52 protein-coding genes, 1 tRNA gene and 1 riboswitch (2 of these 54 only partly in view) are annotated in these 55073 nt (G+C 69.4%); of the genes, 26 read left to right on the top strand and 27 right to left on the bottom strand.

Annotated features, from left to right (window positions below; all coding sequences use genetic code 11):
• From ACIHEJ_RS28660 to ACIHEJ_RS28670, 3 genes are all read right to left on the bottom strand, one after another.
• Positions 1-1232, bottom strand: the 5' portion of a protein-coding gene (locus ACIHEJ_RS28660; protein ID WP_400139783.1) for an MFS transporter. Its footprint begins 31 nt before the window's first position; 1232 of the gene's 1263 nt are visible here — the first part of the coding sequence; the start codon lies at positions 1230-1232; its stop codon lies beyond the left edge, outside the window.
• Between the two features lie 119 nt (positions 1233-1351).
• A complete protein-coding gene (locus tag ACIHEJ_RS28665; RefSeq protein ID WP_400139785.1) occupies positions 1352-2434 on the bottom strand; it encodes an inositol-3-phosphate synthase in 1083 nt (360 codons plus the stop codon).
• 43 nt (positions 2435-2477) lie between these two features.
• Complete coding sequence (locus ACIHEJ_RS28670; RefSeq protein WP_400139786.1) at positions 2478-3161, bottom strand: helix-turn-helix transcriptional regulator; 684 nt, start codon at positions 3159-3161, stop codon at positions 2478-2480.
• Positions 3162-3558: 397 nt separating this feature from the next.
• On the opposite strand from ACIHEJ_RS28670, the gene ACIHEJ_RS28675 reads away from it, so the two are divergent.
• Positions 3559-6270, top strand: a complete 2712-nt coding sequence (locus ACIHEJ_RS28675; RefSeq protein WP_400139788.1) for a transglycosylase domain-containing protein — start codon at positions 3559-3561, stop codon at positions 6268-6270.
• 128 nt (positions 6271-6398) lie between these two features.
• Entirely contained in the window at positions 6399-7964 is a 1566-nt protein-coding gene (locus ACIHEJ_RS28680; RefSeq protein WP_400139790.1) for a glycosyltransferase family 87 protein, read from the top strand.
• Positions 7965-8062: 98 nt separating this feature from the next.
• On the opposite strand, the gene ACIHEJ_RS28685 is transcribed toward ACIHEJ_RS28680, so the two are convergent.
• The 3 genes from ACIHEJ_RS28685 to ACIHEJ_RS28695 all read right to left on the bottom strand — a co-directional run bounded on the left by ACIHEJ_RS28685 (position 8063) and on the right by ACIHEJ_RS28695 (position 10790).
• The gene (locus ACIHEJ_RS28685) at positions 8063-9094 is read right to left on the bottom strand and encodes an alanine racemase (protein ID WP_400139792.1); all 1032 of its coding nucleotides are present in this window, start codon (positions 9092-9094) and stop codon (positions 8063-8065) included.
• Between the two features lie 83 nt (positions 9095-9177).
• Positions 9178-10296 (bottom strand): lipid II:glycine glycyltransferase FemX, encoded by a 1119-nt coding sequence (locus ACIHEJ_RS28690; RefSeq protein WP_400139794.1) that lies wholly within the window; start codon positions 10294-10296, stop codon positions 9178-9180.
• Positions 10297-10472: 176 nt separating this feature from the next.
• Positions 10473-10790 (bottom strand): hypothetical protein, encoded by a 318-nt coding sequence (locus tag ACIHEJ_RS28695; protein ID WP_400139796.1) that lies wholly within the window; start codon positions 10788-10790, stop codon positions 10473-10475.
• A gap of 274 nt (positions 10791-11064) precedes the next feature.
• Between ACIHEJ_RS28695 and rpsF the strand changes: the two genes are divergently transcribed.
• From rpsF to rplI, 4 genes are all read left to right on the top strand, one after another.
• Complete coding sequence (gene rpsF / locus ACIHEJ_RS28700; RefSeq protein WP_014673750.1) at positions 11065-11355, top strand: 30S ribosomal protein S6; 291 nt, start codon at positions 11065-11067, stop codon at positions 11353-11355.
• Between the two features lie 77 nt (positions 11356-11432).
• Positions 11433-12011 (top strand): single-stranded DNA-binding protein, encoded by a 579-nt coding sequence (locus tag ACIHEJ_RS28705; RefSeq protein ID WP_400139798.1) that lies wholly within the window; start codon positions 11433-11435, stop codon positions 12009-12011.
• A 57-nt stretch (positions 12012-12068) separates the two neighbouring features.
• The gene (rpsR, locus tag ACIHEJ_RS28710) at positions 12069-12305 is read left to right on the top strand and encodes a 30S ribosomal protein S18 (protein WP_003949403.1); all 237 of its coding nucleotides are present in this window, start codon (positions 12069-12071) and stop codon (positions 12303-12305) included.
• Between the two features lie 18 nt (positions 12306-12323).
• Positions 12324-12770, top strand: coding sequence for a 50S ribosomal protein L9 (gene rplI / locus ACIHEJ_RS28715; RefSeq protein WP_225824217.1), 447 nt, complete (start codon positions 12324-12326; stop codon positions 12768-12770).
• Between the two features lie 135 nt (positions 12771-12905).
• On the opposite strand, the gene ACIHEJ_RS28720 is transcribed toward rplI, so the two are convergent.
• On the bottom strand, positions 12906-14243 hold the full coding sequence (locus ACIHEJ_RS28720) for an MATE family efflux transporter (protein ID WP_400139800.1): 1338 nt from the start codon (positions 14241-14243) through the stop codon (positions 12906-12908).
• Positions 14244-14724: 481 nt separating this feature from the next.
• On the opposite strand from ACIHEJ_RS28720, the gene dnaB reads away from it, so the two are divergent.
• On the top strand, positions 14725-16203 hold the full coding sequence (gene dnaB / locus ACIHEJ_RS28725; protein ID WP_400139803.1) for a replicative DNA helicase: 1479 nt from the start codon (positions 14725-14727) through the stop codon (positions 16201-16203).
• Between the two features lie 82 nt (positions 16204-16285).
• Entirely contained in the window at positions 16286-17677 is a 1392-nt protein-coding gene (locus ACIHEJ_RS28730; RefSeq protein ID WP_400139805.1) for a serine hydrolase domain-containing protein, read from the top strand.
• Positions 17678-17766: 89 nt separating this feature from the next.
• On the opposite strand, the gene ACIHEJ_RS28735 is transcribed toward ACIHEJ_RS28730, so the two are convergent.
• Together ACIHEJ_RS28735 and ACIHEJ_RS28740 are read right to left on the bottom strand one after the other, a co-directional pair.
• Positions 17767-18219, bottom strand: a complete 453-nt coding sequence (locus tag ACIHEJ_RS28735) for a GNAT family N-acetyltransferase (protein WP_400139807.1) — start codon at positions 18217-18219, stop codon at positions 17767-17769.
• Between the two features lie 9 nt (positions 18220-18228).
• A complete protein-coding gene (locus ACIHEJ_RS28740; protein ID WP_400139809.1) occupies positions 18229-18687 on the bottom strand; it encodes a MarR family winged helix-turn-helix transcriptional regulator in 459 nt (152 codons plus the stop codon).
• A gap of 143 nt (positions 18688-18830) precedes the next feature.
• Between ACIHEJ_RS28740 and ACIHEJ_RS28745 the strand changes: the two genes are divergently transcribed.
• Complete coding sequence (locus ACIHEJ_RS28745) at positions 18831-20039, top strand: MFS transporter (protein WP_400139811.1); 1209 nt, start codon at positions 18831-18833, stop codon at positions 20037-20039.
• 92 nt (positions 20040-20131) lie between these two features.
• Positions 20132-20551, top strand: a complete 420-nt coding sequence (locus tag ACIHEJ_RS28750) for a heme-binding protein (protein ID WP_400139813.1) — start codon at positions 20132-20134, stop codon at positions 20549-20551.
• A gap of 72 nt (positions 20552-20623) precedes the next feature.
• Here the strand turns inward: ACIHEJ_RS28750 and ACIHEJ_RS28755 are convergent, their stop codons facing one another.
• Positions 20624-21490: a GNAT family N-acetyltransferase gene (locus ACIHEJ_RS28755; RefSeq protein WP_400139815.1), complete on the bottom strand. Its 867-nt coding sequence runs from the start codon at positions 21488-21490 to the stop codon at positions 20624-20626.
• Positions 21491-21636: 146 nt separating this feature from the next.
• On the opposite strand from ACIHEJ_RS28755, the gene ACIHEJ_RS28760 reads away from it, so the two are divergent.
• Complete coding sequence (locus ACIHEJ_RS28760; protein ID WP_400139817.1) at positions 21637-22269, top strand: HAD family hydrolase; 633 nt, start codon at positions 21637-21639, stop codon at positions 22267-22269.
• Here ACIHEJ_RS28760 and ACIHEJ_RS28765 read toward each other — a convergent pair.
• The 5 genes from ACIHEJ_RS28765 to ACIHEJ_RS28785 form a co-directional block, all read right to left on the bottom strand.
• Positions 22266-22748 carry an NUDIX domain-containing protein gene (locus ACIHEJ_RS28765; protein ID WP_400139818.1) on the bottom strand — a complete coding sequence of 161 codons (483 nt, stop codon included), beginning with the start codon at positions 22746-22748 and terminating at the stop codon, positions 22266-22268. The genes ACIHEJ_RS28760 and ACIHEJ_RS28765 overlap by 4 nt on opposite strands.
• A gap of 88 nt (positions 22749-22836) precedes the next feature.
• Positions 22837-23742: a LysR family transcriptional regulator gene (locus tag ACIHEJ_RS28770; protein WP_400139819.1), complete on the bottom strand. Its 906-nt coding sequence runs from the start codon at positions 23740-23742 to the stop codon at positions 22837-22839.
• Positions 23743-23947: 205 nt separating this feature from the next.
• Positions 23948-25096: a cystathionine gamma-lyase gene (locus ACIHEJ_RS28775; protein WP_400139821.1), complete on the bottom strand. Its 1149-nt coding sequence runs from the start codon at positions 25094-25096 to the stop codon at positions 23948-23950.
• Positions 25093-25584, bottom strand: coding sequence for a low molecular weight protein-tyrosine-phosphatase (locus ACIHEJ_RS28780; RefSeq protein WP_400139823.1), 492 nt, complete (start codon positions 25582-25584; stop codon positions 25093-25095). The genes ACIHEJ_RS28775 and ACIHEJ_RS28780 overlap by 4 nt, the downstream gene beginning before the upstream one ends.
• 7 nt (positions 25585-25591) lie before the next feature.
• Complete coding sequence (locus ACIHEJ_RS28785) at positions 25592-25969, bottom strand: phage holin family protein (RefSeq protein WP_400139824.1); 378 nt, start codon at positions 25967-25969, stop codon at positions 25592-25594.
• A gap of 59 nt (positions 25970-26028) precedes the next feature.
• Here ACIHEJ_RS28785 and ACIHEJ_RS28790 point away from each other — a divergent pair, with 59 nt between their 5' ends.
• The 4 genes from ACIHEJ_RS28790 to ACIHEJ_RS28805 all read left to right on the top strand — a co-directional run bounded on the left by ACIHEJ_RS28790 (position 26029) and on the right by ACIHEJ_RS28805 (position 28340).
• Positions 26029-26346, top strand: coding sequence for a cupin domain-containing protein (locus ACIHEJ_RS28790; RefSeq protein ID WP_023548672.1), 318 nt, complete (start codon positions 26029-26031; stop codon positions 26344-26346).
• A 134-nt stretch (positions 26347-26480) separates the two neighbouring features.
• Positions 26481-26693: a DUF5326 family protein gene (locus ACIHEJ_RS28795; RefSeq protein WP_400139827.1), complete on the top strand. Its 213-nt coding sequence runs from the start codon at positions 26481-26483 to the stop codon at positions 26691-26693.
• A gap of 195 nt (positions 26694-26888) precedes the next feature.
• On the top strand, positions 26889-27803 hold the full coding sequence (locus ACIHEJ_RS28800) for an IclR family transcriptional regulator (protein WP_400139829.1): 915 nt from the start codon (positions 26889-26891) through the stop codon (positions 27801-27803).
• A gap of 99 nt (positions 27804-27902) precedes the next feature.
• Positions 27903-28340, top strand: a complete 438-nt coding sequence (locus tag ACIHEJ_RS28805; protein WP_400139830.1) for an SsgA family sporulation/cell division regulator — start codon at positions 27903-27905, stop codon at positions 28338-28340.
• A gap of 96 nt (positions 28341-28436) precedes the next feature.
• Here the strand turns inward: ACIHEJ_RS28805 and ACIHEJ_RS28810 are convergent, their stop codons facing one another.
• On the bottom strand, positions 28437-29849 hold the full coding sequence (locus tag ACIHEJ_RS28810) for a YibE/F family protein (RefSeq protein WP_400139964.1): 1413 nt from the start codon (positions 29847-29849) through the stop codon (positions 28437-28439).
• 81 nt (positions 29850-29930) lie between these two features.
• Positions 29931-30108: riboswitch (TPP riboswitch) on the top strand.
• Here ACIHEJ_RS28810 and thiC point away from each other — a divergent pair.
• Positions 30101-31885, top strand: a complete 1785-nt coding sequence (thiC, locus tag ACIHEJ_RS28815; RefSeq protein ID WP_400139832.1) for a phosphomethylpyrimidine synthase ThiC — start codon at positions 30101-30103, stop codon at positions 31883-31885. Its footprint overlaps the riboswitch before it by 8 nt.
• A gap of 123 nt (positions 31886-32008) precedes the next feature.
• Here thiC and ACIHEJ_RS28820 read toward each other — a convergent pair whose 3' ends face one another.
• From ACIHEJ_RS28820 to ACIHEJ_RS28830, 3 genes are all read right to left on the bottom strand, one after another.
• Entirely contained in the window at positions 32009-32872 is an 864-nt protein-coding gene (locus ACIHEJ_RS28820; protein ID WP_400139834.1) for a hypothetical protein, read from the bottom strand.
• Between the two features lie 181 nt (positions 32873-33053).
• Positions 33054-34133, bottom strand: coding sequence for a metallophosphoesterase (locus ACIHEJ_RS28825; protein ID WP_400139836.1), 1080 nt, complete (start codon positions 34131-34133; stop codon positions 33054-33056).
• Positions 34134-34426: 293 nt separating this feature from the next.
• Positions 34427-35539, bottom strand: coding sequence for a LacI family DNA-binding transcriptional regulator (locus ACIHEJ_RS28830; protein WP_400139838.1), 1113 nt, complete (start codon positions 35537-35539; stop codon positions 34427-34429).
• A 440-nt stretch (positions 35540-35979) separates the two neighbouring features.
• Between ACIHEJ_RS28830 and hisC the strand changes: the two genes are divergently transcribed.
• Positions 35980-37059: a histidinol-phosphate transaminase gene (hisC, locus tag ACIHEJ_RS28835; protein ID WP_400139840.1), complete on the top strand. Its 1080-nt coding sequence runs from the start codon at positions 35980-35982 to the stop codon at positions 37057-37059.
• 14 nt (positions 37060-37073) lie between these two features.
• Here hisC and ACIHEJ_RS28840 read toward each other — a convergent pair whose 3' ends face one another.
• Complete coding sequence (locus ACIHEJ_RS28840; RefSeq protein ID WP_400139842.1) at positions 37074-37457, bottom strand: cyclophilin-like fold protein; 384 nt, start codon at positions 37455-37457, stop codon at positions 37074-37076.
• A 209-nt stretch (positions 37458-37666) separates the two neighbouring features.
• Here ACIHEJ_RS28840 and ACIHEJ_RS28845 point away from each other — a divergent pair, with 209 nt between their 5' ends.
• From ACIHEJ_RS28845 to cydD, 3 genes are read left to right on the top strand one after another with little or no spacing between them, the layout of a single operon-like run.
• A complete protein-coding gene (locus ACIHEJ_RS28845; RefSeq protein WP_400139844.1) occupies positions 37667-39175 on the top strand; it encodes a cytochrome ubiquinol oxidase subunit I in 1509 nt (502 codons plus the stop codon).
• Between the two features lie 15 nt (positions 39176-39190).
• Complete coding sequence (gene cydB, locus ACIHEJ_RS28850) at positions 39191-40195, top strand: cytochrome d ubiquinol oxidase subunit II (protein WP_400139846.1); 1005 nt, start codon at positions 39191-39193, stop codon at positions 40193-40195.
• Between the two features lie 59 nt (positions 40196-40254).
• Entirely contained in the window at positions 40255-43818 is a 3564-nt protein-coding gene (gene cydD / locus ACIHEJ_RS28855; protein WP_400139848.1) for a thiol reductant ABC exporter subunit CydD, read from the top strand.
• A 103-nt stretch (positions 43819-43921) separates the two neighbouring features.
• On the opposite strand, the gene ACIHEJ_RS28860 is transcribed toward cydD, so the two are convergent.
• The 7 genes from ACIHEJ_RS28860 to ACIHEJ_RS28890 form a co-directional block, all read right to left on the bottom strand.
• A complete protein-coding gene (locus tag ACIHEJ_RS28860; RefSeq protein ID WP_400139850.1) occupies positions 43922-44791 on the bottom strand; it encodes a Cof-type HAD-IIB family hydrolase in 870 nt (289 codons plus the stop codon).
• 90 nt (positions 44792-44881) lie between these two features.
• Complete coding sequence (locus ACIHEJ_RS28865; RefSeq protein WP_400139852.1) at positions 44882-45784, bottom strand: LLM class flavin-dependent oxidoreductase; 903 nt, start codon at positions 45782-45784, stop codon at positions 44882-44884.
• A gap of 42 nt (positions 45785-45826) precedes the next feature.
• On the bottom strand, positions 45827-46285 hold the full coding sequence (locus tag ACIHEJ_RS28870; RefSeq protein WP_400139854.1) for a hypothetical protein: 459 nt from the start codon (positions 46283-46285) through the stop codon (positions 45827-45829).
• A 57-nt stretch (positions 46286-46342) separates the two neighbouring features.
• Complete coding sequence (locus ACIHEJ_RS28875; protein ID WP_400139856.1) at positions 46343-46891, bottom strand: RNA 2'-phosphotransferase; 549 nt, start codon at positions 46889-46891, stop codon at positions 46343-46345.
• A 121-nt stretch (positions 46892-47012) separates the two neighbouring features.
• A complete protein-coding gene (locus ACIHEJ_RS28880; protein WP_400139858.1) occupies positions 47013-47960 on the bottom strand; it encodes a MerR family transcriptional regulator in 948 nt (315 codons plus the stop codon).
• A gap of 28 nt (positions 47961-47988) precedes the next feature.
• The gene (locus tag ACIHEJ_RS28885) at positions 47989-49755 is read right to left on the bottom strand and encodes an SDR family oxidoreductase (RefSeq protein ID WP_400139966.1); all 1767 of its coding nucleotides are present in this window, start codon (positions 49753-49755) and stop codon (positions 47989-47991) included.
• Positions 49756-49775: 20 nt separating this feature from the next.
• Positions 49776-50618 (bottom strand): M24 family metallopeptidase, encoded by an 843-nt coding sequence (locus ACIHEJ_RS28890; RefSeq protein WP_400139860.1) that lies wholly within the window; start codon positions 50616-50618, stop codon positions 49776-49778.
• Between the two features lie 255 nt (positions 50619-50873).
• Between ACIHEJ_RS28890 and ACIHEJ_RS28895 the strand changes: the two genes are divergently transcribed.
• From ACIHEJ_RS28895 to ACIHEJ_RS28920, 6 genes are all read left to right on the top strand, one after another.
• A complete protein-coding gene (locus ACIHEJ_RS28895) occupies positions 50874-51839 on the top strand; it encodes an ABC transporter ATP-binding protein (protein ID WP_400139968.1) in 966 nt (321 codons plus the stop codon).
• Positions 51829-52737, top strand: a complete 909-nt coding sequence (locus ACIHEJ_RS28900; RefSeq protein ID WP_400139862.1) for an ABC transporter permease subunit — start codon at positions 51829-51831, stop codon at positions 52735-52737. The genes ACIHEJ_RS28895 and ACIHEJ_RS28900 overlap by 11 nt, the downstream gene beginning before the upstream one ends.
• A complete protein-coding gene (locus ACIHEJ_RS28905; RefSeq protein ID WP_400139864.1) occupies positions 52734-53645 on the top strand; it encodes an ABC transporter ATP-binding protein in 912 nt (303 codons plus the stop codon). The genes ACIHEJ_RS28900 and ACIHEJ_RS28905 overlap by 4 nt, the downstream gene beginning before the upstream one ends.
• A 10-nt stretch (positions 53646-53655) precedes the next feature.
• Positions 53656-54375: an ABC transporter permease subunit gene (locus ACIHEJ_RS28910; protein WP_400139866.1), complete on the top strand. Its 720-nt coding sequence runs from the start codon at positions 53656-53658 to the stop codon at positions 54373-54375.
• Positions 54376-54475: 100 nt separating this feature from the next.
• A complete protein-coding gene (locus ACIHEJ_RS28915) occupies positions 54476-54727 on the top strand; it encodes a hypothetical protein (RefSeq protein WP_400139867.1) in 252 nt (83 codons plus the stop codon).
• 241 nt (positions 54728-54968) lie between these two features.
• A tRNA-OTHER gene (locus ACIHEJ_RS28920) sits at positions 54969-55073 on the top strand (it continues 3 nt past the right edge of the window).

A 55073-nucleotide genomic window follows, 5' to 3' on the forward strand; every position in this document is an offset into this window, starting at 1 on the left:
GCGACTGTGCCGTAGATCAAGGCGACGAGAACCACGAGCACAGCAGAGCGGCCGTCCGGTGGAAGCATCAGCGCGGCCACCGCGGCGGCGCCGACGAAGGCGACATTGAAGAGGACGTCGTACAGGGAGAAGATCCGGCCGCGAAAGCCGTCGTCGACCGACGCCTGGACAACCGTGTCGGTGGAGATCTTGGCGCCCTGGGTGATCAGACCCAGCAGGAACGCGGCGGTCAGCAGCGGGACCGTGGCGAACGGCAGACCGAGTGCGGGTTCCAGCAGGGCGGCGGCACCGGCGCACACCGCGATCCAGCGGCCGGGGCCGAGCCGTCCGGCCGCCCAGGGTGTCACCACGGCCGCCGCGAAAAAGCCCGCCCCCGACACGGCCAGCGCCAGACCCAGTAGCCGCAGCCCGTCGTCCGGGCTGGTCGACAGTGCGTACCGGCACAGCATGAGCAGCATGACGAGAAGCGCCCCGTAGCAGAAGCGCATCAGCGTCATGGAGACCAGGGCCCAGGCCGCTTCCCTGCGTGAGGGAGCGGCGAGATGCCGGACGGCGGCGAGGAGATCACGGGCGGTGGTGGAGAGTGCGGTCCGCAGCTGCGGCTGGGCCGGACGCAGGTCGGGGCCGAGGAGCGCGGGAGCCAGGCTCAGGGATGTGAGGCCCGCACACAGGTACAGGAAGGCGCCGAGCAGCACCACCGCGGCATCGGAACCCGAGGCCACGAGCCGGACGGCGAAGGCCAGGCCGCCGCCGGCGGTCGCTGCGAGAGTCCCCGCCGTCGGGGAGAGCGAGTTCGCCAGCACCAGGCGCTCGGTGTCGACGACCCGGGGCAGGGCCGCGGAGAGTCCGGCGAGGATGAAGCGGTTGACGGCCGTGACGCACAGCGCGGAGACGTAGAACAGCCAGTCCGGAACGTGGCTGACCATGAGTACGGCGGTGGCGGCGGCCAACAGGGCGCGCAGCAGATTGCCGTACACGAAGACCTGCCGACGCCGCCAGCGGTCCAGCAGCACGCCCGCGAAGGGGCCCGCCAGCGAGTAGGGCAGCAGCAGGACCGCCATCGCCGAGGCGATCGCGGCGGCCGAGGTCTGCTTCTCGGGGGAGAAGACGACGTACGCGGCGAGCGCGACCTGGTAGACGCCGTCGGCGCCCTGGGACAGGAGTCGGATGTACAGCAGGCGTCGGAAGTACCGCAGACGTAGCAGGACGCGCAGGTCACGGACGACGGGCATGGGGCACAGCCTCACACATGCGGAAGGTCCCCGGGTCAGGGAACCCGGGGACCTTCACAGCCCTGGCAGGAGCGTTCTGGTGCGAGCGGTGGCCGCTCGGACCACCGGGTGAGGGCGAGTTAGCGCTCGACCTCGCCGCGGATGAACTTCTCGACGTTCTCGCGGGCCTCGTCGTCGAAGTACTGGACCGGCGGGGACTTCATGAAGTACGAGGACGCCGACAGGATCGGGCCACCGATGCCACGGTCCTTGGCGATCTTCGCGGCACGCAGGGCGTCGATGATGACACCCGCGGAGTTCGGGGAGTCCCAGACCTCGAGCTTGTACTCCAGGTTCAGCGGGACGTCACCGAAGGCACGGCCCTCGAGGCGGACGTAGGCCCACTTGCGGTCGTCCAGCCAGGCCACGTAGTCGGACGGGCCGATGTGGACGTTCTTCTCGCCGAGGTCCCGGTCGGGGATCTGGGAGGTGACGGCCTGCGTCTTGGAGATCTTCTTGGACTCCAGGCGCTCGCGCTCGAGCATGTTCTTGAAGTCCATGTTGCCGCCGACGTTCAGCTGCATCGTGCGGTCCAGGATGACACCCCGGTCCTCGAACAGCTTCGCCATCACACGGTGCGTGATGGTGGCGCCGACCTGGGACTTGATGTCGTCACCGACGATCGGCACACCGGCCTCGGTGAACTTGTCCGCCCACTCCTTGGTGCCGGCGATGAAGACCGGGAGGGCGTTGACGAAGGCGACCTTGGCGTCGATGGCGCACTGGGCGTAGAACTTCGCCGCGTCCTCGGAGCCCACGGGCAGGTAGCAGACCAGAACGTCGACCTGCTTGTCCTTCAGGACCTGGACGACGTCGACCGGCTCGGCGTCGGACTCCTCGATGGTCTGGCGGTAGTACTTGCCGAGACCGTCGAGGGTGTGGCCGCGCTGCACGGTGACACCGGTGGAGGGCACGTCGCAGATCTTGATGGTGTTGTTCTCGGAGGCGCCGATCGCGTCCGCGAGGTCGAGGCCGACCTTCTTGGCGTCCACGTCGAACGCGGCGACGAACTCGACGTCGCGCACGTGGTAGTCACCGAACTGCACGTGCATCAGGCCGGGGACCTTCGACGCCGGGTCGGCGTCCTTGTAGTACTCGACTCCCTGCACCAGCGACGCGGCGCAGTTGCCCACGCCGACGATGGCTACGCGAACCGAACCCATTCCGGTTGCTCCCTGTGTGTACGAGTGAGGCCCTGACTGGGACTCACGTGGCGGTGTCGCCGGGCGTATCCGTCCGGGGGGTTTCCCCGGGACAGGGCAGGCCGCCCGTCGCTCCATTGGTGGTGTCCTGCTGAGCGGACCCCCCGGACGCGGAACCCCTCAGGTCCCGCCCGGCCCGCTCGCTCTCGATGAGCTCGTTCAGCCAGCGCACTTCGCGCTCCACGGACTCCATCCCGTGGCGCTGGAGCTCGAGTGTGTAGTCGTCGAGGCGCTCGCGTGTGCGTGCCAGTGAGGCGCGCATCTTCTCCAGGCGCTCCTCGAGGCGGCTGCGCCGGCCTTCCAGCACGCGCATGCGCACATCGCGCGACGTCTGCCCGAAGAAGGCGAACCGTGCGGCGAAGTGCTCGTCCTCGTACGCGTCGGGGCCGGTCTGCGAGAGCAGCTCCTCGAAGTGCTCCTTACCTTCCGCCGTCAACCGATAGACGATCTTGGCGCGGCGTCCGGCGAGGGGAGCGGCGAGTGCGTCCTCATGGGTGCTTCCGGGTTCCTCGATCAACCAGCCGTTGGTGACCAGCGTCTTGAGGCAGGGATACAGCGTCCCGTAGCTGAACGCACGGAACACACCCAGAGACGTGTTGAGTCGTTTGCGCAGCTCGTACCCGTGCATCGGGGACTCACGAAGCAGGCCGAGTACGGCGAACTCGAGGATGCCGGAACGCCGGCTCATGATCGCCTCCTCTCGGCCCGCGCGGGTCGGTCCCGCGGGTCTCGCAGTGCCTCTCAGCGTCATTATCTCGCGCTGATGTATCGACTCGATACATCCAGACGATAGAACGGCCGTCCGCGAGCGACAAGGGGGACGGCGGTGAACGGGATCACATCACCGATTCATACGATGCAGGTTGCCTGTTTTGGGGTGAACTTCGGAGCTCGGGGGGTTTTGGCGGTGCGTAGTCTGTGCGGCATGCAGACCACCGGGAACCAAGTGGCGCCCGGGGAGCGTCGTTGTCCCCGGTGCAGTACGGGTGAATGCAGGACCGACCACATCCGTATTCCGGGGGGACCGGAAATCAGCCGCCGTTCCAGGCGCGCAAGGGTGCGCCTGCCCGAGGAGTAATCGTTCGATGAGCGAGCACCGTCGCAAACCGCCGCAGCCGCAGGGAGGCGGACGTGCCGCGGCCCGACGCGGCCAGCCCGGCTCGTCCTCCGGCCGCCGCGCGGCACCGCGAGGCGCCACCGGGTCTCCTGCCGACTCCTATGGGTCCAGTTCCTATGGGACGGGCTCTGCCGGCTCGGGGGGTGAAGAGCGCGCCTACGGCAGCCGAGCCGAGGCCCGTCGGGCCGCGCAGAGAGGCAGCCGCCGCAGAGCGGCCGACAACGCAGGCCCGGGTGGCCGACGCGGTGGCCCGAGCGGCCCGACCGGACCCGGACGCGGCAGGGGCCGTGCCACGGCGGCACCCGGAAAGAAGCGGATCATCGACTACCCGAGGGCCGAGAAGTACGGATGGCGGCGCTGGGTCCCCTCCTGGAAGCTCGTGTCGGGCCTGTTCATCGGCTTCATCGGAAGCCTGGTGGCGGTGGCGGGCATCGGGTACGCGATGGTGGACGTGCCCGACGTGGCGAAGACCGCGCAGGCGCAGAACAACGTCTACTACTGGTCCGACGGTTCGGTGATGGTCGCCACCGGCGGTGAGGTCAACCGCCAGATCATCAATTACGCCGACATCCCCAAGGCGATGCGCTACGCCGTCATCTCGCAGGAGAACAAGACCTTCGAGACCGACAGCGGCGTGGACCCGAAGGGCATCGCGCGCGCCGTCTTCAACATGGCCCGTGGCGGTCAGACGCAGGGTGGTTCGACGATCACCCAGCAGTACGTCAAGAACGCCATGCTGGACGACCAGTCGCAGACTGTCTCCCGCAAGTTCAAGGAGATCTTCGTCGCGATCAAGGTGGGCGCCACCGTCAAGAAGGAAAACATCATGGCCGGGTACCTCAACTCGGCCTATTTCGGTCGCGGCGCCTACGGTCTCCAGGCGGCTTCCCGCGCCTACTTCAACAAGGATGCCAAGGACCTGGACGCGGGGCAGTGCGCCTTCCTGGCGGCGATGCTGAAGGGCGCCACGTACTACGACCCGGCGGGCGCGACCTCGCTCGACCAGTCGGCCACTCCCCAGGCGAACCAGAAGCGTGCTCTGGCCCAGATGCAGGACACCCTCGACAAGATGGTCGAGTACCACCACCTCGACGCCGCGACCCGGGCCAAGTACAGGACCCTTCCCAACTGGCAGAACCCGCGGTCGAACAGCCGGCTCAGCGGCCAGATCGGTTATCTGGTCGACCTCGCCAAGTCCTACCTGGTCAACAACAGCGACAAGACCCACGTCACCGCGGACAAGCTGCAGCAGGGCGGGTACCGGATCTACACGACCTTCGACAAGAAGAAGGTCAAGGCGCTCGAGACTGCGGTCACGAACGTCCAGAAGGCGAACATCAAGCCCAAGCAGCGTCCGAAGACCGACACCCACGTCCAGTTCGGCGGCGCCTCGGTGGACCCGACGTCGGGAGCCATCAAGGCGATCTACGGCGGTGAGGACGCGACCAAGCACTTCACCGACAACGCCGACGCCACCGGTGCCCAGGTGGGCTCGACGTTCAAGCCGTTCGTCCTGGCGGCGGCCATGAAGTGGGGCGTGCGGAACCCCGACCTGGGGCCGGAGCAGGCTCAGGACGAGCGCACGCAGGTATCCCCCAGGAGCTTCTACAGCGGACAGAACAAGCTCAAGATCAGGAACTACGACAGATCGGTCTGGACGGACAAGGACGGCAAGGAGTGGCTCCAGACCAACGACGGCAACGAGTCTGTCAACCCGCCGACCTACAAGATCGACCTGCGTGAGGCCATGCAGTACTCGGTCAACTCCGCCTACGTCCAGCTCGGCATGGACGTCGGCCTGGACAAGGTCAAGGAGACCGCGCTGGACGCGGGCATCCTGAAGGGCAGCCTCGCCAGCGCCAACTACCCGTCGTTCTCGATCGGAACCTCCGACCCGAGCGCGATCCGCATGGCCGGTGCCTATGCCACCTTCGCCGCCAGCGGGAAGCAGAACGACCCGTACTCGGTGACCAAGGTCGAGAGCAAGGACGGGGAGATCTACAAGCACGAGGCGCAGCCCAAGAAGGTCTTCGAGCCGAAGGTGGCGGACAACGTCACCGACGTCCTGAGGACAGTGGTCGAGAAGGGTACGGGTACCAACGCTCAGCTGCCCGGCCGTGAGGTGGCCGGTAAGACCGGTACCACGGACGGAAACAAGTCCGCCTGGTTCGTCGGCTACACGCCCCAGCTGTCCACCGCGATCAGCATGTTTCGCCTGGACGACAACGCGAACAACAAGGCGAGGACGTTCCTGGAGATGTACGGAACGGGTGGCCAGGAGAAGATCCACGGTGCCTCGTTCCCGGCCGAGATCTGGCACGACTACATGGCCGAGGCGCTGCAGGGCGCGCCGGTGATGAGCTTCCCGACACCGGAGCCCATCGGCGAGGTGATCAACGCCGACCCGACCCCGAAGCCGACTCCCTCGGTCACCCAGAGCCAGACGCAGAGCCCGTCCCCGACCCCGTCCCCCAGCCGGACGACCCCGTCGCCCACACCGACTCCGAGCCAGACATGTAACAACTGGGGCTGGAAGTGCGACACCACCGGTGGCACGGACACGGGTGGCACCGATGGAGGCACCACGCCGACACCCACTGTCACGGATACGACCGGGACCGGAGGGACGACCCGGGGCAACGGCAACGGAGGAGGCATCTTCGGTGGTCAGACGGGTTAGGCGGCACGCCTGACCAGTTGGCGACATATCGCCCGCCAGGGGTGTTTCACGTGAAACATGGGCCGCCGCACCTGCGAGGTGCGGCGGCCCTCGGTGTTTTCCTAGACATGTACGGCAGGATGTGGCCCATGCCCAGTGCAGAGATGACGCCCGCGAGCAGGCACGAGCCCGAGCCCGTGCGGCCCGTCGCGGCAGAACCGGTGCGGCCGACCCGCGAGGACGAGGTCGCCGCGGCCGGCAGCGAGCTGATCGGTGGCCCCCTGGGGCGGCGCGCCCTGGTAGGGATGTCCTGGTGGACCCCCGTGCGCGTGGTCGCGCTCGTGGCGATCGGCATGTTCGCCCTCGGTCTGGTCCAGAAGGCGCCCTGCTACCACAGTGCCTGGTTCTTCGGCGCGAGCAGCCAGTACACGAAGGCCTGCTATTCGGACATCCCGCACCTCTACCAGGGCCGCGGGTTCGCAGACCATCTCGTGCCCTACTTCGACAAGCTGCCGAACGACCTCTCCGGTGGCATGGGCTACCTCGAATACCCGGTCCTGACCGGCGTGTTCATGGAGGTGGCATCCTGGCTGACCCCGCACAGCGGCACCATGCAGCACCAGGAGCAGTGGTACTGGTTCGTCAACGCCGCAATGCTGATGGTGTGCGCGGCCGTCATCGCCGTCTGCGTGGCCCGGACCCAGCGTCGGCGGCCCTGGGACGGCCTGCTGGTGGCCCTGGCACCTGCCTTCGCGCTCACCGCGACCATCAACTGGGATCTGTTCGCGGTAGCCCTCACCGCCGCCGCGATGCTGATGTGGTCGCGTGGCAGGGCCCTTGCCTTCGGCGTCCTGCTGGGGCTGGCCACGGCCGCCAAGCTCTATCCCGTCTTCCTGCTCGGGCCGCTGCTCCTGCTGTGCTGGCGGGCCGGCAAATGGCGGGAGTTCTTCCAGGCAGTGGCCGGCGCGGTGGGTGCGTGGCTCGTGGTGAACCTGCCGGTGATGATCATGCACGACGCGACCGGGTTCCACATCCGCGAGGGCTGGGCGAAGTTCTACACCTTCAGCCAGGAGCGCGGCGTCGACTTCGGCTCCTTCTGGCTGATCTGGGCGCAGAACTCCAGCAACCCGCCCACCACCGGCTTCGTGAACGCCGCCGCCTCGGTGCTGGTGGTACTGAGCTTCGTCGCCATCGCCGCGCTCACGTTCACCGCACCGCGCCGGCCCCGCTTCGCCCAGCTGGCCTTCCTCGTGGTCGCGGCCTTCATCCTCACCAACAAGGTCTACTCCCCGCAGTACGTCCTGTGGCTGGTGCCGCTGGCGGTGCTCGCCCGGCCCAAGTGGCGGGACTTCCTGATCTGGCAGGCGTGCGAGGTGGCGTACTTCCTGGGGATCTGGATGTACCTCGCCTACACGACCAGCGGAGACGCCCACAAGGGTCTGCCGACGCACGGTTACCAGTGGGCGGTGGTGCTGCATCTCCTGGGCACGCTCTACCTGTGCGCCGTCGTGGTACGGGACATCCTCATGCCGGAGCGGGACGTGGTGCGGCGGTCCGGTGACGACGACCCCTCGGGCGGGGTGTTGGACGGAGCGGAGGACGTGTTCGTGCTGGGTGCGGCGGCCCATCCGCCGCGGCACGCCGCCCACTTCGAAGGCGCTCAGGTGGACTGGGGCCGGCCCGAGCTGATGCCCCACGAGGAGCGTTCGCTCTGAGCGAACGCCCCGGGTCGGGGCATGAGGAAGGCCGTACACGCGCGATGCGTGCACGGCCTTTCCGCTGTTCCGAGGACCTGTCCCGGTAGGAACCCGGTCTACCGGTCCATGATCCGGTCGAACTGGGTGGTGGTGTGCCGCAGATGGGCCACCAGCTCGTCACCGACCTTCGGCTCCGGTGCGTCCGAGGGGACGAACAGGATCGACACCTGCATGTGCGGGGGCTCGGCGAACCAGCGCTGCTTGCCGCCCCAGACGAACGGAGAAAGGTTCCGGTTGACCGTGGCGAGGCCGGCCCGTGCGACGCCCTTGGCACGTGGCATGACGCCGTGCAGGGCCTTCGGGGCCTCCAGGCCCACTCCGTGCGACGTGCCGCCCGCGACGACGACCAGGTATCCGTCGGAGGCCGCCTTCTGCTGCCGGTAGCCGAACCGGTCGCCCTTGGACACCCGGGTGACGTCCAGGACGGCGCCGCGGTACTCGGTGGCGTCGTGGTCCCCCAGCCACAGCCGGGTGCCGATGCGGGCACGGAACCGGGTCTGCGGGAACTGCTGCTGGAGCCGGGCGAGTTCGTCGGCCTTGAGGTGGCTGACGAACATCGTGTGCAGGGGGAGCCGGGCCGCCCGCAGCCGGTCCATCCAGCCGATGACCTCCTCGACGGCGTCCGAGCCGTCCGTGCGGTCCAGCGGCAGATGGATGGCGAAGCCCTCCAGCCGGACGTTCTCGATGGCCTGGTGCAGTTGCGGCAGGTCCTGTTCGCTGATGCCGTGCCGCTTCATCGAGGACATCACCTCGATGACGACGCGCGCACCGACGAGTCCGTACACACCGTCCACCGAGGACACCGAGCGCACCACCCGGTCGGGCAGCGGCACGGGCTCCTCGCCGCGTCGGTAGGGCGTCAGCACCAGCAGGTCACCGCTGAAGTAGTCCTTGGTGCGCGCGGCCTCGTACGTGGTGCCGACGGCCAGCAGGTCGGCTCCGAGCCGCGTGGCCTCCTCCGCCAGCCGTTCGTGCCCGAAGCCGTAGCCGTTGCCCTTGCAGACCGGGACGAGGCCCGGGAACTGCTCCTGCACGTGCTTGTGGTGCGCCCGCCAGCGCGCGGTGTCGACGTAGAGCGTGAGCGCCATGGCCGGACCCGGAACCTTTCTCGTGGCTGCGGTGTAGCAGAGGTGTGAAAGCGTCGAAGGCTATCGAATCAAACGCCAGCGGCTCAGCGACGCGACATGTAAATGTCGAGCGCCTTGTGGAGCAGCTTGTTCAGCGGGAAGTCCCACTCGCCGAGGTACTCGGCGGCCTGTCCGCCGGTGCCGACCTTGAACTGGATCAGGCCGAACAGGTGGTCGGTCTCGTCCAGCGAGTCGGAGATGCCGCGCAGGTCGTAGACGGTGGCGCCGAGCGCGTAGGCGTCGCGCAGCATCCGCCACTGCATCGCGTTCGAGGGCCGGACCTCGCGGCCGATGTTGTCGGAGGCTCCGTAGGAGTACCAGACGTGGCCGCCGACGATCAGCATCGTCGCCGCGGACAGGTTCACGCCGTTGTGCCGGGCGAAGTACAGCCGCATGCGGTTGGGGTCCTCGGTGTTGAGGGCCGTCCACATGCGCTGGAAGTACGACAGCGGGCGGGGCCGGAAGTGGTCGCGGACAGCCGTGATCTCGTACAGCCGCTGCCACTCGGCCAGGTCCTGGTAGCCGCCCTGGACGACCTCGACGCCGGCCTTCTCGGCCTTCTTGATGTTGCGGCGCCACAGCTGGTTGAAGTTCTTGTGGACCTCTTCCAGGGAGCGGTTGGCCAGCGGCACCTGGTAGACGTAGCGCGGCTGCACGTCACCGAAGCCGGCGCCGCCGTCCTCGCCCTGCTGCCAGCCCATGCGGCGCAGCTTGTCCGCCACCTCGAAGGCGCGCGGCTCGATGTAGTCGGCCTCCAGGTCACGCAGACGCTTGACGTCCTGATCCTGGATGCCCTTCTTGATGGTCTCGGCGTTCCAGCGCCGGATGATCACCGGCGGGCCCATCTTCACGGAGAAGGCGCCCTGCTGCTTCAGGTGCGCCAGCATCGGCTGGATCCAGTCGTCCAGATTCGGCGCGTACCAGTTGATGACCGGGCCCTCGGGGAGGTAGGCGAGGTAGCGCTTGATCTTGGGCAGCTGGCGGTAGAGGACCAGGCCCGCACCGACCAGCTGGCCGCTCTTGTCGAACCAGCCGAGGTTCTCCGAGCGCCACTCCGCCTTCACATCGGCCCAGGCCGGGACCTGCATGTGGCTCGCCGCCGGCAGGCTCTGGATGTAGGCCAGATGCTGCTCGCGACTGATGGTCCTCAGGGTCAGGCTCATTCGGGGCGCTCCTCGGGCTGGTGTGTCCCCATGGGTTCAGGGGCTCCGGCTCTCGCGCCGAAGCCTACTGCGCCTTGCGAGCGCCCCGACTGGGGCGTACGGGCACCCGGCCCCCGGTCAGGGGCTGCCGGGCACCTGTATGGGGCTAACAGGGATGATCTGGTGGGCCGGGTGGGTCAGCCGATGAGCCCGCCGAACAGCCCGCCGTTGGCCATGCCGAGCATGAAGCCGACACCGGAGGCGCCGAGACCCACGATCAGACCGAACCGCTCACGCGTGGTCACCGAGATCCACTGTCCGTACGCTCCGACGACGAGTCCGACGAGCCCGGCCCAGGAGGCGAGCAGGTGCAGGCCGGAGAAGAAGCCGGTGATGAAAGCCAGCACGCCCAGGACCAGTGTCACGGCCGCCAGGGTGTCCTGGAGCGGATGGGGCTTGCCGTCCGTGGCGAAGAGGGATCCGGCGGTGTTGGGTCGCAAAGCCTGCTGTGCCATGAGGCACCTCCTGCGGATCGCGGCGCACTGTAGCGCCATACACACCCGATGTGTACAGACTGACGGCCTCCACCGCCGGATTTCAACCGGAAGCAGGTGTGCGGGTAGTCTGTACCGTCTGCATCGGTGTCTGCCCGGACCTGGCCGGGCCACACTGCGGGATCCCCGCAAGGCCCGTCGATTGTCAGTGGCGACCGATACCGTTGCGTACGCATCACGACCCTCCTGCCACGGAACGACCGTGGCCGCTGAGTCCAAAGGAGGTGGGTTCCACATGCGTCACTACGAGGTGATGGTCATCCTCGACCCCGATCTCGAGGAGCGTGCTGTCTCCCCGCTGATCGAGAACTTCCTGTCCGTCGTCCGTGACGGCGGCGGCAAGGTTGAGAAGGTCGACACCTGGGGCCGTCGTCGTCTCGCCTACGAGATCAAGAAGAAGCCCGAGGGCATCTACTCGGTCATCGACCTGCAGGCCGAGCCTGCGGTCGTCAAGGAGCTCGACCGCCAGATGAACCTGAACGAGTCGGTCCTCCGGACCAAGGTCCTCCGCCCCGAGACCCACTGAGCCTCCCAGCTCAGCTGATCTCGGGATTCGAGTAGCAAGCAAGCAGCCAGACCAGCAAACCCGCCGAGAGGTTCCCCATGGCAGGCGAGACCGTCATCACGGTCATCGGCAATCTTGTCGACGACCCCGAGCTGCGCTTCACCCCGTCCGGTGCGGCGGTCGCGAAGTTCCGTGTCGCGTCCACTCCCCGCACCTTCGACCGCCAGACGAACGAGTGGAAGGACGGCGAGAGCCTCTTCCTGACCTGCTCGGTCTGGCGTCAGGCGGCGGAGAACGTCGCCGAGTCGCTCCAGCGAGGCATGCGCGTCATCGTGCAGGGCCGGCTGAAGCAGCGGTCCTACGAGGACCGTGAGGGCGTCAAGCGCACGGTCTACGAGCTGGACGTCGAGGAAGTCGGCCCCAGCCTGCGTAACGCCACGGCCAAGGTCACCAAGACCGCCGGTGGCGCTCGCGGTGGCCAGGGTGGTTACGGCGGCGGTGGCGGCCAGCAGGGCGGCGGCTGGGGCGGAGGCCCCGGTGGCGGCCAGCAGGGCGGCGGCGCTCCGGCCGATGACCCGTGGGCTTCCGGCGCTCCCGCCGGTGGCAACCAGGGTGGCGGTGGCTGGGGCGGTGGCTCCGGCGGCGGTGGCGGCTACTCGGACGAGCCCCCCTTCTAGGTCCTCGGACCAAGGGCGGGTCGTACCCAAACTTCTTGATCACACAGGAGAAACACCATGGCGAAGCCGCCTGTGCGCAAGCCGAAGAAGAAGGTCTGCGCGTTCTGCAAGGACAAGGTCACGTACGTGGACTACAAGGACACGAACATGCTGCGGAAGTTCATTTCCGACCGCGGCAAGATCCGTGCCCGCCGCGTGACCGGCAACTGCACCCAGCACCAGCGTGACGTCGCCACGGCTGTGAAGAACAGCCGTGAGATGGCGCTGCTGCCCTACACGTCCACCGCGCGCTAAGGAAAGGGTGACCGACTCATGAAGATCATCCTGACCCACGAGGTCTCTGGCCTCGGTGCCGCGGGCGACGTCGTCGACGTCAAGGACGGTTACGCTCGCAACTACCTGATCCCGCGGAAGTTCGCTATCCGCTGGACCAAGGGTGGCGAGAAGGACGTCGAGCAGATCCGTCGTGCTCGCAAGATCCACGAGATCCAGACCATCGAGCAGGCCAACCAGGTGAAGGCCCAGCTCGAGGGCGTGAAGGTCCGTCTGGCCGTCCGCTCCGGCGACGCCGGTCGTCTCTTCGGTTCCGTCACCCCGGCCGACATCGCTTCCGCGATCAAGGCTTCCGGTGGCCCCGAGGTCGACAAGCGCCGCATCGAGCTGACCGCTCCGATCAAGACCCTGGGCGCCCACGAGACGTCCGTGCGTCTGCACCCCGAGGTTGCCGCCAAGGTCAACATCGAGGTCGTCGCGGCGTGACGCTGCGCTCGGCTTGAGCAGCTGAGAGGGGCCGTCCCGGCGGGGCGGCCCCTCTTCGCATTCGGTGTCGATGTTCGCCGCGCATCGGCGGCATGTTTCACGTGAAACCGACACGGTGTGACCCCGCCGGTGCTTTCAGCGAGTCGCGCCCGTCACGATCCACCTGCCGGAGCGTGCGCGCAGCCACAGGGTCAGCAAGCGGACGGCCATCATCAGCGTCATGGCTGCCCACAGCGCGGTGAGACCGCCACCGATGGCGGGGACCAGCAGGGCGACGGGGGCGAAGACTCCCAGGGTGAGCAGCATCGCCCGGGCGAGGTACGGCCCGTCACCGGCACCCATCAGAACACCGTCCAGGACGAAGACCACACCGCAGATCGGCTGTGACAGCGCCACCATCAGCAGCGCCGGCAACGCTGTGTCCTTGACCACGGAGTCGCTCGTGAAGAGCGGGAGGAAGAGTGGCCGGGCGGCGACCACGAGCACACCAAGCACGACTCCGGTCGCAATGCCCCACTGCACCATCCGCCGACAGGCCTCGCGGGCGCCTTCGGCATCGTCCGCCCCGAGGTAGCGGCCGATGATCGCCTGCCCGGCGATCGCGATGGCGTCGAGAGCGAAGGCCAGCAGGCTCCACAGGGACAGGATGATCTGATGGGCCGCGATGTCGGCATCACCGAGACGTGCCGCTACCGCTGTGGCGATCATGAGGATCGACCGCAGCGAGAGGGTGCGGACCAGCAGCGGGACGCCGGCCTGGGCCGAGGCGCGGATCCCGGCGGCGTCCGGTCGCAGGGATGCCCCGTGCCGCCGCGCCCCGCGGACGACCGCGGTCAGATAGACGGCGGCCATGCCGCACTGCGCGATCACCGTGCCCCACGCGGATCCGGCGATGCCGAGCCCGGCACCGTAGACGAGCGCGCCGTTGAGCCCGGCATTGGCGACGAAGCCCGCGACTGCGACGTAGAGCGGGGTTCTGGTGTCCTGCAGTCCACGCAGCACTCCGGTGGCGGCCAGGACGATGAGCATGGCCGGAATCCCCAGCGCGGAGATCCGCAGATACGTCGTGGCGTAGGGAGCCGCTGTCGTGGAGGCGCCGAAGAGGTCGACGATGCCGGGGGCGAGGGGCAGGACGACGGCGACGACGGCCATGCCGAGCAGCAGCGCCAGCCAAATGCCGTCCATGCCCTGCCGGATGGCGGCCTGGAGATCACCGGCGCCGACGCGACGGGCCACTGCGGCGGTGGTGGCGTAGGCGAGGAAGACGAAGACGCTCACGGCCGTTGTGAGGAGGGCCGAGGCGACGCCGAGGCCGGCGAGCTGAGCCGTGCCGAGGTGGCCGACGATCGCACTGTCCGCCATGACGAAGAGAGGCTCGGCGACGAGGGCGCCGAAGGCTGGAACGGCCAGGGTGACGATCTCTCGGTCGTGCCGCCGTCCGGTGGCCTTGGGTATCGCGGGAGCCTGTGTCATGCGCACCAATCTAATCGTCCACAGGTAAGCGATGCAACTAGGTACTGACCCTTACTCCCTCTCGGGAGTCCCCTCCTTTCGCGTACCGTTCGAAGCGATCTTGGCCCGACTGGGGAAGTTTTTCTTCTGCACAGCCGGTGGATCCCAAAGGTCCAGCTCAGAGGCTTGTTCGGGAAGGGAAGGAGGGCTTGTTCACAGGGCTGTCCACCGGGTCGTGCACAGGTTTCGGTGAGTTCTCCACAGCATCCGGGCCGTCGTCCACATGGCCTGTGGATAACCAGATTGGCTGACGGTGCCGAGGGGCCTACCGTTGTCCGGCGCCCGCTCCTTCCCCCGGCCCGGGAGACGTCTTTCCCGCGGTCCCGGAACCGTCATAAATCCGACGGGCCAGAACCGGAGTTGGGCCTCTTATTTGTCAGTGTCGTGCCGTACAACAGAGGGCACGGCGAGGTCCGCCGCGCGGACGGGAGGAGGTGGCTCGGTGAGCATTTCCGAGCCCTTGGACGATCCGTGGGCCGATGCCGGACCCAGCGATCGTCTGCCCGCCTCCCGTCGACGCGGGGACGGCGGCCGGGGTCGTGACGAGCAGCACGACCGGGGCCGGGAGAGCGCCACCTGGGACGGCGGCGGTTCCTCCTTCGAACGGGTGCCGCCGCAGGACCTGGACGCCGAGCAGTCGGTGCTGGGCGGCATGCTGCTGTCCAAGGACGCCATCGCCGACGTCGTGGAGATCCTCAAGGGCCACGACTTCTACAAGCCCGCGCACGAGACGATCTACCAGGCGATCCTGGACGTCTACGCCAAGGGTGAGCCGGCCGACCCGATCACCATCGCCGCTGAGCTCACCAAGCGCGGCGAGATCAACAAGGTCGGCGGCGCCGCGTATCTGCACAGCCTCGTTCAGACCGTTCCGACGGCGGCCAACGCCGAGTACTACGCGGAGATCGTCCACGAGCGGGCCGTACTGCGCCGCCTGGTCGAGGCCGGCACGCGCATCACGCAGATGGGATACGCGGCCGACGGTGATGTGGACGAGATCGTCAACAGCGCCCAGGCCGAGATCTACGCCGTCACCGAGCAGCGCACCAGCGAGGACTATCTCCCGCTCGGCGACATCATGGAGGGCGCGCTCGACGAGATCGAGGCGATCGGCTCGCGCAGTGGCGAGATGACGGGTGTGCCCACGGGCTTCACGGACTTCGACTCCCTCACCAACGGCCTGCACCCGGGTCAGATGATCGTCATCGCCGCTCGTCCCGCCATGGGTAAGTCGACACTCGCGCTGGACTTCGCCCGCGCGGCCTCGATCAAGAACAACCTGCCGAGTGTGATCTTCTCGCTCGAGATGGGCCGCAACGAGATCGCGATGCGTCTGCTGTCCGCCGAGGCCAGGGTCGCCCTGCACCACATGCGGTCGGGCACGATGACCGACGAGGACTGGACGAGGCTCGCCCGCCGTATGCCGGACGTTTCGGCCGCACCGCTGTACATCGACGACTCCCCGAACCTGTCGATGATGGAGATCCGCGCCAAGTGCCGGCGCCTGAAGCAGCGCAACGACCTCAAGCTGGTCGTCATCGACTACCTCCAGCTGATGCAGTCCGGGGGTTCCAAGCGCGCCGAGAGCCGTCAGCAGGAGGTCTCGGACATGTCCCGTAACCTCAAGCTGCTCGCCAAGGAGCTGGAGATCCCGGTCATCGCGCTCTCCCAGCTCAACCGTGGCCCCGAGCAGCGCACCGACAAGAAGCCGATGGTCTCCGACCTTCGTGAGTCCGGCTCCATCGAGCAGGACGCCGACATGGTCATCCTGCTGCACCGCGAGGACGCCTACGAGAAGGAGTCCCCGCGCGCGGGTGAGGCCGACCTGATCGTGGCCAAGCACCGAAACGGCCCGACGGCCACGATCACCGTCGCCTTCCAGGGCCACTACTCCCGTTTCGTGGACATGGCCCAGACCTGATCCGAGGCCTGCTCGGCAGGGGGGTCTCGCGCCGGTGGAGAATGAACTCGACGTGCGCCGTCACAGCAGGTGAACTGGGCCCATGACGTCATCTCAGCAAGAGCTGCTTCCCGCAACGCGCCGTGCCCTGTTGCACCGGATCGCCGTCGCGCAGGCCGAAGGCCGGGCGCCCTCGCTGGTCGCCTCCGTGGTGCGGGGCGGCCGGGCCGTGTGGCACGGGGCGCGGACGTCCGTGGACGGGCACGGACCGGACGAGACCGTGCAGTACCGGATCGGCTCCATCACCAAGACCTTCACCGCCGTCCTGGTGATGCGGCTGCGTGACGAGGGACTGCTCGACCTCGGTGACCCGTTGGAGAAGCATCTGCCGGGCACCGGCGCGGGGGAGGCGACGATCGCCGAACTGCTCGCACACACCGCCGGGTTGGCGGCCGAGTCGCCCGCGCCGTGGTGGGAGCGGACCCCGGGCACCCTCCGCCCGGAGCTGAGTGATGTGCTCGGTGAGCAGCCCCTGCTGCACCCCGTCGGCCGCCGCCACCATTACTCCAACCCCGGATACACGGTGCTCGGTGCGCTGGTGGAGGAGCTGCGTGGTGCTGCCTGGGAGGAGGTCCTGCGCAGCGAGATCCTCGAGCCGCTCGGTCTGCACCGTACGAGTGCACAGCCGCAGGATCCGCATGCCGGAGGATGGGCGGTGCACCCGTGGGCGGACGCGCTGCTGCCGGAGCCGTCGGAGGACCTGGGCAGGATGGCGCCGGCCGGTCAGCTCTGGTCGACCACGGGGGACCTGGCACGGTTCGCCGCATTCCTGGCCGCGGGTGACGACCGGGTGCTGAGTGCGGAATCGGTACGCGAGATGCGTACGCCGGCGGCGCCCACCGAGGCGGCGGACGTGCTGGACGGGGCCACCTACGGCCTCGGTCTGCAGATCCAGCGCCGTGACGGCCGTCTGCTGGTCGGGCACTCCGGTTCACTGCCGGGCTTTCTGGCGAACCTCACCATCAGCGTGGAGGACGACGTCGCGGCGGTGGTACTCGCCAACTGCACCAGTGGACCGCTGCTGGGTGCGGTGGGGGCCGACCTGGTCCGGATCGTCGCCGAGGCGGAACCCCGGATCCCCGAGCCCTGGCGGCCGCTGCGCGAGGTCGACCCGGTGGTCCTGGAAGTGGCGGGGCAGTGGTACTGGGGCACGCACGCCTTCGGCCTGCGCATGACGGCCGACGGCCTTCTCGCGCTGGGGCCGCTGACCGGAGGGGGGCGCCGTGCCCGCTTCCGGTCGAACGGCGACGGCACCTGGACGGGACTGGAGGGGTACTACGCGGGAGAGCTGCTGCGGCCCGTGCGACGCTCGGACGGGTCCGTGAGCCATCTCGATCTCGGTTCGTTCGTGTTCACACGGCAGCCGTACGACACCGAAGCTCCCGTGCCCGGAGGAGTGGACCCGGAGGGATGGCGGGGGATCGGTCAGCTCTGAGCCGCTGAGGACGACGCCCTGTTTCACGTGAAACAGGGCGTGTTGTCATGCCGGGGCCGCCGTTTTGAGCGGCGGCCGCCACGGACCGCTCAGAGCTTCAGCTTGAATCCGACGTGGGAGGCGCTGAAGCCCAGCCGCTCGTAGAAGCGGTGTGCGTCGGTTCGGGACTTGTCGGAGGTCAGCTGCACCATCTGGCAGTCCAGCTTCCGGGAGGTGTCGACGGCCCATTCGATGAGCCTGCTGCCCAGACCGCTGCCCCGTTCGTCCGCGTGGATACGCACCCCCTCGATGAGGGCACGGGTCGTCCCCCGGTGGGAGAGGCCAGGAATGATCGTGAGCTGGAGGGTGCCGATCACGCGTCCTTCGCGGACGGCGACGACGAGATGCTGGTTCGGGTCCGCGACCAGGCGCTCGAGGGCCGCCCGGTACGGGGTCAGATCATCGGGGGACTCGCGCCGGGCGCCCAGTGGATCGTCGGCAAGCATGGCGACGATCGCCGGAAGGTCCTCGGCGACCGCATCCCTTATTTCAAGATCTCCCATGGCCGCACCCTATGCGGGCACGTTCAGAGACTCCACGACACGTACCAGCGGCGCCAGTTCCGGAATCCGGGAGGCCTCGTCCAGAGCTTCCCGGAGAGCGGCGTCATTGCTCGGTCGGGCCTCCTCCAGCAGCCGTAGGCCCGCCTCGGTGACGTTGGTGTAGATGCCGCGCCGGTCGGTGGGGCAGAGGTAGCGCTCCAGCAGGCCTCGGTCCTCCAGTCGGGTCACCAGGCGCGTGGTGGCGCTCTGGCTGAGCACGACCGCGTCGGCGACCTGCTTCATCTGCAGATGTCCGCCCTCGCCGTCGTGCTGCCGACTGAGCACGTCGAGCAGGGAGTACTCGCGCACGCTGAGATCGTGCTTCGCCTGCAGGGCGCGCTCGATGTGCGCCTCGATCCTCCCGTGCAGCGCAGAGAGGGCGCACCAACCCTGCGCGAGGGCGGTGAGCGCGGGGTCTGTCGCTGTCATTGGCGTTTTCCTCCGTCCCGGAGCGGCTGCATCCAGGGTAGAGCACTTCTGAAATAGTCGGCGTTTGCACTTAGCCCGCGTCTGCAACTATTGTGGACGCACGCAAAGCGCTCCTGCAATCGTTTGGGAAGGTGTACCCCTCCATGCCTCTCGCGCTTCTGGCCCTCGCGATCGGGGCCTTCGGAATCGGAACGACCGAGTTCGTGATCATGGGGCTGCTGCCCGAGGTCGCGGGCGACTTCGGGGTCTCCATCCCCACGGCCGGCCTGCTGGTGACCGGCTACGCACTCGGCGTGGTCATCGGGGCCCCACTCATGACCGTGCTCGGCACCAAGGTCCCGCGCAAGCGCATGCTCATGCTGCTCATGGGCCTCTTCATCGCCGGGAACCTGCTCTCCGCGGTGGCGCCCGGGTTCGGGATCATGCTGATCGGCCGCGTGGTCGCCTCCCTCGCCCACGGCGCATTCTTCGGCATCGGCTCGGTCGTTGCCGCAGAACTGGTGGCGCCCCAGAAGAAGGCCGGCGCCATCGCCATGATGTTCACCGGTCTCACCGTCGCCAACGTGGTCGGTGTCCCCATGGGGACGCTCATCGGCCAGCACGTCGGCTGGCGTGTCACCTTCGGCATCGTCGCCGCACTCGGGCTGGTCGGTCTCGTCGGCATCGCCAAGCTGGTGCCCGAGCTCCCGCGACCCGAGGGAGTGCACCTGCGGCACGAGCTGGCCGCCTTCAAGAACACCCAGGTTCTGCTCGCCATGGCGATGACCGTCCTCGGGTTCGGCGGGGTCTTCGCGGCCATCACCTACATCGCGCCGATGATGACCCACATCACCGGCTTCGCCGACGGCTCGGTGACCTGGCTGCTGGTCCTGTTCGGCCTCGGCATGGTCGGCGGCAACCTCGTCGGCGGCAAGTTCGCCGACCGGGCCCTGATGCCGATGCTGTACGTCTCCCTCGGCGCCCTGGCTCTCGTCCTGGCCCTCTTCACACTCACCGCGCACAACAAGATCGCGGCGGCCGTGACCATCACCCTGATCGGCGCGCTGGGCTTCGCCACCGTGCCGCCGCTGCAGAAGCGCGTCCTCGACCAGGCGCACGGCGCCCCGACGCTCGCCTCTGCCGTGAACATCGGCGCCTTCAACCTGGGTAACGCGCTGTCCGCCTGGCTCGGCGGCCTGGTCATCGCTGCCGGCTTCGGCTACACGTCCCCCAACTGGGTCGGTGCCGTCCTCGCCGCGGCCGCACTCGTCCTCGCCGTCCTCTCGGCGGCCCTGGAGCGCCGCGACCACGCGGACCACACCGCGATCGCAGCCAGGACGCCCGCCGAGCAGCGGACGCCCGTCCACCACTGAGCAGTCCGGCTCACCACACCCGACCGACAAACCCGTTCCGAGTTCCGCCCCGGTACGGCCGGCACCCATCCAGCACCCGAGGAGAAAGATCCATGAGCAAGACCACCGTCGCCCCGCTCACCATCGAGGACGCCGAGCTGCTCGTCGCCACGGCCCGCCGGGCGGCAGAGGACGCCGGAGTCACCGTCAGCGTCACCGTCCTCGACGCGGGGGGCCATCTGCTCGCCTTCCGCCGGGACGACCGGGCCGTGCTGATCTCCGGCGAGACCAGCAACCGCAAGGCCTACACGGCGCTCCAGCTGAACGCACCCACCGCGGACCTGGTCGACGCCGTCCAGCCGGGCGGCCTCTTCCACACGCTGCCCACGGCTCTCGACCGGCCGTTGCTGTTCATCGCGGGCGGTGTGCCCGTCCATCGGGAGGGCCGACTGATCGGTGCCATCGGGGTCGGCGGCGGCGCCCCGGAGCAGGACCACGGCTTCGCCACCACGGCCGTGCAGGCACTCGTCTGATCCACGGGACGTACACGGAAACGCAGGCCCCGCCTCGCACCGAGGCGGGGCCTGCGTGTGTCGTACGGCCGCTCAGCCCGCCGCCACCGTCAGCGGCGCGAACCGTCGCGTCCAGTCCCCCGGGAGATCCGTGATGCCGTAGGTCATCACCGCGTTGAACGCCACGGATGCCAGCCCCTGGGCCTTCGCCCATGCCAGCAGCTCCTCGTGGCGCACGTCGATGTCGGTGCGCAGCGGACGGTCCGTGCGGGCCGCGAGGGAGGCGATGAGAGCCTTGGCGGTCTCCGTGTCCCGGGCGATCAGAGGGCCGACGACATGGGTGTCCATATTGGGCCACGCGGCCGTGTAGCCGATGATCCGGCCGTTCTCCTCGGCCACCCGCAGCTGATCGGCGAACGCGGGCAGCCGGGTGATCAGAGACGTGCGGTCGGTGCCGAAGACCTCCTCGTCGAGGCGCAGGATCGCGGGAAGGTCCTCCGCGGTGGCGGGGCGCGTGCTCACCTCGGGTTCCGGCCCGGCGAGAACGAAGCGGCCACGCAGCATCTCTGCCCGGCCCGTCACCTTGAACCCCAGCTCTTCGTACAGCGGACGGCCGTTGGGCGTGGCGTGCAGCGTCAGCGGGGTGGTCCCCATGGTCGACACGACGTGCCGCATCACGCGGCGCCCGACACCCTGGCGGGCATGGCGTTCGGCCACCAGGACCATGCCGATCGCACCGAGATCCGGCTGCCCCCACGCGCCGTACTCCGTGACGACGCAGGCGGCGACCAGACCGCCCTGAGGGTCGTCGATGCCGTAGCCCTGTCCGGCCGTGAGGAGGAAGCCCCACTTGTGTTCTTCGCGTGGCCACCCCCGATCCTCGGACAAGTCGGCGCAGGCAGCGAGATCGCGCTGTGTCAGACGGCGGATGGGCAGAGCGGCGAGGGAAGGAGTCGGCACGCAGGTCAGGCTGTCCGAAGCGGGCCCCCGGCGTCCACCCGTTTCGGGGTCAACGCACGTGCTTTTGGCCATGTCGTAGCCGTCCGCACAGCCTGCGGACAGTGGGTGTTTCACGTGAAACGTCGGCCTCCGATTAGCCTCGGCCCATGGCGAGACTGCATCTCTTCGACCTCGACGGCACTTTGCTGCACGGCAGCACGGCTCCGGTGGAAATCTCCCGGCAGTTGGGACTGGAGGCCGAGACCGTGGCGCTGGACCGGGCGATCGCGGAGGGAAAGATAGGTCCGCCGGAGTATGCGGCTCAGGTGCATGCTCTGTGGGCCGATCTGACCGAGGCACACGTGAGGGCCGCATTCGAGGCGGCTCCCTGGCTGGCCAGGATCCGTGAGGTCTGGGCTGAGATCAGAGGCACGGGTGACTACTGCGCGGTGGTGTCGCTCTCGCCGTCCTTCTTCGTGGAACGGCTGCTCGACTGGGGTGCGCATGCGGCCCATGGATCGCGTTTCCCGGCCGTGCCGTTCACCGAGCCCGTCGATCCGTCCGGGGTGCTCAGCGCTGCGGCCAAGGTGGTCATCGCCGACCGGCTCTGTGCGGAGTTCGGGGTGGCCCGGGCGGACTGCGTCGCGTACGGCGACTCGTCGTCGGACAAGGAGCTGTTTGCTGTCGTACCGGTTTCCGTTGCGGTCAACGCGGACGACCACCTGGCCGGACTCGCGACGCACTCCTACAGCGGACGGGACCTGTGGCATGCCTACGCACTGGTAGGCACGGGCCGCTAGCCGAGGTCCGGGGCGTGCATGGCGCGCACGCCCTCGATATTGCCGTCCAGGTAGTGCCGCAGTGACAGCGGGACGAGGTGGACGGAGGCGATGCCGACGCGGGTGAACGGGACTCGGACGATCTCGTACTCACCGGCCGGCTCGTCCACTTCCGGGCCGTGCCGCAGGGACGGGTCCATGGATTCCAGTCGGCAGACGAAGAAGTGCTGCACTTTCACGCCGGTCGCGCCGCCGTCCTCGCCGATGTGTTCCACGGTGTCGACGAAGCAGGGAACCACATCGGTGACCTTTGCGCCGAGCTCCTCGTACACCTCTCGGTGCAGGGCGTCCACGACGGTCGAGTCCCCGGGTTCGACCCCGCCACCGGGAGTGACCCAGTAGGGATCGACACCGGGCTTGGTGCGCTTGATCAGGATCAGGTCGTCACCGTCCAGGAGAACGGCACGGGCGGTGCGCTTGACCACGGGTCGGACGGTCATGGGAGAAATGTGGCCCCGCTGGTTCCACGTGAAACATCACACAGCGACATGACACGACCGCCAGGCGTACACCGCCCGGGCCGGGGCTTCAGCACCAGGCCCCGGCCGCCCGCTGCAGCCACTCGTGGGCGCGCGCTATATGGGGCATGGCCAGGCTTCCGGTGCGGACCACGAGGAAGTAGGTACGCAGCGGCGGCACCGCCGGATCGTGCAGGGTGACGATCGCGCCCCGGTCGAGGGCCGGTGCACACAGATAGCGGGGCAGCACCGCCAGTCCGGCGCCCGCGCTCGCACACGCGAGCACCGCTCGTAGATCGGGGACGATGACCGTGCCCGACGTGGCCGGGCGGGAGTCGAAGACGGAGGCCCAGTAGCGCGAGACGAAGGGCAGCGACTCGTGCACCTCGACGACGGGCAGATTCTCCAGGGCGGGCGCCCCCTTCAGACGCAACGCGTCGGCACCGATCTTTTCGGCCCAGCGGGGAGCGGCGACCAGCACATGTTCCTCGTCGCAGAGCGGGGTCGCGGTGAGCAGGGCGCCACGCGGGCGAGCCGTGCTGATGGCCAGATCGTGGTGTCCGGCGGCCAGTCCCTCCAGAGCCTCCTCAGCGGTGCCGAAGGAGGCGCGCAGCGCGAAGCCCTGACCCTCTTCGCCGGTCAGGTCCGTGAGCGCGGGCAGGGCACGTTCGGCGGTGAACTCCGGCGGACCGGCCAGATGGAGGGTTCGGGGCGACGACTCGTCGTCGAGCCCGCTCTCGGAGATCTCCACCAGGGCGTCGAGATGCGGTGCGGCTTTGTGCGCGAGTTCGTCGCCGATGGTTGTCGGGGTCACCCCGCGGGCCTGACGCAGGAAGAGCGGTCTGCCCAGCTGGCGTTCCAGCGTGCGGATCTGTGAGGTGACGGTGGGCTGGGAGAGACCCAGCAGGGCGGCGGCGCGGGTGAAGGAGCCGGCCCGGTGCACGGTGACGAAGGTGCGCAGCAAGGCCAGGTCCATGGCATCCCTCCCCTATCCCTGCCCTCCTCCGGCCCTCAGGCAGGCACCAACTATAAATAAGTCGATAGGTCTCTGTCGCTACCGTGATTGGACACTGACAGAGAGTCAACTAGCCTTGGTGGCGCGGTTCTTCGGGCGGAACCGAAGACGGTCCGAGCCACGAGGGGGGAGGCTCGGACCGTCGGCCACCGCGCTGAGAGCGTGCTCAGTCGGCGGACTCGTCCAGCGCGCGCAGGATGTCCGCCACCAGGTCCTCGGGGTCCTCGGCGCCGACGGACATGCGGATGAAGCCCTCCGGGACCGCGTCCCCGCCCCAGCGACGGCGGCGCTCGGCCGTCGAGCGGACCCCACCGAAGCTGGTCGCGTCCTCCACCAGGTGCAGCGCCTCGAGGAAACGCTCGGCACGCGCGCGCGTGGGCAGCGTGAAGGAGACGACACAGCCGTACCGGCGCATCTGCTGCGTGGCGATCTTGTGTGAAGGGTCGTCGGACAGCCCCGGGTAGCGTAGATCCGACACCTCGGGACGCTGCCGCAGGGCCTCGGCGACCGCGAGCGCGGTGGCGTTCTGCCGGTCGACGCGCAGCTGGAGCGTGGCGATGGACCGGTGCGCGAGCCAGGCCTCCATGGGTCCGGAGATCGCCCCGACGATCTTGCGCCAGCGGCGCACGGCGGCCATCGCCTCGGCGTCACGCCCGGCCACGTAGCCGAGCAGGACGTCACCGTGCCCGGTGAGCTGCTTGGTGCCGCTGGCCACGGAGAAGTCGGCGCCCAGCTCCAGCGGGCGCTGCCCGAGCGGGGTGGCGAGAGTGTTGTCGACGGCCACCAGGGCCCCCTGGGCGTGTGCCGCCTCGGCCAGCCGCCGGATGTCGCACACGTCGAGGCCGGGGTTCGACGGGGACTCGATCCACAGCAGCCGCGCGCCGTCCAGGACCTCCAGCTGGGCGTCCCCGCCGGTCGGCGCGGTGCGCACCTCGATGCCGTACGCCTCCAGCTGGGCGCGGACCAGCGGCAGCACCTGGTAGCCGTCGGACGGCAGCACGACCGCGTCTCCGGCGCGCAGCTGCGAGAACAGCACCGAGGAGATCGCGGCCATGCCGGAGGCGAACACCAGCGTCTCCACGTCGTCCCGGCCGGGCGCCTCGAGCTCGCCGATGGCCCGCTCCAGCAGCGTCCAGGTCGGGTTGTCATCACGGCCGTAGGAGTACGGGCCCGTCACCTCGCCCGGCAGGTGGAAGTGCGCGGCGAACACCGGTCCGGGGAGGGTCGGCTCGTGCTTGACCGGCTCGGGCAGTCCGGCCCGCACCGCGCGCGTGCCTTCGCCGGTGCGGTCCTCGTCCTCGGTGGCGTCGCTCATGCGGCCCGTCCCTCCAGATGTTCGCGTACAGCGGCGAGCAGACCGATGCTCGCCGCCTCCACCATCTCAAGACACTCCTCGAAGCCGTCCCGGCGTCCGTAGTACGGATCCGGTACCTCGAGGTCGTCGCCGGCGGCGGGGTCGTAGGAGCGCAGCAGACGGATCTTGCGCGCGTCCTCCTCGGTGGGCGCGAGACGGCGCAGGGCCTTGAGGTGGCCGGTGTCGAGGGCGACCACGAGGTCGAGGCGGGCGAACCATGACGGCTGGAACAGGCGCGCGACGTGTGCGGTGCCGTAGCCGTGCGCGTCCAGGACCGAGACGGTGCGCGGGTCGGCGGCCTCCCCTTCGTGCCAGTCGCCGGTGCCGGCGCTGTCGACCTCGACCAGCTCATCGAGCCCTGCCTCCGCCACGCGCGTGCGGAAGACGGACTCGGCCATCGGGGAGCGGCAGATGTTCCCTGTGCACACGAAGCAGACGCGGTACGTCATGGCCCGCTCAGTCCTCGTCGGGCAGGACGATGTGCAGCGCCCAGGAGACGACGGAGACGATCAGACCGCCCAGGACGGCCGTCCAGAAGCCCTCCACGTGGAAGCTCAGATCGAGCTTGCCGCACACCCAGGAGGTCAACAGCATCATCAGCGCGTTCACCACCAGGGTGATCAGCCCCAGCGTCAGGATGAACAGCGGGAAGGTGAGCACCTTCAAGATCGGCTTGACCAGCCAGTTCACCAGGCCGAAGATCAACGCGACGACGATGAGAGTGCCGGCCTTCTTGGCCGTGCTGTCACCGGTCAGGGTGATTTTGTCGAGCAGCCAGACGGCGACCGCCAAGGCGCCCGCGTTGGCGATCGTCTTGACTACGAAATTCTTCATGTGTCTGATCGTGGCAGACCGGAGGACGTGTGGGCAGTGAGGCGAGGGCGGCAACGACGATGAAGGCATTCCGGCTGGACGAACTGGAGGCGGAGCGCGCCGCCAACGAGGGTGCGTACCTGCAGTTCCTGCGGGAAAGGAACATGTCGGTCGGCCTGTACGCCCTCAACGCGGGCGAGCACGACCCGCAGAAGCCGCACAACCAGGACGAGGTGTACTTCGTCGTCAGCGGTCGCGCGTCGATCACGGTCGGTCTGGAGACGACCGAGGTGGCGCGGGGCAGTGTCGTGTACGTGCCGGCCGGAGTCGCGCACAAGTTCCACCACATCAGCGAGGACCTGAGGGTCCTCGTGGTCTTCTCTCCGCCCGAGGCGTGAGTCCGGCCCCCGCGATTCCCTAGGGGACGGGTCAGGGGAGGACAAGGGACGCGAGGCCCCCGCGGACCCCCTGCGCGGCTCTAGCATCGAGTGCAGAACATCAACGGTGCACAAGAACGCAAAGGACGAGGGCGATGCGAGAGATCTTCGCGGGACTTCCGTGGTGGGTGAAGTGGGTCGCGGTGCCGGTCATCGCCCTGGTCGTCTTCGGCGGGCTGATAGCGGCCGTGCTCCAGGTCGTGATCGGCCTGCTGTTCAAGGCGCTGGTCTTCGTCGCCCTGGTCGGCGGACTGATCTACATCGTGCGCAAATTCATGTCGAACTCCTCCTCCCGCAGCGACTGGTGAGGGCGCAGGGCCGGTGACACCGAGGGATCACCGGTTCCCTCGGGGGAGGGAAGTTTCCCCGTGAGGCGGTCTGCCGGCGGTGGGGGGCCGTTAGAGTCCGGAACCCCCGCGGGGCCGAGCCCCGTGGGTGGCGCAGACACCCCTCCGTGCTCTTCCTCCGCACGGGCTGCCCCCCTCGCGCTTCGGGAGTGACCCTTGGCCACGCTTGACACCGCTCCGGCAGGACCCCACGCACCCCTCACCCCACCGCACCCCTGTGCGTCCCCCGTCCAGCGACCGCCCACCGTGGCCGTCCCCGGACAGCCGCACGGCGTTGATCTCCCCGAACCACCGCACCCCCCACAAACCGCCGGTCCGCCGGTCACCGCGACGCTCATCGGCTCCGTCCAGCGCGCCATGCGCCTGCTGGAGACCGTCGCCGACCACGCGTACGGCGCCCCGGCCAAGCAGCTCGCCCGCGAGACCGGCCTCGCCCTTCCCACCACCTACCACCTGCTCCGCACCCTGGTGCACGAGGGCTATCTGCGCCGTGAGAAGGGACTGTTCTTCCTCGGCGACGCCGCCGAGCGGCTGGCCCACAGCGGAGCGCGGCAGAAACGTCGCACCATGGTGGCCGACACGCTCGCGCAATGGCGCGATTCGATCGGTGTCCCGGTGTACTACGCCCTGTACCGCGACGGTGAGATCGAGGTCATGTGCGTCTCCGATTCCCGGGAGGCACCCGCGGTGGAGGAGTGGGCCGACTTCCGCGAGACCGGCCACGCGCACGCCATCGGGCAGTGCCTGCTCTCCCAGTTGGAGGAGGAGGCCAGGCGCGACCATCTCGACCGCTATCCCGTCCAGGCCATCACTCCGTACACCGTCCGCGACAACGACGCCCTGCTGCGGCGGCTGGCCAGGACGCGGCGGATGGAACCGGTGGTGGAGCGTCAGGAGTACGCGCTCGGCACGGTCTGTGCCGCGGTGCCGATCACGGTGGGCACGACCGCGGCCACCATGGCCATCTCGCTCCCCGCCCACCAGGCCGACCGGCTGCAGTCCGCGGCCCAGCGGCTGCAGGCGGAGATCGGCCGCCACCTCGGGTCGCTGACGCTCTCTATCAGCATCTGAAAACTTACTCCTTGTGATCTGCCGTGTACTTTCAGCAAGATTTGACCAGGGTTAGAGGGTTCAAACCCGGCCAGTCGATGTCATATGACGGGGTAGGCGATGCGCGAGTCCGTACAGGCAGAAGTCATGATGAGCTTTCTCGTGTCGGAGGAGCTCTCCTTCCGCATTCCGGTGGAGTTGCGCTATGAGACCGGTGATCCCTATGCCGTGCGGCTCACCTTCCATCTGCCCGGTGATGCCCCGGTGACCTGGGCCTTCGGGCGCGAGTTGCTGATCGACGGGGTCGGCCGCCCGTGCGGGGAGGGAGATGTGCACATCGCCCCTGCCGATTCCGAGTTGCTGGGCGAGGTGCTGATCCGGCTTCAGGTCGGCGGTGACCATGCCCTGTTCCGTTCGTCGACGCCGCCGCTCGTCGCGTTCCTGGACCGCACGGACAAGCTGGTGCCCCTCGGTCAGGAGGGTGCGCTGGTCGACTTCGACGCTCATCTGGAGGAGGCCCTGGACCGCATCCTGGCCGAGGAACAGAGCGCCGGCTGAAGCGTTACGGCAGGGGTGGGTGACGCTCCGGAGTGCGGTGTGGAGCCGTGCAGGAACGCTTCTGCACCGACTCTGCGGGCGGCCGGCCCGCCGGGCTCAGCGCTTTCTGCGGCGGCCCCGGCCGCCCCGCGCCGGAATGGGCGGGGCCCCGGCGGCTGCAACGGCCTGCGGGCCGGACCGGTCGGCCGACACCACCAGTGCGGCGAGCAGCGTGGTGACCGGGACCGAGGCGACCAGGCCGATCGAACCCACCAGTGTGCGCACGATCTCCTCGGCCACCAGTTCGCTGTCGGCCACGGTTCCCACACTGCTCTGAGCGATCGAGAACAGCAGCAGCAACGGCAGCGCGGCACCGGCGTAGGCGAGGACGAGGGTGTTCACCACCGACGCGATGTGGTCGCGGCCGATGCGGATGCCCGCCCGGTACAGACCGCGCCAGCCCATCGTCGGATTGGCCTCGTGCAGCTCCCAGACGGCTGACGTCTGGGTCACGGTCACGTCGTCCAGGACGCCGAGCGAACCGATGATGACGCCGGCCAGCAGCAGACCGCTCATGTCGATCGACGGATACAGGCCGTGGATCAGCCCGGTGTTGTCGTCCGTGTTGCCGGTCAGCGCGGCCCAGCCGATGAACCGGGAGCCGAGCACGCCGATCAGAGACAGCGAGATCAGCGTGCCGAGCACCGCCACCGACGTACGGGCCGACAGGCCGTGGCACATGTACAACGCGATCAGCATGATGGCGCTCGATCCGACCACCGCCACGAGAAGCGGGTTCGAGCCCTGCAGGATCGCCGGCAGGATGAACAGGGTCAGCACCAGGAAGCTCACGGCCAGTGCCACGAGTGCCATGACACCGCGCATCCTGCCCACCACGACGACGGCGACCGCGAAGATCCCGGCGAGCAGCGCCATGGGGAACTTCCGGTTCACATCGGTCACCGCGTACTGGAGGTCCTTGGGCGCCGAGGGCTCGTAGGCGACCACGACCTTCTCACCCTGGTGCAACTGCCGGGACTGGTCGGGTTGCACGATCTCGGTGAACGTACGGCCCTGGTCCTTGCCGGTGTCGACCCGGACGGTCGCCTTCCTGCAGGTGCCGTCGGCCTGTTGCCCCGCCGAGGTGCCCTCGGCGGTGGAGGTGTCACCGGTCGAGGTGCCACCGGAGGCGTTCACCGACTTGCAGCTCACCTCCACCACCCTGGTCACCGTGGCCTGTTGTGTCTGCCGGTCGAAGCCGACGCCGGTGCGCTTGTGCGAGGGCGCTCCCCCGGGCCACAGCACCATCAGACCGGCCACCACCGCCACGGTGAACGGGACCAGGATTGCGGCGATCACCTTGCGCAGGTGCCGGGAGACGGGCGCTGCGGGCCCATGGCTGTGGCTGTGGCCGTGCGCATGCCCGTGCCCGGACGTCTGCGCGTGCCCGGACGTCTGCGCGTCGCTTTCGTCCCGCGCTGAGCCTTCCCGATGGCGCGGTTCGGGAGGCTGGTACGGGTACTGCTCCATCCTGGTCACCGCCAGATCATCGCAACAACGGCAGGGGGCCCACTGTTCACCGCGCCACACATGACGCTAGCGTGGAGGCACCTTTGCACACGCGGGAGCTCGGAGCACCGGGCTGAGAGGGCGCTGACCTCCGTAGAAGCGATGTTTCACGTGGAACCAGCGAGGGTCCACGCACAACATCGAACGACGGAAACCGCTGCGTCGACCGCCGAACCTGTTACCGGGTAATGCCGGCGTAGGGAGTAGGTCTGATGACCAACAAGGACGCACGCACGCCTGCCTCTGTTCAGGACGACACGTCCCAGGAGGCCGGGAAGTCCATCGGCTGGCACAAGGCGTATGTCGAGGGATCGCGCCCCGACCTGCGCGTGCCGGTCCGTCAGGTGCACCTCACCAACGGGCAGTCGGTCACGCTGTACGACACGTCGGGCCCGTACACCGATCCGCTCGTTGACACCGACGTCCGCAGGGGTCTGCCACCGCTGCGGGATAACTGGATCATCGCCCGTGGCGACACCGAGGAGTACGCGGGCCGTCCCGTCCGTCCCGAGGACGACGGGATCAAGCACACCTCGCCGCGCGGCGGCCTGCGGAATCTGGACGCGGTCTTCCCCGGACGGCCGCGCCAGCCGCGCCGGGGCCGTGACGGCCAGGCGGTGACGCAGCTCGCGTACGCCCGCCGAGGTGAGATCACGCCGGAGATGGAGTACGTGGCCGTCCGGGAGAACGTCTCTCCCGAGGTGGTCCGCGACGAGATCGCGGCGGGCCGGGCCGTACTGCCGGCCAACGTCAACCACCCGGAGATCGAGCCGATGATCATCGGCAAGCGGTTTCTGGTGAAGGTGAACGCCAACATCGGCAACTCCGCGGTGACCTCCTCCATCGAGGAGGAGGTCGAGAAGATGACCTGGGCGACCCGCTGGGGCGCCGACACGGTCATGGACCTCTCCACCGGCCGCAACATCCACACCACCCGTGAGTGGGTGCTGCGGAACTCCCCCGTCCCCATCGGCACGGTGCCGCTCTACCAGGCCCTGGAGAAGGTCGACGGCAAGGCCGAGGAACTGACCTGGGAGATCTACAAGGACACCGTCATCGAGCAGGCCGAGCAGGGCGTGGACTACATGACCGTCCATGCGGGCGTCCGGCTGCCGTACGTGCCGCTCACCGCCAACCGCAAGACCGGCATCGTCTCGCGCGGTGGCTCGATCATGGCCGCATGGTGCCTGGCGCACCACAAGGAATCGTTCCTGTACGAGAACTTCGAGGAGCTCTGCGAGATCCTCGCCGCCTATGACGTCACCTACTCGCTCGGTGACGGCCTCAGGCCCGGCTCGATCGCGGACGCCAACGACGAGGCTCAGTTCGCGGAGTTGAGGACGCTCGGGGAACTCAACCGCATCGCCAAGCGTTTCAACGTACAGACCATGATCGAGGGCCCGGGCCACGTCCCGATGCACAAGATCAAGGAGAACATCGACCTTCAGCAGGAGATCTGCGATGAGGCTCCGTTCTATACGCTCGGCCCGCTGACCACGGACATCGCGCCGGCGTACGACCACATCACCTCCGGCATCGGCGCGGCGATGATCGCCTGGTGGGGCACGGCGATGCTCTGCTACGTCACGCCCAAGGAGCACCTGGGCCTGCCCAACCGGGACGACGTCAAGACCGGCGTCATCACCTACAAGATCGCGGCGCACGCAGCCGACCTCGCCAAGGGACACCCGGGTGCCCAGGAGTGGGACGACGCACTGTCCGACGCCCGCTTCGAGTTCCGGTGGGAGGATCAGTTCAACCTCGCCCTCGACCCGGACACGGCACGCGAGTTCCACGACGAGACGCTCCCGGCGGAGCCCGCCAAGACGGCTCATTTCTGCTCCATGTGCGGTCCGAAGTTCTGCAGCATGAAGATCTCGCAGGACATCCGCCGCGAGCACGGTGGCAGCCGGTCCGACATCGAGGCGGGCATGGCCCAGAAGTCGAAGGAGTTCGCCGAGGCGGGGAACCGGGTCTACCTGCCGATCACGGACTGAGGTCCGGGCGTAAACGGTCCGCGTCTTCCAGTCGGCGCGACGGCACGACGGGAAGCGCGGGCCAGGTCGGCCGGTCGTGTGGCACGCCCGGCCGGGGCTCATGCCGCACCGGGGCACTAGCCGTCACTCGGGCTGGTGCTCCGGGCCGCCGAAGTCCGGGCTCGAGTAGTCCGGACTGGTGAAGCTCGGCCGGCCGGAGGCGGTGCCGTCGTCGGGGCTGCTGAAGCCGGGGCGGTCGTAGCCCAGGCGCGGCATGCGGCCGGTCGGGGCCGTCGGGGTCGTGCGGTGCAGGGCGGCGGGATCGGGCTCGGCGAGTGCCTCGCGGAGGAACGGCACGATGCCGCGCTCCAGCAGGGCGTCCCGCCAGGCGTCCCGGGCCCTTCTCAGCTCCTGGTGCGCCGCGTCCACCGACTGCGCCTGAGCCGAGCTGTTGTTGCGCAGCGCGGTGAGGAGCAGCCCGACGGCGGCGACGAGGATCGCCGCCGCGGTCACACCGCCGAACACCCAGCCGGCGGTGAGCATGGTCTGGGCGAAGGTCTGTCCGGGGGCCAGCATCTTCAGGATGTAGCCCACGAGCAGAAAGATCGCCGCCGCGGTGCCGGAGAGGACGGGAGCCAGGACGGCGATGACCGCGATGGCACCCGCGCCGGTGCTCTCGGCGGCCTCGCCGAGGGTGCCGGCGAGCCCCGCCATGGTGGAGCCGGGGTCGGACACAGGGGAGGTGTCGGTGGTCGACGGGGCGGCCATAGCCGGGTGGCGAAGTTCCTCACGGACCTTCACATAGTGCTGGTACTCGGCCGCCGCGGCCGCCGTGATCAGAGCGGAGGCGTTGAGTGCCATGGTGCGCAGTTGCTCGGGGTTGAGCCGCTGTCCGACAGCGGCCAGTTCCGGTCGGTGTGGTGCGGAGCGCAGCGCCTCATCGAGGACCCGCTCGAACTCCTGGCGGTCCTCGCTCTGCAGGTGCTGCGGAACGCTGTTCATGTGCATCCCCCGATGCTCCGTAGGGCTTGGGGCTCGCACGCCGGCGAGCCGTCGGGCAGAAACGGAGGGGAGCCTGCTACGGATAAGCCGATGGTAGAGCCGTGACGGCACGTGGTGACAGGGGAATGCCGGAAATTGCGTTCCGGCCTGCGTGTACTCCGCCGGGGGACGCCTGCCCCGGGAACGGTCAGTTATCCAGGGGAAGTTGCTGGACCAGCAGCTTTCCGGCCATGGTCACTCCGCCGTCCATGGCGATGGCGAGCCCGTCGGCGTAGACGTGGGGTCCGTCGACGACCGGGCCGGTGCCCTCCTCGTCGTCCTCGGAGCCGACCTCACCGAGCAGGTAGGGAATCGGGCTGTGACCGTGAACGATACGGGTGCCGCCGTACGTATCGAGGAGGGAGCGCACGGCGTCGGCACCGCCCTCGTCGCGGAAGGAGAAGCGCTTGGTGAACTTGCGGAACAGGTCCCAGCACTCGTCGGCGTCGTTACGGGTGAGGGTCTCGCGGACGGTGTCGTTGACCGCCTCGATGGAGTCGCCGTAGTCCAGGTAGGCCGTGGTGTCGGAGTGCACGAGCAGATAGCCGTCGACCTCCTCGATGGCGTCGAGGCGGGCCATCCACTGCAGATGGTGGTCCTGAAGGCGGTCCATGTCGGTCTTCTGGCCGCCGTTGAGCAGCCAGGCCGCCTGGAAGGTGGCGGTGCCCGCGCCCGAGTTGACGGGCGTGTCGCCGAACCGTTTCGCGCCGAGCAGCAGCAGCTCGTGGTTGCCCATGAGTGCCTTGCAGTAGCCGCCGGCTGCGGCGGCCTCGGCGGACAGCCGCATCACCAGGTCGATGACGCCGATGCCGTCGGGGCCGCGGTCGGTGAAGTCACCGAGGAACCACAGCCGGGTGGTGCCCGCGCACCACTGGCCTGAGGCGTCGATCAGCCCCTGCTCCTGCAGGGCGGCCATCAGTTCGTCGAGGTAGCCGTGGACGTCCCCGACGACGTACAGCGGGCCCGGCCCCGTCGAGGGCTGGGGGGCCGGCGCGGCGGCCGCCGGTTCGACGGGAGCCTGGATCGTGTCACCACGATGGATGACGGGCAGGTCGCGCTGGGTGGGCGTGTAGCCCTCGGGGTACGCCTCGGTGACGGGCGGGACCACGTCGCCCGGGTGGGCTTCGTGGACGTACGGACCGGTCTCGTGGACGTACGCGGGTACCCGGAAGTCGCGCAGCGTCGCCGTCCGCTCCACCTCGGGTCCCTGACCGGCCCCCTGAGTCATCAGACCCCTCCACCATCGCGCGGCATCTGCACCGCTTCGGACTGCCTGGTCGCAGCGGTCCACGGTGTCGTGGGCCCATCATAGGAATGCGCGTCGCGCCGTGTGATGACCCAGGGGTGGTGAATCGGAACAAGACTCCGGTTCGTCGCGGCTTTCGCCCCGTTTGGGCAGGTGTTCGGCCGACCGGCCGGGGCGACCGGGCCCCGCAGGAGCCGCCGGGCGCCTGTCGGCCGCGCCCCCTCCGCTTCGTCGGCAGGGGCGCGGGAGCGGGTGGGCGCTCCCGCACCCCTGCGTTACTTGTCGTCGGGTGTCCGCGGCGGGCTGACCGTCGTGCGCGGGGAACGCCGCTGCGAGGACGTGCGCACGATCAGCTCGGTCGGTATCACCTGTTCGACCGGCTGGTCCGACTCGACGCCCTCGATGGCGTCGATGAGCAGCTGGACGACGGCCGTGCCGATGCGGCGCGGCTTCAGGGAGAGCGTGGTGATGGGCGGCTCGGTGCTGGCGTACACCGTGGACTCGCTGCAGCACACCACCAACAGGTCGTCGGGGACGCGGAGCCCGTAGCGGCGGGCGGCGGCGAGCAGGTCGGTGCCATTGGGGTCGAACAGGCCGTAGACGGCGTCGGGCCGGTCGGGGCGGGCGAGCAGCCGGTCGGCGGCGACGGCGCCCGCGCACGGGTCGTGCGCGGGGTAGGCCTCGTAGACCGGGTCCTGGCCGACGCGCTCGCACCAGCGCAGGTAGGCCGTGGTCGACAGGTGGGTGTAGGTGTCCGTGGACGTGCCCGTGAGCAGGCCGATGCGGCGGGCGCCGGCGTCGGCGAGATGGTCGAGGATGCCGAGGACGGCGGCCTCGTGGTCGTTGTCGACCCAGGCGGTGACCGGGAGCGAGCCGGCCGGGCGGCCGTCGGAGACGACCGGGAGCCCTTGCCGGACGAGTTCGCTGACGACCGGGTCCTGGTCGGAGGGGTCGATGACGACCGTGCCGTCCAGGGCGACGTTGGACCACACGTCGTGGCGGGAGGTCGCGGGCAGGATGACCAGGGCGTAGCCGCGGGCGAGCGCGGCGGAGGTGGCGGCCCGTGCCATCTCGGCGAAGTACGCGAACTCCGTGAAGGTGAAAGGTTCATCCCCGTACGTGGTCACGGTCAGGCCGATCAGTCCCGACTTGCCGGTACGGAGGGTGCGGGCGGCGGCCGAGGGGCGGTACCCCAGCCGGTCGGCGACCTCTCGTACATGGCGCCGGGTGGCATCCGGGAGCCGGCCCTTGCCGTTGAGGGCGTCGGAGACGGTCGTGATGGATACTCCGGCGGCGGCGGCCACGTCTCTGATGCCCGCCCGGCCCGGCCGGCTGCCTCGCCGTGAGGTTTCCGCGCGGCTCACCTGGTGCTTCCCTGCTGCTGTCATGGCGAGCCGATAGTAGGGCTCATGCGGTGGGGTAGTGCGGACGCATATGCACGCCTTGACAGGCACGTTTCTGCATGGTCGGAAGGCGTCAACTGCCTTAGAAACGAAGCCAGTTGCTCGATTCCGCGGTACGACGTGTCTTGTCGACGCGCATGGGCCTGCCAACTGCCGGATGTCTCGAAGAGGTCTCAACTCACCTGCACGGGGGATGCGCGCCACGGCGCAAGCCACCGGCGCGTAGATATATGTACAGCGCGCCCCCCGAAACGTACGCCTTCGTACTGCGGTGCCCTTGTTGCCGGTGGCTGCGGTGGGGCTCCGGTCCGGTTCCGGTCTTGCTGTCGCGCACCTGTACGCAGCGGGGCCGAATCCTCATAAGGTGAGGAGTATTGGAAGCCGGCGGCGTCGACGGTCCGCCGGTGGTCGCGAGGAGGACTGCGGTGAGCGAGACAAGCCCCAAGCTGCGCGCCGAGCTGGAGGGTATCCCCACCTACAAGCCGGGCAAGCCCGCCGCGGCCGGCGGGCCCGTGGCCTACAAGCTGTCCTCCAACGAGAACCCGTATCCGCCGCTGCCCGGTGTCATGGAGAGCGTGACCGCGGCCGCCTGCAACTTCAACCGGTACCCCGACATGGCGTGCACCGGGCTGATGAACGAGCTGGCGGAACGCTTCGGCGTCCCGATCTCCCACCTGGCCACCGGCACCGGCTCGGTCGGTGTGGCCCAGCAGCTGATCCAGGCCACCAGCGGACCCGGCGACGAGGTCATGTACGCCTGGCGGTCCTTCGAGGCGTACCCGATCATCACCCAGATCAGCGGCGCCCGGTCGGTGCAGGTGCCGCTCACGCCGGGCGATGTGCACGACCTGGACGCGATGGCGGACGCGATCACCGACCGGACGCGTCTGATCTTCGTCTGCAACCCCAACAACCCGACCGGAACGGTGGTGCGGCGGGCCGAGCTGGAGCGGTTCCTCGACCGGGTGCCCGGCCATGTGCTGGTGGTGCTGGACGAGGCCTACCGGGAGTTCATCCGCGACTCCGAGGTGCCCGACGGTGTCGAGCTGTACCGGAACCGGCCGAACGTCTGCGTTCTGCGTACGTTCTCCAAGGCATACGGCCTAGCCGGGCTGCGCGTCGGGTTCGCGATCGCGCATGAGCCGGTCGCGGCGGCGCTGCGCAAGACGGCGGTGCCGTTCGGGGTGAGCCAGCTCGCGCAGGAGGCCGCTGTCGCCTCGCTGCGCGCGGAGGACGAGCTGCTGGGCCGGGTCGGCTCGCTGGTGTGCGAGCGCACGCGCGTGGTGGACGCGCTGCGGTCCCAGGGCTGGACGGTGCCCGAGACCCATGCCAACTTCGTGTGGCTGCGACTGGGGGAGCGTGCGGTCGCGTTCGCGCAGGCCTGTGAGGAGCACGGGGTCGTGATCCGTCCGTTCCCCGGCGAGGGTGTCCGGGTGACAGTCGGGGAGACCGAGGCGAACGACATCTTCCTGAAGGTGGCGGAGGCGTTCCACAAGGAGGTGTGACGCCCGCCGGGGGGTCAGTCCTGGGCGTTCACGCACTCCACGCGGACGGGGTCGCCGTCCCGCACGGTCGCCAGGGAGCGGGCGTCCCCGTCGAGACGTCCCAGGATGTTGCACGGACTCGCGAGGCGGCACTCGGCGCCTCGCGAGATCGGCGTGGGGCCGTAGGGGAGGGCGAGTGCGTCGCCGTCCGTCCAGAAGGCCACCGTGCCCGGCTCCACCACCTGCCGGGCGTCCGTTTCACGTGAAACAGAGACGCCTGTGTCGAAATACACCTCTTCGCCCCACGTGTGGGCGGTGGAGGCGAGCGGAAGCGCCTTGGCGAGGGCCTGGGCGGTCGGTGTGCCGTCGTCGAGGGTCGCGGTGATGTTGCCCGCGGGCCAGGAAATACGTATCTGCATGGCGCGCAATTCAACAAGATGTTGAAGTCACTGCCAAGCCCTTGACGCGAAGGCGAAGGGGGGACCCCCCTTCTATTGCCGAAAATCAGTGCGTCATAATGGCTTGTGAATGTGAACGCGTTCACAAGCGCGTCCCGATTGCTCCGTATGTGTGCCATGAAACGGGGCAAACCGCCGCTGTACCACGGCGTAGTAAGGAGAGTGACGACGTGGACTTGGCCCTGGCGCCGGAGACACTGGCGCGCTGGCAGTTCGGCATCACCACCGTCTACCACTTCCTGTTCGTCCCGCTGACGATCTCCCTGGCCGCTCTCACGGCCGGGCTGCAGACGGCCTGGGTACGCACGGAGAACGAGAAGTACCTCAGGGCGACGAAGTTCTGGGGCAAGCTCTTCCTGATCAACATCGCCATGGGCGTGGTCACCGGCATCGTGCAGGAGTTCCAGTTCGGCATGAACTGGTCGGACTACTCGCGCTTCGTCGGCGACATCTTCGGTGCCCCGCTCGCCTTCGAGGCGCTGATCGCTTTCTTCTTCGAATCGACCTTCATCGGTCTGTGGATCTTCGGCTGGGACAAGCTGCCCAAGAAGATCCACCTGGCCTGCATTTGGATGGTCTCGATTGGCACGATCCTGTCGGCGTACTTCATCCTCGCGGCCAACTCCTGGATGCAGCACCCCGTCGGCTACAAGATCGACAAGGCCAAGGGGCGCGCCGAGCTGACCGACTTCTGGGCCGTGCTGACCCAGAACACCGCGCTCAGCCAGGCGTTCCACACCCTGTCCGCGGCCTTCCTGACCGGCGGTGCCTTCATGGTGGGCATCGCCGCCTACCACCTGGCCCGCAAGAAGCACATCCGCGAGATGAAGACCTCGCTGCGGCTGGGACTGATCACCGTGGTCATCGCCGGCCTGCTCACCGCGGTCAGCGGCGACACCCTCGGCAAGGTGATGTTCAAGCAGCAGCCGATGAAGATGGCCGCGGCAGAGGCGCTGTGGGACGGCCAGAAGCCGGCTCCCTTCTCGATCTTCGCCTACGGCGACGTCGAGAAGGGCCACAACACCGTGGCCATCGAGATACCGGGCCTGCTGTCCTTCCTCGCCGACGACAACTTCACCTCCTACGTCCCGGGCATCAACGACGTCAACAAGGCCGAACAGCAGAAGTTCGGCCCCGGGGACTACCGGCCCAACATCCCCGTCGCCTTCTGGGGATTCCGCTGGATGATCGGCTTCGGCATGGCCTCCTTCGCCATCGGACTGGCCGGGCTCTGGCTGACCCGCAAGAAGTTCATGCTGCCGCAGCACCTGAGGGTCGGCGAGGACGAGGTGCCGCACCTGGTGCTGTTCAAGAACAAGGCGCTCGGCCCGAAGCTGACGCCCTGGTACTGGCGCATCGCCACCTGGACCATGGCCTTCCCGCTGATCGCCAACTCCTGGGGCTGGATCTTCACCGAGATGGGCCGCCAGCCGTGGGTCGTCTACGGCGTGCTGCAGACCCGCGACGCGGTCTCCCCCGGCGTCTCCCAGGGCGAGGTCCTCACCTCGATGACCGTCTTCACCGCGCTGTACGCGATCCTCGCCGTGGTCGAGGTCAAGCTGCTCGCGAAGTACGTCAAGGCCGGCCCGCCCGAGCTGACCGAGGCCGACCTCAACCCGCCCACGAAGATCGGCGGCGACACCCGTGACGCCGACAAGCCGATGGCCTTCTCGTACTAGGCCGAGGGAACAGTCATGGAACTTCACGACGTCTGGTTCGTCCTGATCGCCGTCCTGTGGACCGGCTACTTCTTCCTGGAGGGTTTCGACTTCGGGGTCGGCATCCTCACCAAGCTGCTGGCCCACGACCGGCCCGAACGTCGGGTGCTGATCAACACCATCGGCCCCGTCTGGGACGGCAACGAGGTGTGGCTGCTCACGGCCGGCGGCGCGACGTTCGCCGCCTTCCCGGAGTGGTACGCCACCCTCTTCTCCGGCTTCTACCTGCCCCTGCTGGTCATCCTGGTCTGCCTGATCGTCCGTGGCGTCGCCTTCGAGTACCGAGCCAAGCGCCCGGAAGAGAGCTGGCAGCGCAACTGGGAGACCGCGATCTTCTGGACCTCGCTGATCCCGGCGTTCCTGTGGGGCGTGGCCTTCGGGAACATCGCGTGGGGCGTGAAGATCGACCAGCACTTCGAGTACGTCGGCACCGTCTGGGACCTGCTCAACCCGTACGCCCTGCTCGGTGGCCTGGTGACCCTGACCCTGTTCACCTTCCACGGGGCGGTGTTCACCGCGCTCAAGACCGTGGGGGACATCCGGGTACGGGCACGGAAGCTCGCCCTGCGGGTCGGACTCGTCGCCGCGGTGCTGGCCCTGGCGTTCCTGCTGTGGACGCAGGCTCACAGTGGTGACGGCAAGAGCCTGGTGGCACTGGCCGTGGCGGTGATCGCTCTGGTGGCCGCGCTGGTGGCCAATCAGGCGGGGCGTGAGGGATGGTCGTTCGCGCTGTCCGGCGTCACCATCGTGGCCTCCGTAGCGATGCTCTTCCTGTCGCTCTTCCCGAACGTCATGCCGTCCACGCTCGACGGAAGCTGGAGCCTGACCGTCAGCAACGCCTCGTCGAGCCCGTACACCCTGAAGATCATGACCTGGCTGGCGGCGATCGCCACACCGATCGTCCTGCTGTACCAGGGCTGGACCTACTGGGTGTTCCGCAAGCGGATCGGCACGCAGCACATCGCCGAACCCGCACACTGAGTCCGCCGAGGGTGTGTTTCACGTGAAACACACCCTCTGGACCGAAGGGCATGTTTCACGTGAAACCCATCGATCCTCGCCTTCTGCGCTATGCCCGGGCCATCCGCTTCTTCCTTGCCGCGGTCATCGGCCTCGGGGTCGTCGGTGCCGGCCTGGTCATCGCCCAGGCGATGCTCATCGCCGAGACCGTCGTCGGCGCCTTCCAGCACGGGCAGTCGGTCGCTGAACTGCGTACTCCCCTGCTGCTGTTGGCGACGGTGGCCGTGGGCCGGTCGGTTGTCGCGTGGCTCACCGAACTCGCCGCCCACCGGGCCGGCGCGGCGGTCAAGTCCGAGCTGAGGGAGCGGCTTCTGGACCGGGCTGCGGCGCTCGGTCCCGGATGGCTGAGCGGACAGCGGACCGGCTCGCTGGTCACTCTGGCCACTCGCGGGGTCGATGCCCTCGACGACTACTTCGCGCGCTACCTCCCGCAGTTGGGGCTCGCGGTGGTCGTGCCGGTGGCGGTGCTGGCGCGGATCGTCACCGAGGACTGGGTGTCGGCGGCGATCATCGTCGGCACCCTGCCGCTCATTCCGCTCTTCATGATGTTGATCGGTTGGGCGACCCAGTCCCGGATGGACCGGCAGTGGCGGCTGCTGTCGCGGCTGTCCGGGCACTTCCTGGACGTGGTCGCCGGGCTCCCCACGCTGAAGGTGTTCGGCCGGGCCAAGGCACAGGCCGAGTCCATCCGCAGGATCACCGGTCAGTACCGCCAGGCCACCTTGCGCACTCTGCGGATCGCTTTCCTCTCCTCCTTCGCGCTGGAGCTGCTGGCCACGCTGTCGGTCGCGCTGGTCGCCGTGACGATCGGCATGCGACTGGTGCAGGGGGACATGGACCTGTACGTCGGCCTGATGATCCTGGTGCTGGCGCCGGAGGCCTATCTGCCCTTGCGTCAGGTGGGTGCGCAGTATCACGCGGCGGCCGAGGGGCTTGCCGCCGCCGAGGAGATCTTCACCGTGCTGGAGACGCCGGTCCCGCCGTCCGGCAGCGGCGCGGTGCCCGAGGGTGCGGTGGCCTTCGAAGGGGTCACCGTCCGCTATCCCGGCCGCGCCGCGGACGCCGTGAGCGAGGTGTCCTTCACCGTCGCCCCCGGTGAGACCGTCGCGCTGGTCGGACCCAGCGGCGTGGGCAAGTCGACGCTCTTGAACGTGCTGCTCGGGTTCGTCCAGCCCACCGAGGGCCGGGTCCGGATCGGAGGAGCCGCGCTGGCCGGCCTGGATCTGGCCAAGTGGCGGTCGCGGATCGCATGGGTGCCGCAGCGACCTCATCTGTTCGCCGGGAGCATCGCGGAGAACGTGCGGCTCGCCCGGCCCGACGCGGACGACACCGCCGTACGCCGGGCGCTGCAGGACGCGGGAGCGCTGGAGTTCGTGGACGCGCTGCCCGAGGGAGCCGGGACCGTGCTCGGGGAGGACGGGGCCGGGCTGTCGGCGGGGCAACGGCAGCGGTTGGCTCTTGCGCGGGCGTTTCTCGCCGACCGGCCCGTGCTGTTGCTGGATGAGCCGACGGCTGCCCTGGACGGGGTGACGGAGGGGGAGATCGTCGCGGCGGTGCGGAGGCTGGCCGTAGGGCGCACGGTGCTGCTCGTGGTGCACCGGCCGGCGTTGCTGTCGGTGGCCGATCGGGTGGTGCGGCTGGACGAGCCGGTGGCACAGCGCCGGGACACCGAGCCTTCCAGGTCGGACGCCCGGCCTCGCCCGTTCGCCACCGGACTCGGTGGGCCGGCGGACGGCCCGTCCGACACCCCACTCGGCGGGCCGGAAGAAGACCCGTCGGTTCTCCGGCCACGTGGGCTGGAGAATGATCCGGCGCATGCGGCTTCGAGCGGTCCTCGGCGTGTGCTCGCTCGGGTTCGGGGGCTTGCCGGGGCCCAGCGTGGTCGGCTCGTCCTTGCGCTGCTTCTCGGCAGTCTGGCGCTCGGTAGCGCCGTCGGGCTCATGGCGACGTCCGGGTGGCTCATCTCGCGGGCCTCGCAGCAGCCGCCGGTCCTGTATCTGATGGTGGCGGTGACGGCCACGCGGGCCTTCGGGATCGGCCGGGCCGTGTTCCGGTACGCCGAGCGTCTGGTGTCGCACGACGCCGTGCTGCGGATACTGGCCGACACCCGGGTCGCCGTCTACCGGCGGCTGGAGCGCCTCGCCCCCGCCGGGCTGCGCACCGCCCGCCGAGGTGATCTGCTCACCCGGCTGGTCGCCGACGTGGACGCGTTCCAGGACTACTGGCTGCGCTGGCTGCTGCCCGCCGGTGTCGCCGTCGCCGTCTCCGCCGTCTCCGTCGGCTTCACGACCTGGCTGCTCCCCGAGGCCGGAGCCGCGCTCGCGGCGGGCCTGCTCGCGGCCGGCGTCGGCGTCCCCCTCGTCACCGCGGCCGTGGCCCGGCGGACCGAGCGACGGCTGGCGCCTGCCCGCGGAGTGCTCGCGACCCGCGTCACCGACCTGCTCACCGGCACCGCCGAGTTGACCGTCGCCGGTGCGCTGCCCGCCCGTACGGACGCGGCCCGGCGGGCCGACGGCACCCTCACCCGGATCGCCTCACGTGCCGCCGCCGTCACCGCGCTCGGCGACGGGCTCACCGCGCTGATCTGCGGCCTCACCGTCACGGCCGGCGCGCTGCTCGGCGCCCGGGCGGTGGCCGCGGGCCGGCTCAGCGGGGTGGCCATGGCCGTGGTCGTCCTCACCCCGCTGGCCGTGTTCGAGGCCGTGCTGGGGCTGCCGCTCGCCGTGCGGTACCGGCAGCGGGTGCGGCGCAGCGCGGAGCGTGTGTACGAGGTGCTGGACGCGCCCGAGCCCGTACGCGAGCCCGAGCGGCCCCGGCAGGCGCCCGCATCGCCGTTCCCGGTGGTGATCAAGGGGCTGGCCGCGCGGCACGCGGGGCAGCGGCGGGAGGCGCTGGCCGCCTTCGACCTCACGCTGGAACAGGGCCGCAGGATCGCCGTGGTCGGGGCGTCCGGTTCCGGCAAGACGACTCTCGCCCAGGTGCTGCTGCGTTTCCTCGACCCCCGGGCGGGCGCGTACACGCTCGCCGGAGTGGACGCGTACGAGCTGGCCGGTGACGACGTGCGGCGGCTCGTCGGGCTGTGTGCGCAGGACGCGCACCTCTTCGACAGCTCGGTGCGTGAGAACCTGCTGCTGGCCAGGAAGGACGCCACCGAGGCGGACCTGCGCCGGGCGCTGGCCCGGACCCGGCTGCTGGACTGGGTGGACGGGCTGCCCGACGGCCTGGACACCCTCGTCGGCGAGCACGGGGCCCGGCTGTCCGGCGGCCAGCGGCAGCGGCTGGCGCTGGCCCGGGCGCTGCTGGCCGATTTCCCCGTCCTGGTGCTCGACGAGCCCGCCGAGCACCTGGACCTGCCGACGGCCGACGCGCTCACCGTCGATCTGCTGGACGCCACCAAGGGCCGTACGACCCTGCTGATCACGCACCGGCTCGCCGGCCTGGACGCGGTGGACGAAGTGATCGTCCTCGACGCGGGCCGGGTGGTGCAGCGGGGGACGTACGCGGAGCTCGCCGCGGTGGACGGGCCGCTGCGGGCGATGGCCCAGCGGGAGGCGGAGGCGGAGACGCTGGTGGGAGCGCGGTGAGGGAGCCACTGCTCACTCACCCCGGGGGTGAGTGAGCAGTCAGTGAAGTGTCCGGTCGAGTTTTCCGGACAGCAGCCAGGGCGCCGGGCGCGGCAGCGGGGGTCTAGTCGCGTTCCGCGAGGAGTTGCTCGATGACGACCGCCACCCCGTCCTCGTTGTTGGCGACCGTACGGCCCGACGCGGCGGCGATGACGTCCGGGTGGGCGTTGCCCATCGCGTACGACTGGCCGGCCCAGGTCAGCATCTCGACGTCGTTGGGCATGTCCCCGAACGCGACGACCTCCTCGTGCGAGATGCCGCGCTCGGCACAGCACAGGGCGAGCGTGCTGGCCTTGGAGACCTCGGGACCGCTGAGTTCCAGCAGGGCGCTGGGGCTGGACCGGGTGACGTTGGCACGGTCCCGGACGGCGATGCGGGCGAGCGTGAGGAAGGCGTCGGGGTCGAGGTCCGGGTGGTAGGCGAGGATCTTCAGCACGGGCTGGTCGGCGTCCGGGCCGTCGGGTGCGAGCAGCTTCTCGGCGGGCAGGAGATGGTCGGGTATCTCCATGTGCAGCTTGGGATAGTGCGGCTCCTGGTGGAAGCCGTACGTCTGCTCGACCGCGAACACCGTGCCGGGTGCCGCCTCGCGCAACAGCCGTACGGCGTCCAGGGCGTTCTCCCGGGCCAGCTCGCGCACCTTGACGAACCGGTGGGCGCCGGGGCCGCCGTGCAGGTCGACCACCGCCGCGCCGTTGCCGCAGATCGCCAGACCGTGACCGTGGACATGGTCGCTGACGACGTCCATCCAGCGGGCCGGGCGGCCGGTGACGAAGAAGACCTCGATGCCGGCCTCCTCCGCGGCGGCCAGGGCGGCGACCGTGCGCGGGGAGACCGACTTGTCGTCGCGCAGCAGGGTGCCGTCGAGGTCGGTGGCGATCAACCGCGGCCGTACGGCGGCGGACGGGGTCCCGGGCTGTCTGGTCGCTGAGGTCACCGGGCCATTCTCGCGCATATGCCCGCACGGTCGGGCGGAACTGCGCACAGATGAGACACAGATGACGCCCGGCCCCCGGGGCGGCGTCCGTCAATCCAGCTGGGCGAGGGCCTCCAGGGCGATCTGCTCGAAGACCTTCTCGTCCGCTGCGAAGTCGGAGTCCGGGATGGGCCAGTGGATCACGATCTCGGTGAAGCCCAGTTCCCGGTGGCGGCCGGCGAAGTCCACGAAGGCGTCGAGGGACTCGAGCGGCCGGCCCCGGTCCGGGGTGAAGCCCGTGAGCAGGACCTTGTCCAGCTCCGCCACGTCGCGCCCGGCGGCCGCGCACGCCTCGGTCAGCTTGCCGACCTGTCCGCGCAGCGCCTCGACGGACTGCTCGGGGGTGCCGGTCTCGTACAGCTTCGGGTCGCCGGTGGTGACCCACGCCTGGCCGTGCCGCGCGGCGAGCTTCAGGCCGCGCGGGCCGGTGGCCGCCACCGCGAACGGCAGCCGGGGCCGCTGCACGCACCCCGGTATGTTCCGCGCCTCGTGCGCCGAGTAGAACTCGCCCTCGTGCGTCACGGCGTCTTCGGTGAGCAGCCGGTCGAGCAGGGGCACGAACTCGGCGAACCGGTCCGCGCGCTCGCGCGGGCTCCACGGCTCCTGGCCGAGCGCGGTCGCGTCGAAGCCGGTGCCGCCGGCGCCGATGCCCAGGGTGACCCGGCCGTCGGAGATGTCGTCGAGGGAGATCAGCTCTTTGGCGAGGGTCACCGGGTGCCGGAAGTTCGGCGAGGTGACCAGCGTGCCCAGGCGCAGCCGGTCGGTGACGCCCGCGGCGGCGGTCAGGGTCGGGATCGCGCCGAACCAGGGACCGTCACGGAAACTGCGCCAGGACAGGTGGTCGTAGGTGTACCCGGTGTGGAAGCCGAGCTCTTCGGCCCGAGTCCAGGCCGAACGGCCGCCCTCGCTCCAGCGGCGGTAGGGCAGGATCACGGTGCTCAGACGCAGACTCATGCGTTCGAGGGTAAGCGGCCGCACCGACAGCGGGTGAAGGGGTCACCGTACGCGGCTGCTCAGCCACGGAGTGAGCAGGGCCAGGGGGACGTACTCCTTGTGCGTGCGGTCGCCGGGGAGCGGGACGACCAGACGGTAGCCGGGCGGGAAGCGGCGTGCCTTGACGTGGGCCAGCCCTTCGAAGACGGAGCGGAGGAAGGCGGGCACGTCGTCGCGCGGGATGTCGGGGCACTCGATGCCCTCGACGGTGATCAGCGCGTCGTCCTCCGGGTAGAGCCGCACGCTCACCCGGGGCAGGCCGCCGAACTCGGCGTACGCCTCGTGCGGCAGGGAGCCGTCCGGGTCCGTGACCATGCCGATGCCCGAGGCGCTGCGGCGTGAGGTCCGGTCGGCGCCGATGTCGTCGGTCACCTCGATCTCGCGCGCGTAGTGGGCGGCCAGGCTGCGCAGGGCGGTGACGGCGGCCTCGGTGGTGGGCAGATGGTCGGGCAAGTGGTCCATACCACTGATCATGAACCCCGGGTGGGGCCCGTGTCACGGGGGGCGGGAGAGCGCCTCTCAGTGGGCCCCGGGGAAGCGCAGGTAGCGCGGTGGTACGGCCTGTGTCAGCCAGACTCCGTTGGCGCTGACGTGGAAGACGTGGCCGTCACGGTGCATGGCGCCGGCGTCGACGGTGAGCACCACGGGCCGGCCCCGGCGGGCGCCGACCCGGGTGGCGGTCTCGCGGTCGGCGGAGAGGTGCACGGCGTGCCGGCTCATGGGCTTGAGGCCCTCCGCCCGGATCGCGCCCAGGGTGCGCGCGACGGTCCCGTGGTAGAGGTACGGCGGCGGGGGCGTCGGGGGCAGTCCCAGGTCGACGTCGATGCTGTGGCCCTGGTTGGCGCGGATCCTGGTGCCTTCGATCATGAAGCGCTGTTTGTCGTTGGCGGCCACGACGTGGTCGAGTTCCTCACGCGTGAAACGGAATCCGTGCGCGGCGGCCGCGGTGATCAGTGCGTCGATCTCCACCCAGCCGCCCGGGTCCGGCGCGAGCCCGATGCGCTCGGGCTGGTGGCGCAGGTGTTTGGAGAGGTACTTCGACACTCTCGCGGTGCGTCTCTCGTCCATGCGTCCAGCGTGCGGGAGGGGCGTGGATCACGCAGCTTGTTTTTGTCCGTAGGTTTGATCCACAGGCAAGTCGGGGTATCCACAGGCGAATTGGCGAGGGTGTGGACAACTGCTTTCCCTTTCAAGGTGATTCGCGAACCTCTGTGGTTTCAGGGTCGGATGAGACAAGTGCATCCAACGCGCGTGACCGGCACTCCCGTTCGGCGGCCAGCCGAACGAACTCGGACACGTGCTCCCGGCCAACCAGCCCTTCCACGGCGCTGATCGTCTCCGCGGGAAGCGGAACGGATCGGGTGTCGGGGTGATGCTCGGGCGGCTTCTGCGCGCCCAGGTGACTGCGCAGGTGATGAGTGGCCAACACCCGCATGGCCCGGGCGAGTTCCGCGTCCACCGTCCGCTGTGCGAGGGGTCGCAGCCGGCGTACGAGGGAGGCCGCTTCGGCGGCGTGTGCGTCCGTGCGGCGGTCGGGGTCCTCGAGATAGCGGGCGAAGACGTGCTCGGTGGTGAACTCCAGGAACCGGGCGGCGATGTGCTCCACCTGACCCCTCAACTCCCTGAGGTGGGCGGAGATTGCGGGCAGGGGCACCCCGGCCGAGTGCAACTCCACTGCCACGGACAGCTCTTGGGGGCTCGGGACCAGGAATGTGCCGGGGTCGCCGTCGATCGGTTCCAGTACGCCGAGTTCGACGGCCTCGGCCACGGCGTCGTCGTCCGGGGCGCCGCCGAAGCGGGCGTCGAGCTCGGCGCGGGTGATGCGGTCGGGCTGCTCGTCCGTCCAGGGGCCCTCCACCTCCGTGACCAGGCCGAGGACTCCGCCCAGGCCGCGGCCGGTGTCCCAGGCGTCCAGCAGTTCCTTGATGGACGCCAGGGTGTAGCCGCGGTCGAGGAGGTGGGCGATCTGGTGGAGACGGGTGACGTGCACCTCGGAGTAGAGGTTGGCACGGCCCTGGCGGCTGGGGCGGGGGAGCAGGCCGCGGTCCTGGTAGGCGCGGATGGTCCTCACGGTGGTGCCGGTCCGGTGGGCCAAGTCCTCGATGCGGTACGCCTTGTGGGCCGGAAGATCGGTCATGGCCCGGCTGCCCGGCCGGTCTCGCCGCTCACAGCTTCGGCTCCACCCGCGCGATCCGTCGCAACGCCCCCGGTACGAACCGGGACATCAGGTGGGCACCCCGCGCCTCCGGTGTCACCGGTACCACCGCCTTGTTGCGGGTCACCGCGTCCAGGATGGCCTCGGCCACCTTCTCCGGCGGGTAGTTGCGCATCCCGTACAGCCGGGCCGTGCTCTTCCGGCGGCGGCGTTCCTCCGCCTCGTCGACGCCGGCGAAGCGGGCCGTGGAGGTGATGTTGGTGTTGACGATGCCGGGGCAGATCGCGCTCACCCCGATGTCCTGGCCCGCGAGTTCGGCGCGCAGGCATTCGGAGAGCATCAGCACGGCCGCCTTGGAGGTGCTGTAGGCGGGCAGAGCACGGGACGGCTGGAAGGCGGCCGCCGAGGCGATGTTGACGATGTGGCCGCCCTGGCCGCGCTCGGCCATGCGGGCACCGAAGAGGCGGCAGCCGTGGATGACGCCCCAGAGGTTCACGTCCAGGACCTTGCGCCAGTCGTCGGTCGTGGTGGCGAAGAAGGAGCCGGACAGGCCGATGCCGGCGTTGTTGACCAGCACGTCCAGCACGCCGTACTCGCGGTGCACGCGTTCGGCGAGCTTCTCCATGGCCTGCTCGTCGGAGACGTCCGCCGTCTCGGCCCAGGCCTCGGGTGCGCCGATCAGACGGGACAGCTCGGCGGTGCGGGCGGCGGCCTCGGTGTCGCGGTCGACGGCCACCACGCGCGCGCCTGCTTCCGCGAACGCGAACGCGGTGGCTCGGCCGATGCCGCTGCCGGCACCGGTGACCAGCACCAACTGCCCGCCGAAACGGTCGGCGTGACGGCCGGTGGCCTTCGCTTCGGGACGGCCGCCTTCCACGGACATGACGAATTCCTCGATCCAGGCGGTCAGTTGGTCGGGCCGCGAGCGGGGGATCCAGTGCTTGGCCGGCAGGGTGCGCCGGGTCAGCTGCGGCGCCCACTGCTCCAGGTCGTCGTACAGGCGCTCCGAGAGGAACGCGTCGCCCTGGGGCGTGATCAGCTGCACGGGCGCGTGTGCGTACGCGTCCGGGCGGGGCCTGCGCAGCCGGGCGCGGACGTTGTCCCGGTACAGCCAGGCGCCGTGGGCCGCGTCGGAGGGGAGTGAGGACGTCGGGTAGTCGCCGCCCGGGACCTTCTCCATCCGCTGGAGGATCTTCGGCCAGCGCTGGCCGAGCGGGCCGCGCCAGGCCAGCTCGGGCAGGACGGGCGTGTGCAGCAGGTAGACGTACCAGGACTTGGCGCCCTGGCCGAGGAGCTGGCCCACCCTGCGGGGCGTCGGACGTTTCACGCGCGCGTCGATCCAGTGCCCGAAGTGGTCCAGGGACGGCCCGGACATCGACGTGAAGGAGGCGATACGGCCCTCCGTGCGGCCGACGGTCACGAACTCCCAGGACTGCACCGAGCCCCAGTCGTGCCCGACGAGGTGCACCGGCCGGTCCGGGCTGACCGCGTCCACGACGGCGAGGAAGTCGTCGGTGAGCTTGGCGAGGGTGAAGCCGCCGCGCAGCGGCTTGGGCGCCGTGGACCGACCGTGGCCCCGCACGTCGTACAAGACCACGTGGAAGCGGCCGGCGAGACGGACCGCGACCTCCGACCAGACCTCCTTGCTGTCCGGGTAGCCGTGCACCAGCACCACCGTGGGCTGCTCCGGGTCGCCCAGCTCGGCCACGCACAGCTCGACCCCGCCGGTCGCCACCCGGCGCTCCCGCGCCCCCTTCAGTGTCACGTCCGCCGTCATCTCTCCCGCCCCGTCCGCCGTCACTTCTCCTCCGCCCAGCGCCGCACGTGCGGCAGATCGTCGTCCAGCCAGAACGCACTCTCCTCGGGGTCCTTCGAGTCGGTGACCACGAGGATCTCCTCGAACTTCGCGCCCGTCCCCCGGAAGCCGAGGTGGGGTTCGACCGCCCACAGGCCCGGCTGCGGCGGGTGGTCCGAGAAGCGGTACGGCGACCAGAGCGGCGACCAGCCCTCGCGGTGGCCGTGCAACGCGTCGGCGGCCAGCCCCTTGAGGGACTGCGTGCCGAACCCGAACAGGTGAGGGGAGAAACGGCGCTGCCGCACACGGTCCACCTTGTGGGCGATGACACCGAACGGGTACGCCCGATGCCGGTTGGCGTAGCCCTGGCGGACCATGAGCCGGTCCACGTCCTCGTAGATCTCCCGCAGCGGGCGTCGCTCGCGCACCTCGCGCAGGATCAGCTCCCGGTGTGCCTGCAGGTCGGCCATCAGCCGGTCCTGCACCGGATTCACACCGAGCGAGCCCGAGTAACCGATGTCCGCCGTGCATCCTTCGTACACCGGTGCCATGTCCAGGATGAACGGCATCCCGGGCTCCAGCGCGCGGTCCGTCGGGAAGAACTGCAGCGGGATGCGGAAGTTCACGAACGCCGTGCGGTCCCCGAACCAGGCGAAGGGCAGGTGGAACCAGTCCCGCACCCCGCGCTCGCGCAGCCACTCGCGCTGCATCCGCGCCGCCTCGCGCTCGGTCACGCCCGGCTGCAGCCGCGCCGCGACCGCCTCCGCGCAGTCGTAGGCGAGGCGCTGCACCCGCCTGAACCCCCGCAGCTCCACGGAGAGTTCACTGCTCACTGCCGTCGTCATGCCGCCCCGTCCCGTCGTGCCGTCGACGCGGCCGCTCGCCCCGTCGACCGCGGTACGCGTCCGTAACTTGACACTGGTGAATGTGACAGTTGTTAGAGGCGGCGTCAATAGGGAGGTTCGCGGCCTGTGGACGACTCGCGGTGCCCCCTGGGTGGGGCATCCCTTAGGGCCCCGTAATACCTGGGTCTGACGCGAAGACGGCTCTGAGGTCTGACGACCGTCGTGGCCCGGATCACTACCGTCGACGACGTGACTGTGATCGCGACCGAAAGCCTGAGCAAGCGGTTCCCCCGGGTGACCGCGCTCGACCGGCTGTCCGTGGACATCGGGCCCGGTGTGACCGGACTCGTCGGAGCCAACGGCGCCGGCAAGTCCACCCTGATCAAGATCCTGCTGGGTCTGTCCCCCGCCTCGGAGGGCCGCGCGAAGGTGCTCGGCCTCGACGTCGCCACCGACGGCGCCGCCATCCGCGAGCGCGTGGGGTACATGCCGGAGCACGACTGCCTGCCGCCGGACGTCTCGGCCACCGAGTTCGTCGTCCACATGGCGCGCATCTCCGGCCTGCCGCCCACCGCCGCCCGCGAGCGCACCGCGGACACCCTGCGCCACGTCGGCCTCTACGAGGAGCGCTACCGCCCCATCGGCGGTTACTCCACCGGCATGAAGCAGCGGGTCAAGCTCGCCCAGGCGCTGGTGCACGACCCGCAGCTGGTGTTCCTGGACGAGCCGACCAACGGCCTGGACCCGGTCGGCCGCGACGAGATGCTCGGCCTGATCCGACGCATCCACACCGAGTTCGGCATCTCGGTCCTGGTCACCTCCCACCTCCTCGGTGAACTGGAGCGCACCTGCGACCACGTCGTCGTCATCGACGGCGGCAAGCTCCTGCGCTCCAGCTCCACCACCGACTTCACCCAGACCACGACCACCCTCGCGATCGAGGTCACCGACAGCGACACACACCCCGACGGCACCCGCGCGCTCCGCGAGGCGCTCCACGCGCGCGGGGTCGACACCCACGCGGAGGGCGCGGGCCTGCCCGGCGCCGGACACATCCTGCTGCTGACCGCCACGGGCGACGAGACGTACGACCTCGTGCGCGACGTGGTCGCCGACCTGGGCCTCGGCCTGGTGCGCATGGAACAGCGCCGGCACCACATCTCCGAGGTGTTCACCAGCAGCGACGAGCAGCGGAAGGAGGCCGTCGGACATGGCGGTTGAGCATCCCCCGGCCACGGCCACCGGCGACCGGTCCCGCATCCACGACATCGGCTACCGCGGCTACGACGGCCCACGCCTCGGCCGCGCCTACGCCCGCCGCTCCCTGTACTCGCAGTCCCTGCGCGGCGCCTACGGCCTCGGCCGCTCGGTGAAGACCAAGGTGCTGCCCATGCTGCTGTTCGCGGTGATGTGCGTGCCCGCCGCCCTCATGGTGGCCGTCGCGGTCGCCACCAAGGCGCACGAACTGCCCTGGTCCTACACCCGCTACGGGATCATGATGCAGGCCGTGATCAGCCTGTACGTCGCCGCGCAGGCACCCCAGGCCGTCTCCCGCGACCTGCGCTTCAAGACCGTGCCGCTGTACTTCTCACGGCCCATCGAGACCGCGGACTACGTGCGCGCCAAGTTCACCGCGCTCGCCTCGGCGATCTTCATCCTGACCGCCGCTCCCCTGCTCGTGATGTACGTGGGCGCGCTGCTGTCCAAGATGGGCTTCGCCCACCAGACGAAGGAATTCGCCGAGGGACTGGTCTCCGTGGCCCTGCTCTCCCTGCTCTTCGCCGGTATCGGCCTCGTCATCGCCGCCGTCACCCCGCGCCGGGGCTTCGGCATCGCCGCCGTGATCGCAGTGATGATCATCTCCTACGGGGCGGTCAGCACGCTCCAGGCCATCGCGAACGTGCAGAACCACACCGCCGCCATCCCGTGGATCGGGCTGTTCTCGCCGATCACGCTCATCGACGGGGTCCAGTCGGCCTTCCTCGGCGCCACCGCCCGCAACCCCGGAGCCGTCGACCCGTCGGCCGGACAGGGCGTCGTGTACGTCCTGGTCGTGCTCGGACTCCTCGCCGGCTGCTACGGCCTGCTGACGCGCCGCTACAAGAAGGTGGGACTGTGACCACACTGAGCCTCGACCACGTCTCCCGCTGGTTCGGCAACGTGGTCGCCGTCAACGACATCACCATGACCATCGGCCCCGGCGTCACCGGTCTGCTCGGGCCCAACGGCGCCGGGAAGTCCACCCTCATCAACATGATGGGCGGCTTCCTCGCCCCCTCCACCGGCACGGTCACCCTCGACGGACAGCCGGTGTGGCGCAACGAGCAGATCTACCGGCACATCGGCATCGTCCCCGAGCGGGAGGCGATGTACGACTTCCTCACCGGCCGCGAGTTCGTCGTCGCCAACGCCGAACTGCACGGACTCGGCGACAAGGCGGCCCAGCGCGCCCTCGCCACCGTCGAGATGGAGTACGCGCAGGACCGGAAGATCTCCACCTACTCCAAGGGCATGCGCCAGCGCGTGAAGATGGCGAGCGCCCTCGTCCACGACCCGTCGCTGCTCCTGCTCGACGAGCCGTTCAACGGCATGGACCCGCGCCAGCGCATGCACCTCATGGAGCTGCTGCGGAAGATGGGCGACGAGGGCCGCACGGTGCTGTTCTCCTCGCACATCCTCGAAGAGGTCGAGCAGCTCGCCCGGCACATCGAGGTGGTCGTCGCCGGCCGGCACGCGGCCAGTGGCGACTTCCGCAAGATCCGCCGGCTGATGACCGACCGCCCGCACCGCTACCTGGTCCGCTCCAGCGACGACCGCGCCCTCGCGGCGGCGCTGATCGCCGACCCGTCCACGTCCGGCATCGAGGTCGACCACACCGAGGGCGCGCTGCGCATCCAGGCCGTCGACTTCGGCCGGTTCACCGCCCTGCTGCCGAAGGTCGCCAGGGACCACGGCATCCGGCTCCTCACGGTCTCGCCGTCCGACGAGTCCCTGGAGTCCGTCTTCTCGTACCTGGTCGCGGCGTAGGAGGCCGAAGATGTACGACCCCACCGTCGCCCGGCTCACCTACCGGGCCCTGCTCGGCCGCCGCCGCGCTCTCATCCTCGGCGCGCTGCCGCTGCTGCTGATCGTGATCTCCGTCGCCGTGCGCGCCTTGACCGGAGCCGACGACCAGACCGCTTCCGACGTCCTCGGCGGCTTCGCCCTCGCCACGATGGTGCCGATCATCGGCGTCATCGCGGGCACGGGCGCGATCGGCCCGGAGATCGACGACGGCTCCGTCGTCTACCTGCTGTCCAAGCCTCTGAAGCGGCCCGCGATCATCTTCACCAAGCTGATCGTCGCCATCGCCGTGACCATGGTCTTCTCGGCGGTGCCCACCCTGATCGCCGGACTGATCCTGAACGGCAACGGCCAGCAGGTCGCCGTCGCCTACACGGTCGCCGCGCTGATCTCCTCCATCGCCTACTCGGCGCTCTTCCTGCTGCTCGGCACGGTCTCCCGGCACGCGGTGGTCTTCGGGCTCGTCTACGCGCTGGTCTGGGAGGCGCTGTTCGGCTCCCTGGTGCCCGGCGCGCGCACGCTCAGCGTCCAGCAGTGGTCGCTGGCCGTCGCCCACAAGCTGGCCGGCGGGGACCTGATCACCTCCGACGTGAGCCTGCCGACGGCCACGGTGCTGCTGGTCGCGGTCACCGTGCTGGCCACCTGGTACGCGGGCCAGAAGCTGCGGTCGTTGACGCTGGCGGGCGAGGAGTAGGCGCCCTGCGGGTCCCCGTCCGGCCCCGGCGGCCTTGACGGGGACTTCACCTCGGTCCGGGCAGGATGGGCAAACCGGATGTACGGCTAGGAGGCCGGTGATGGCAGAGGAGATACGGCAGAACGGCGGGCCCGGGCGGCGTGACGCGGACGCCGCCGAGGTCTGGGACGACGTCGTGCTGGACGAGGACTTCGTACGGGCCGCCGGCACCTCCGAGCCGTCCGCCCGGGCCCGGATGCTCGCCGCCCGCTGGCGGGCCGAGGCGCCCGACCCGCAGCCGTGGCGCTCCGACGAGCCGCCGGCCGGCTGGTTCTTCAGCAAGGCGCGGCGCCGCAGGTGGCGCCGCCGGTAATTCGGTGGCGTCCAACTCGGCCGTGGGGGACAGTGGTTGTGCCCCTTCCGCCGGGAAAGTCCCGGCGCCGCCTGCTGGGAGAGGAGATGGGCGATGTCCATGCACGGCAGTACGCCCAGCTCCCGTCAGGGCAGTCCGAGGCCGGCTCCGGAGTAGTCGCCACCTCTCCGTGGAGCCACGGGAACTGCCCGGGGCGGCCGCTTCGAGCACGCGATGTCGCTCTCGCGTGGGCCGCCCACCCGGAGGATTGGCCGAGTGGTAAGGCACTGGCTTGCACTGTGTTTGATCAAAAGCAGCCAAGGTCGGGCCTGGAAAGCCCGCGCACGTTCGATCCGTGCATCCTCCG

Source organism: Streptomyces sp. NPDC052301, assembly GCF_044593395.1.
Taxonomy (GTDB): domain Bacteria; phylum Actinomycetota; class Actinomycetes; order Streptomycetales; family Streptomycetaceae; genus Streptomyces.

What these genes read in the sequence shown, in the direction of transcription:
- ACIHEJ_RS28695 (WP_400139796.1), bottom strand. Translation starts at nt 10,790, where the DNA reads ATGGCACAGCAGGCTTTGCGACCCAACACCGCCGGATCCCTCTTCGCC.
- ACIHEJ_RS28825 (WP_400139836.1), bottom strand. Translation starts at nt 34,133, where the DNA reads ATGACTCAGGGGGCCGGTCAGGGACCCGAGGTGGAGCGGACGGCGACG.
- ACIHEJ_RS28665 (WP_400139785.1), bottom strand. Translation starts at nt 2,434, where the DNA reads ATGGGTTCGGTTCGCGTAGCCATCGTCGGCGTGGGCAACTGCGCCGCG.
- ACIHEJ_RS28785 (WP_400139824.1), bottom strand. Translation starts at nt 25,969, where the DNA reads ATGAAGAATTTCGTAGTCAAGACGATCGCCAACGCGGGCGCCTTGGCG.
- rpsF (WP_014673750.1), top strand. Translation starts at nt 11,065, where the DNA reads ATGCGTCACTACGAGGTGATGGTCATCCTCGACCCCGATCTCGAGGAG.
- ACIHEJ_RS28795 (WP_400139827.1), top strand. Translation starts at nt 26,481, where the DNA reads ATGCGAGAGATCTTCGCGGGACTTCCGTGGTGGGTGAAGTGGGTCGCG.
- ACIHEJ_RS28685 (WP_400139792.1), bottom strand. Translation starts at nt 9,094, where the DNA reads ATGGCGCTCACGCTCTACGTCGACACCGCGCGCTGGCGGGCGCACCAC.
- ACIHEJ_RS28810 (WP_400139964.1), bottom strand. Translation starts at nt 29,849, where the DNA reads ATGGAGCAGTACCCGTACCAGCCTCCCGAACCGCGCCATCGGGAAGGC.
- ACIHEJ_RS28720 (WP_400139800.1), bottom strand. Translation starts at nt 14,243, where the DNA reads ATGACACAGGCTCCCGCGATACCCAAGGCCACCGGACGGCGGCACGAC.
- ACIHEJ_RS28670 (WP_400139786.1), bottom strand. Translation starts at nt 3,161, where the DNA reads ATGAGCCGGCGTTCCGGCATCCTCGAGTTCGCCGTACTCGGCCTGCTT.
- ACIHEJ_RS28775 (WP_400139821.1), bottom strand. Translation starts at nt 25,096, where the DNA reads ATGAGCGACGCCACCGAGGACGAGGACCGCACCGGCGAAGGCACGCGC.
- ACIHEJ_RS28890 (WP_400139860.1), bottom strand. Translation starts at nt 50,618, where the DNA reads ATGACGACGGCAGTGAGCAGTGAACTCTCCGTGGAGCTGCGGGGGTTC.
- ACIHEJ_RS28705 (WP_400139798.1), top strand. Translation starts at nt 11,433, where the DNA reads ATGGCAGGCGAGACCGTCATCACGGTCATCGGCAATCTTGTCGACGAC.
- ACIHEJ_RS28730 (WP_400139805.1), top strand. Translation starts at nt 16,286, where the DNA reads ATGACGTCATCTCAGCAAGAGCTGCTTCCCGCAACGCGCCGTGCCCTG.
- ACIHEJ_RS28840 (WP_400139842.1), bottom strand. Translation starts at nt 37,457, where the DNA reads ATGCAGATACGTATTTCCTGGCCCGCGGGCAACATCACCGCGACCCTC.
- ACIHEJ_RS28790 (WP_023548672.1), top strand. Translation starts at nt 26,029, where the DNA reads ATGAAGGCATTCCGGCTGGACGAACTGGAGGCGGAGCGCGCCGCCAAC.
- ACIHEJ_RS28735 (WP_400139807.1), bottom strand. Translation starts at nt 18,219, where the DNA reads ATGGGAGATCTTGAAATAAGGGATGCGGTCGCCGAGGACCTTCCGGCG.
- ACIHEJ_RS28765 (WP_400139818.1), bottom strand. Translation starts at nt 22,748, where the DNA reads ATGACCGTCCGACCCGTGGTCAAGCGCACCGCCCGTGCCGTTCTCCTG.
- ACIHEJ_RS28690 (WP_400139794.1), bottom strand. Translation starts at nt 10,296, where the DNA reads ATGAGCCTGACCCTGAGGACCATCAGTCGCGAGCAGCATCTGGCCTAC.
- ACIHEJ_RS28745 (WP_400139811.1), top strand. Translation starts at nt 18,831, where the DNA reads ATGCCTCTCGCGCTTCTGGCCCTCGCGATCGGGGCCTTCGGAATCGGA.
- ACIHEJ_RS28915 (WP_400139867.1), top strand. Translation starts at nt 54,476, where the DNA reads ATGGCAGAGGAGATACGGCAGAACGGCGGGCCCGGGCGGCGTGACGCG.
- ACIHEJ_RS28770 (WP_400139819.1), bottom strand. Translation starts at nt 23,742, where the DNA reads ATGGACCTGGCCTTGCTGCGCACCTTCGTCACCGTGCACCGGGCCGGC.
- rplI (WP_225824217.1), top strand. Translation starts at nt 12,324, where the DNA reads ATGAAGATCATCCTGACCCACGAGGTCTCTGGCCTCGGTGCCGCGGGC.
- rpsR (WP_003949403.1), top strand. Translation starts at nt 12,069, where the DNA reads ATGGCGAAGCCGCCTGTGCGCAAGCCGAAGAAGAAGGTCTGCGCGTTC.
- cydB (WP_400139846.1), top strand. Translation starts at nt 39,191, where the DNA reads ATGGAACTTCACGACGTCTGGTTCGTCCTGATCGCCGTCCTGTGGACC.
- ACIHEJ_RS28820 (WP_400139834.1), bottom strand. Translation starts at nt 32,872, where the DNA reads ATGCACATGAACAGCGTTCCGCAGCACCTGCAGAGCGAGGACCGCCAG.
- ACIHEJ_RS28910 (WP_400139866.1), top strand. Translation starts at nt 53,656, where the DNA reads ATGTACGACCCCACCGTCGCCCGGCTCACCTACCGGGCCCTGCTCGGC.
- ACIHEJ_RS28675 (WP_400139788.1), top strand. Translation starts at nt 3,559, where the DNA reads ATGAGCGAGCACCGTCGCAAACCGCCGCAGCCGCAGGGAGGCGGACGT.
- ACIHEJ_RS28805 (WP_400139830.1), top strand. Translation starts at nt 27,903, where the DNA reads ATGCGCGAGTCCGTACAGGCAGAAGTCATGATGAGCTTTCTCGTGTCG.
- ACIHEJ_RS28885 (WP_400139966.1), bottom strand. Translation starts at nt 49,755, where the DNA reads ATGACGGCGGACGTGACACTGAAGGGGGCGCGGGAGCGCCGGGTGGCG.
- ACIHEJ_RS28750 (WP_400139813.1), top strand. Translation starts at nt 20,132, where the DNA reads ATGAGCAAGACCACCGTCGCCCCGCTCACCATCGAGGACGCCGAGCTG.
- ACIHEJ_RS28830 (WP_400139838.1), bottom strand. Translation starts at nt 35,539, where the DNA reads ATGACAGCAGCAGGGAAGCACCAGGTGAGCCGCGCGGAAACCTCACGG.
- ACIHEJ_RS28900 (WP_400139862.1), top strand. Translation starts at nt 51,829, where the DNA reads ATGGCGGTTGAGCATCCCCCGGCCACGGCCACCGGCGACCGGTCCCGC.
- thiC (WP_400139832.1), top strand. Translation starts at nt 30,101, where the DNA reads ATGACCAACAAGGACGCACGCACGCCTGCCTCTGTTCAGGACGACACG.
- ACIHEJ_RS28680 (WP_400139790.1), top strand. Translation starts at nt 6,399, where the DNA reads ATGCCCAGTGCAGAGATGACGCCCGCGAGCAGGCACGAGCCCGAGCCC.
- ACIHEJ_RS28880 (WP_400139858.1), bottom strand. Translation starts at nt 47,960, where the DNA reads ATGACCGATCTTCCGGCCCACAAGGCGTACCGCATCGAGGACTTGGCC.
- ACIHEJ_RS28875 (WP_400139856.1), bottom strand. Translation starts at nt 46,891, where the DNA reads ATGGACGAGAGACGCACCGCGAGAGTGTCGAAGTACCTCTCCAAACAC.
- ACIHEJ_RS28865 (WP_400139852.1), bottom strand. Translation starts at nt 45,784, where the DNA reads ATGAGTCTGCGTCTGAGCACCGTGATCCTGCCCTACCGCCGCTGGAGC.
- ACIHEJ_RS28780 (WP_400139823.1), bottom strand. Translation starts at nt 25,584, where the DNA reads ATGACGTACCGCGTCTGCTTCGTGTGCACAGGGAACATCTGCCGCTCC.
- ACIHEJ_RS28760 (WP_400139817.1), top strand. Translation starts at nt 21,637, where the DNA reads ATGGCGAGACTGCATCTCTTCGACCTCGACGGCACTTTGCTGCACGGC.
- ACIHEJ_RS28870 (WP_400139854.1), bottom strand. Translation starts at nt 46,285, where the DNA reads ATGGACCACTTGCCCGACCATCTGCCCACCACCGAGGCCGCCGTCACC.
- ACIHEJ_RS28740 (WP_400139809.1), bottom strand. Translation starts at nt 18,687, where the DNA reads ATGACAGCGACAGACCCCGCGCTCACCGCCCTCGCGCAGGGTTGGTGC.